39 protein-coding genes are annotated in these 47,451 nt (G+C 61.7%); 28 read left to right on the top strand and 11 right to left on the bottom strand.

Going from position 1 to position 47,451, the window contains the following annotated elements; translation table 11 throughout:
• Positions 1-340: 340 nt before the first annotated feature.
• Together LJE91_02920 and purU are read left to right on the top strand one after the other, a co-directional pair.
• Entirely contained in the window at positions 341-766 is a 426-nt protein-coding gene (locus LJE91_02920; GenBank protein MCG6867702.1) for a DUF4399 domain-containing protein, read from the top strand.
• Between the two features lie 36 nt (positions 767-802).
• On the top strand, positions 803-1,672 hold the full coding sequence (purU, locus tag LJE91_02915) for a formyltetrahydrofolate deformylase (GenBank protein ID MCG6867701.1): 870 nt from the start codon (positions 803-805) through the stop codon (positions 1,670-1,672).
• Between the two features lie 81 nt (positions 1,673-1,753).
• On the opposite strand, the gene nadC is transcribed toward purU, so the two are convergent.
• Positions 1,754-2,587, bottom strand: a complete 834-nt coding sequence (gene nadC / locus LJE91_02910; GenBank protein MCG6867700.1) for a carboxylating nicotinate-nucleotide diphosphorylase — start codon at positions 2,585-2,587, stop codon at positions 1,754-1,756.
• A 14-nt stretch (positions 2,588-2,601) separates the two neighbouring features.
• Positions 2,602-2,859: a hypothetical protein gene (locus LJE91_02905; protein ID MCG6867699.1), complete on the bottom strand. Its 258-nt coding sequence runs from the start codon at positions 2,857-2,859 to the stop codon at positions 2,602-2,604.
• A 229-nt stretch (positions 2,860-3,088) separates the two neighbouring features.
• Here LJE91_02905 and phoB point away from each other — a divergent pair, with 229 nt between their 5' ends.
• The 4 genes from phoB (at position 3,089) to LJE91_02885 (ending at position 8,062) form a co-directional block, all read left to right on the top strand.
• The gene (gene phoB, locus LJE91_02900; protein ID MCG6867698.1) at positions 3,089-3,808 is read left to right on the top strand and encodes a phosphate regulon transcriptional regulator PhoB; all 720 of its coding nucleotides are present in this window, start codon (positions 3,089-3,091) and stop codon (positions 3,806-3,808) included.
• 65 nt (positions 3,809-3,873) lie between these two features.
• The gene (gene phoR, locus LJE91_02895) at positions 3,874-5,202 is read left to right on the top strand and encodes a phosphate regulon sensor histidine kinase PhoR (protein ID MCG6867697.1); all 1,329 of its coding nucleotides are present in this window, start codon (positions 3,874-3,876) and stop codon (positions 5,200-5,202) included.
• A gap of 518 nt (positions 5,203-5,720) precedes the next feature.
• Positions 5,721-7,319, top strand: coding sequence for a CHAD domain-containing protein (locus LJE91_02890; protein MCG6867696.1), 1,599 nt, complete (start codon positions 5,721-5,723; stop codon positions 7,317-7,319).
• Entirely contained in the window at positions 7,316-8,062 is a 747-nt protein-coding gene (locus LJE91_02885; protein MCG6867695.1) for an AAA family ATPase, read from the top strand. The genes LJE91_02890 and LJE91_02885 overlap by 4 nt, the downstream gene beginning before the upstream one ends.
• A gap of 198 nt (positions 8,063-8,260) precedes the next feature.
• On the opposite strand, the gene LJE91_02880 is transcribed toward LJE91_02885, so the two are convergent.
• Complete coding sequence (locus LJE91_02880) at positions 8,261-8,770, bottom strand: DUF192 domain-containing protein (GenBank protein ID MCG6867694.1); 510 nt, start codon at positions 8,768-8,770, stop codon at positions 8,261-8,263.
• A gap of 54 nt (positions 8,771-8,824) precedes the next feature.
• Between LJE91_02880 and ppk1 the strand changes: the two genes are divergently transcribed.
• On the top strand, positions 8,825-11,041 hold the full coding sequence (gene ppk1, locus LJE91_02875) for a polyphosphate kinase 1 (GenBank protein MCG6867693.1): 2,217 nt from the start codon (positions 8,825-8,827) through the stop codon (positions 11,039-11,041).
• 271 nt (positions 11,042-11,312) lie between these two features.
• Here the strand turns inward: ppk1 and phoU (LJE91_02870) are convergent, their stop codons facing one another.
• The 5 genes from phoU (LJE91_02870) to LJE91_02850 form a co-directional block, all read right to left on the bottom strand.
• Positions 11,313-12,038, bottom strand: a complete 726-nt coding sequence (gene phoU / locus LJE91_02870; protein ID MCG6867692.1) for a phosphate signaling complex protein PhoU — start codon at positions 12,036-12,038, stop codon at positions 11,313-11,315.
• Positions 12,039-12,098: 60 nt separating this feature from the next.
• A complete protein-coding gene (gene pstB, locus LJE91_02865) occupies positions 12,099-12,917 on the bottom strand; it encodes a phosphate ABC transporter ATP-binding protein PstB (GenBank protein MCG6867691.1) in 819 nt (272 codons plus the stop codon).
• A gap of 157 nt (positions 12,918-13,074) precedes the next feature.
• Complete coding sequence (pstA, locus tag LJE91_02860; protein MCG6867690.1) at positions 13,075-14,388, bottom strand: phosphate ABC transporter permease PstA; 1,314 nt, start codon at positions 14,386-14,388, stop codon at positions 13,075-13,077.
• Complete coding sequence (gene pstC / locus LJE91_02855) at positions 14,381-15,772, bottom strand: phosphate ABC transporter permease subunit PstC (GenBank protein ID MCG6867689.1); 1,392 nt, start codon at positions 15,770-15,772, stop codon at positions 14,381-14,383. Before pstC ends, pstA begins: the two co-directional genes overlap by 8 nt.
• A 58-nt stretch (positions 15,773-15,830) precedes the next feature.
• The gene (locus tag LJE91_02850; GenBank protein ID MCG6867688.1) at positions 15,831-16,889 is read right to left on the bottom strand and encodes a PstS family phosphate ABC transporter substrate-binding protein; all 1,059 of its coding nucleotides are present in this window, start codon (positions 16,887-16,889) and stop codon (positions 15,831-15,833) included.
• 337 nt (positions 16,890-17,226) lie between these two features.
• Here LJE91_02850 and phoU (LJE91_02845) point away from each other — a divergent pair, with 337 nt between their 5' ends.
• Positions 17,227-17,949 carry a phosphate signaling complex protein PhoU gene (gene phoU / locus LJE91_02845; protein ID MCG6867687.1) on the top strand — a complete coding sequence of 241 codons (723 nt, stop codon included), beginning with the start codon at positions 17,227-17,229 and terminating at the stop codon, positions 17,947-17,949.
• 52 nt (positions 17,950-18,001) lie between these two features.
• Here phoU (LJE91_02845) and argF read toward each other — a convergent pair whose 3' ends face one another.
• The 3 genes from argF to LJE91_02830 all read right to left on the bottom strand — a co-directional run bounded on the left by argF (position 18,002) and on the right by LJE91_02830 (position 20,827).
• Positions 18,002-18,940 carry an ornithine carbamoyltransferase gene (gene argF, locus LJE91_02840; GenBank protein MCG6867686.1) on the bottom strand — a complete coding sequence of 313 codons (939 nt, stop codon included), beginning with the start codon at positions 18,938-18,940 and terminating at the stop codon, positions 18,002-18,004.
• Positions 18,933-20,126: an aspartate aminotransferase family protein gene (locus tag LJE91_02835; GenBank protein MCG6867685.1), complete on the bottom strand. Its 1,194-nt coding sequence runs from the start codon at positions 20,124-20,126 to the stop codon at positions 18,933-18,935. Before LJE91_02835 ends, argF begins: the two co-directional genes overlap by 8 nt.
• Before the next feature lie 116 nt (positions 20,127-20,242).
• Positions 20,243-20,827 (bottom strand): superoxide dismutase [Fe], encoded by a 585-nt coding sequence (locus tag LJE91_02830; protein MCG6867684.1) that lies wholly within the window; start codon positions 20,825-20,827, stop codon positions 20,243-20,245.
• 304 nt (positions 20,828-21,131) lie between these two features.
• Between LJE91_02830 and LJE91_02825 the strand changes: the two genes are divergently transcribed.
• The 20 genes from LJE91_02825 to LJE91_02730 form a co-directional block, all read left to right on the top strand.
• On the top strand, positions 21,132-22,727 hold the full coding sequence (locus LJE91_02825) for a hydantoinase B/oxoprolinase family protein (GenBank protein ID MCG6867683.1): 1,596 nt from the start codon (positions 21,132-21,134) through the stop codon (positions 22,725-22,727).
• Between the two features lie 3 nt (positions 22,728-22,730).
• Complete coding sequence (locus tag LJE91_02820) at positions 22,731-24,545, top strand: N-acetylglutaminylglutamine amidotransferase (protein MCG6867682.1); 1,815 nt, start codon at positions 22,731-22,733, stop codon at positions 24,543-24,545.
• Positions 24,546-24,790: 245 nt separating this feature from the next.
• Complete coding sequence (grxD, locus tag LJE91_02815; protein MCG6867681.1) at positions 24,791-25,141, top strand: Grx4 family monothiol glutaredoxin; 351 nt, start codon at positions 24,791-24,793, stop codon at positions 25,139-25,141.
• Between the two features lie 621 nt (positions 25,142-25,762).
• Positions 25,763-26,128, top strand: a complete 366-nt coding sequence (locus tag LJE91_02810; protein MCG6867680.1) for a hypothetical protein — start codon at positions 25,763-25,765, stop codon at positions 26,126-26,128.
• Positions 26,125-26,727: a cytochrome c gene (locus LJE91_02805; protein ID MCG6867679.1), complete on the top strand. Its 603-nt coding sequence runs from the start codon at positions 26,125-26,127 to the stop codon at positions 26,725-26,727. The genes LJE91_02810 and LJE91_02805 overlap by 4 nt, the downstream gene beginning before the upstream one ends.
• Positions 26,724-28,208: a cbb3-type cytochrome c oxidase subunit I gene (locus LJE91_02800; GenBank protein MCG6867678.1), complete on the top strand. Its 1,485-nt coding sequence runs from the start codon at positions 26,724-26,726 to the stop codon at positions 28,206-28,208. Before LJE91_02805 ends, LJE91_02800 begins: the two co-directional genes overlap by 4 nt.
• Positions 28,209-28,577: 369 nt before the next feature.
• A complete protein-coding gene (locus LJE91_02795; GenBank protein MCG6867677.1) occupies positions 28,578-28,895 on the top strand; it encodes a c-type cytochrome in 318 nt (105 codons plus the stop codon).
• Positions 28,896-29,478: 583 nt separating this feature from the next.
• Complete coding sequence (locus LJE91_02790; GenBank protein ID MCG6867676.1) at positions 29,479-29,898, top strand: hypothetical protein; 420 nt, start codon at positions 29,479-29,481, stop codon at positions 29,896-29,898.
• A gap of 950 nt (positions 29,899-30,848) precedes the next feature.
• Entirely contained in the window at positions 30,849-31,352 is a 504-nt protein-coding gene (locus LJE91_02785) for an SNF7 family protein (protein ID MCG6867675.1), read from the top strand.
• A 173-nt stretch (positions 31,353-31,525) separates the two neighbouring features.
• Entirely contained in the window at positions 31,526-31,909 is a 384-nt protein-coding gene (locus tag LJE91_02780; protein MCG6867674.1) for a SirB2 family protein, read from the top strand.
• A gap of 318 nt (positions 31,910-32,227) precedes the next feature.
• Positions 32,228-32,545, top strand: a complete 318-nt coding sequence (locus LJE91_02775) for a chaperone NapD (GenBank protein MCG6867673.1) — start codon at positions 32,228-32,230, stop codon at positions 32,543-32,545.
• Between the two features lie 54 nt (positions 32,546-32,599).
• A complete protein-coding gene (napA, locus tag LJE91_02770; GenBank protein MCG6867672.1) occupies positions 32,600-35,356 on the top strand; it encodes a nitrate reductase catalytic subunit NapA in 2,757 nt (918 codons plus the stop codon).
• 54 nt (positions 35,357-35,410) lie between these two features.
• On the top strand, positions 35,411-36,199 hold the full coding sequence (gene napG, locus LJE91_02765) for a ferredoxin-type protein NapG (protein MCG6867671.1): 789 nt from the start codon (positions 35,411-35,413) through the stop codon (positions 36,197-36,199).
• Positions 36,196-37,143 (top strand): quinol dehydrogenase ferredoxin subunit NapH, encoded by a 948-nt coding sequence (gene napH, locus LJE91_02760; protein MCG6867670.1) that lies wholly within the window; start codon positions 36,196-36,198, stop codon positions 37,141-37,143. Before napG ends, napH begins: the two co-directional genes overlap by 4 nt.
• Positions 37,140-37,637 carry a nitrate reductase cytochrome c-type subunit gene (locus LJE91_02755; GenBank protein MCG6867669.1) on the top strand — a complete coding sequence of 166 codons (498 nt, stop codon included), beginning with the start codon at positions 37,140-37,142 and terminating at the stop codon, positions 37,635-37,637. The genes napH and LJE91_02755 overlap by 4 nt, the downstream gene beginning before the upstream one ends.
• Positions 37,638-37,651: 14 nt before the next feature.
• On the top strand, positions 37,652-38,209 hold the full coding sequence (locus LJE91_02750; GenBank protein ID MCG6867668.1) for a 4Fe-4S dicluster domain-containing protein: 558 nt from the start codon (positions 37,652-37,654) through the stop codon (positions 38,207-38,209).
• Positions 38,210-38,603: 394 nt separating this feature from the next.
• Positions 38,604-38,942, top strand: coding sequence for a hypothetical protein (locus LJE91_02745; protein MCG6867667.1), 339 nt, complete (start codon positions 38,604-38,606; stop codon positions 38,940-38,942).
• Positions 38,943-39,309: 367 nt separating this feature from the next.
• Positions 39,310-43,662 carry an Ig-like domain-containing protein gene (locus LJE91_02740; GenBank protein MCG6867666.1) on the top strand — a complete coding sequence of 1,451 codons (4,353 nt, stop codon included), beginning with the start codon at positions 39,310-39,312 and terminating at the stop codon, positions 43,660-43,662.
• Positions 43,663-43,801: 139 nt separating this feature from the next.
• A complete protein-coding gene (locus LJE91_02735) occupies positions 43,802-46,906 on the top strand; it encodes an Ig-like domain-containing protein (GenBank protein ID MCG6867665.1) in 3,105 nt (1,034 codons plus the stop codon).
• 249 nt (positions 46,907-47,155) lie between these two features.
• Positions 47,156-47,451, top strand: a 296-nt coding sequence (locus LJE91_02730; GenBank protein MCG6867664.1) for a hypothetical protein, incomplete at its 3' end; no start/stop codon positions are given.

Raw genomic sequence — 47,451 nt, 5'->3', positions numbered from 1 at the left:
TTAGGCGATTTCTGTCAAATGACATACCATCCTGCTTGTCTTTGTCGTCCGTCCTCTGTGTTGCGACAACCGTTACATAGTTCGACTATGCGCCTGTTGTCGCGCCTTGATGACGAACGATCCCGGCGCTGCGCTGTCCCTGCTTTGCTTGGGCACCGGTCTTGGGCTTCCTGCCCAAGCCGTTCACTGCTTCGCAGTTCACCCGGCGCGATCTGGTATGTCATTTTCCGGCAATCGCCTTACACTTCGGCCTAGCCTCGCGGGTTCGTACCGCCCGGCGAAGTTGGGCGTCCGGACTCACGGACACGGCACGAAACGTCGAAATACCTGAGGAGCCACGATGAGAAGCGCACTACCCCTGACGGCATTCGTCTGTCTGTTCCTGATGACCCTTCCTGTGACTGCACTTGCCGAAGCACCGGCGAGCGAGGAGGTCGAGCTGTATTTCATCTCGCCAGCTGACGGTGACACCGTCAGCAGCCCGGTTAACGTCGTCTTCGGTCTGCGTGGGATGGGCGTGGCGCCCGCCGGGGTCGAAAAGCCGGGCACGGGCCACCACCATGTCATCATCGACGCGGAACTGCCCCCGCTGGACCAGCCGATTCCCTCGGACGCCAATCATCGGCATTTCGGTGGCGGCCAGACGGAGACCACGATCGACCTGCCTCCCGGCAAGCACACGCTGCAACTGGTCTTGGGCGATCAAGCGCACACACCGCACGCCGAACCGGTCGTCTCCCGAAAGATCACGATCACGGTCAAGTGAGGTTGGCTGGCGCGTCCGGGTCGTGAGGAACGCTCGGTGCCTGCCAATAGGGACAGTACCGCGCGGCTGCTGATCACCTGCCCGGACCGCCCGGGGATCGTCTCGTCGGTGACGGCCTTCCTGTTCAACCACGGCGCGAACATCACCTCGCTGGACCAGCACAGTACCGATCCGGAAGGGGGGACGTTCTTCATGCGGCTGGAGTTCCAGACGCCCCACCTGGACGTCTCGCAGGGCGTCCTCGAGAGCACGTTTGCCGCCGCCGTAGCGACGCGCTTCGAGATGGACTGGCAGATCCACTATGCCGCCAGACTCAAGCGCGTGGCACTGCTCGTCTCCCGCTTCGACCATGTATTGCTGGAGTTGCTGTGGCGTTATTCCCGCGCGGAACTGCCTTGTACGGTCACCCGGGTCATCAGCAACCACCCCGATCTGCGCGAAGCGTGCGAGCGCTTCGGCGTGCCCTACCACCACGTGCCGATCCGCCGGGACACGAAGGCGGAGGCGGAGACGGAGATTCTGGATCGACTCGGCGGGGACACGGACCTCGTCGTCCTCGCGCGCTACATGCAGATTCTGAGCGCCGAGTTTGTCTCCCGTTTCCCGAACCGCATCATCAACATCCACCACTCGTTTCTTCCCGCCTTTGCCGGCGCCGATCCCTATCGACAGGCCTTCGACCGCGGCGTCAAGCTGATCGGCGCAACCGCGCACTACGTGACGGCCGAGCTGGACCAGGGACCGATCATCGACCAGGACGTCATTCGCGTCTCCCATCGCCACAACCCCGCGTCGATGCGGGAACTCGGGCGAGACGCGGAACGCTACGTGCTAGCAAGGGCCGTCAGGTGGCACCTGGAGGACCGCATCATCGTCTGCGGGAACCGTACGGTGGTATTCGCCTGAATCCCGTCCGCGTGTCCCTACGCTGCCTTTTTCGAAAGACAAGCGCGGAAACTGACCGAAGGTGATGGGTGTTGGTGGTGTTCAGTCCCCGATCCGCATCGACAGATCGAGGGCGTCGACGTCCTTGGTCAGGGCGCCCACCGAGATGAAATCCACCCCGGTTCGCGCAATCTCGCCGATCGTGTCCAGATTGACACCCCCTGAGGCCTCCAGTTTGGCGCGTCCGGCGTTGATCTTGACGGCGCGGTGCATATCGCCGGTCGCGAAGTTGTCCAGCATGATGATATCCGCCCCTGAGGTCAGGGCCTCGGCGACCTCGTCGAGGGTCTCCGTTTCGACCTCCACGGTGAGCCTCGGGTGCAGTTCTCGCGCCCTGGAGACCGCGGCCGACAGGGAGCCGGCGGCGCGGATGTGGTTCTCCTTGATCAGCACCGCGTCGAACAGACCCAGGCGGTGATTGTGTCCCCCACCGCAGGTCACGGCATACTTCTGGGCCAGGCGCAGCCCTGGAATCGTCTTGCGGGTGTCGAGGATCGTCGCACCGGTACCGGAAGCGGCCTTGACGTAGCGGCGCGTGGCCGTGGCGGTGCCCGACAGAAGCTGGAGAAAGTTGAGCGCGGTTCGCTCCGCGCTCAGCAGGCCGCGGGCGGGTCCCGAGAGTTCGCAGAGTCGTTGATTCGCCCGAAGCGTTTCCCCCTCCCCGGTCAACCAGTGGAGGGTGATCGAGCGATCGACCTGGCGAAAGACTTCGTCGAACCATGCACGGCCGCAGAGAACACCCTCTTGCCGCGACAACACGTGCCCGCGGGCCCGTGTGTCCGGTGCGATCAGTCCGGCCGTGACGTCGCCCGCGCCGATGTCCTCCGCCAACGCCCTGGCGACCTCGGTGGTGATGTGTTCGGGAGGGGGCAACATGGCGAGATCGATTGCTATCCGAAATATTCCCGCGTGATCCGGAAGACGATCAGACCGAATGTCACGATGTAACTGCCGAGCATGCCGATCATGCCCTGGCCCTCGGGACGTTTGCCGATCCACAATTCCCGAAAGGCCCGCGGAATCTTTCGCCACGGCATCGCCTTGAGGCCGACCGTGAGGTAGATCCCGACCCCGAGCATCAGGGCGAGCATGACGGGACCCCAGACGAAGTCGCTGGCTACCTTCAGACCCGATTCAATCCACGTCATTCGGCCCCCCCGGGGAAACCGTAGGAGCCGGCAGGATGAGGGCGGCGGTGGCCGAAAGCAAGCGATACGGCGCGGGTCGGGGGCAATCGCGGACCTTGGATACAGGGACACCCGAAGCAGGGGGCGGGGACCGCGGATACGGATGAAACGGCGCCCACCGGCAAGTTTTCATGAATTCGTAACAAATTCGGGGTTTAATGGCTGGATTATGGACGTGACGATAGAAGACATGTCGGCGAACCGTGGCTCGGCCACGGCTGCCAGTATCCTTGTCGTCGAGGACGAATCCGCGATCCGCAGGGTGATCCGTTTTTCGCTGGGGCGGGCGGGATTCAACGTCATCGAGGCCGAGGGCGCGGACGAGGCGGTGCAGCGTATCGCGGACAATCGCCTCGACCTGGTCCTGCTCGACTGGATGTTGCCGGGACAGAGCGGTCTGGACCTCGCCCGGCGCTTGCGGCGCGAGGCGGTGACGCGCGACCTGCCCATCATCATGCTGACTGCGCGCGTGGAGGAGTCGGATAAGGTGTGTGGTCTGGACGCCGGTGCCGATGACTACGTCACCAAGCCCTTTTCTCCGCGTGAACTGGTCGCCCGGGTCAGGGCCCTGTTACGGCGTGCCCGTCCGCATGCCGATGAGGTGGCGGTGGTGGTCGACGGTCTGACCCTGGATCCCGTGGCGCACCTGGTTCACGCGGAGGGAAAAACCATCGATCTCGGTCCGACCGAGTTCCGGCTGCTGCGCTTCTTCATGACCCACCCCGATCGGGTCTACAGCCGCGGGCAACTGCTCGACGAGGTCTGGGGCCGGAGCAGCTTCGTGGAAGAGCGCACCGTGGATGTTCACATCCTGCGGTTGCGAAAGTCACTGAAACCGACCGGTTTCGACAGCTACATCCACACGGTTCGCGGCGCGGGGTATCGCTTTACCCCAAAAGGTGACGGATGAGTCCCCGAGCCCGCCGCCGAGAAGCACCGCTGGTACGGTGAAACCGAACTGACCGGAGGGATCGGGTGCTAGCGTTCTGGACCACGGAAATTCGCCGACTCGCGCTCGTTGCCGTACCGGCGGGTATCGCCGGATATCTATTGGGGGCCGCCGGGTGGTTCGTGGCCGCCGCGGTTTCCGCGCTGCTGTTGTGGCATCTGTTACAACTGAGATCCCTGTTACGCTGGCTTCGCCTGGGAAAATCGGCGACCCCGTCGCGCGCTTTCGGTCCGTGGAAAGAGGTGGAGGCGGGGATCGCCAGGCTGCGGGTCCGCAGCAAGAAGCGAAAGAAACGGCTGGCGCGCATGTTGTCCCGATTCCAGAGATCGAGTGAGGCACTGCCCTACGGCACGCTGATCCTATCTCCCGGTGGATCGATCGAATCATTCAATCGGGCGGCCGCCCGGCTGCTCGGACTGAGTGTGAGGGTGGATCGGGGACGCAGGATCACCAACCTCGTCCGTCATCCCGATTTCGTACGCTACATGAAAGCCCAGGAGTGGGACGAGGCCGTCGAGATTCCTTCTCCCGGAGACGACCAGGCCAGTCTGTCGATCCGCGCGGTCAAGTTCGGAGGCAAGCAGGTCCTGCTGAGCGTCAGGGACACAACCCGCTCCCGGCATCTCGAGACCATGCGTCGGGACTTTGTCGCCAACGTGTCGCACGAACTGCGTACACCGCTAACGGTGCTGCGAGGGTACCTGGAGCTCCTGGAATCCGACGACGGAATCGTGGGTTCGGCAGACCGCCTGGAATCGATTCGTCAGATGGACGAGCAGACGCAGCGTATGCAACGGATCGTGGAGGATCTCCTGACCCTGGCACAGCTGGAGTCCGGTGTCCGTGGCGAAAGCCCGGAAACCCCCATTCCCGTTCCGGGACTGATCTCTGACGTCGTCGGCGAAGGCAGGGTGCTTGCCGGTAGCGAGCAGTTCCATTTCTCCGTCGAAGTCGACGAGACGTTGTGGCTGACAGGGAACGCGAAGGAGCTCCACAGCGTCTTCATGAACCTGGTGCACAACGCCGTGCGCTATTCCCCGGGTGGTGGCGAGATCGCGGTGAGATGGCAGGCCGATGAGGAGGGCGCATATTTTGTCGTTTCCGACCGGGGTATCGGCATCGAGTCGAGACACCTGGGTCGACTGACCGAACGCTTTTACCGCGTGGACAAGGGCCGTTCCCGCGCCAGCGGCGGCACGGGCCTGGGTCTGGCCATCGTCAAGCATGCGCTGCAGCGACATGACGCCGATTTGAATATCAGGAGTCACCCGGGGCAGGGCAGTGTCTTCACCTGCAGCTTTCCCGTCGAGCGTGTCGTGCGCAAGCAGCGGTTGTCCCGCGTGATCTCAAGCTGAACCGGACAACGCGACGGCGCTCCACGATTCGCTGGATTGGCGTCCGGTTTCACCGCCTGCTACCTTCGAAGGTTACCCGGACACCCCCGACCGGCTCGATACGTTCGTCGTCTCGTCCCCGCAGATGAGCGACGCCATGCCCCCTTTTTCAAGTCCCGAATCGTCGCCGCCGTCGATCTGGGTTCCAACAGCTTTCACAGGATCGTCGCGCGGATCAGCGTGTCGCCTGTCACTGGGGCAGGGGTATCTTATGGCGCATCGTCCGACCGGTGCGGATCTGAAGACAGAAAGGGCCTATCTGGCGGTGGCGGGATTCGAACTCGAGTCTGCTTGACCCGCGTCACCTTCGATCGGGCGGTGCGTTACGATGCCGCACCCGCGGGAACGATGCCCGGTCGCGGTTTTCAGGCGTCTCTCCGGTGCTCGACGCTTCGCTGCCGGACTTTTTTGATTCCCCCCATGGGAGACTTCGCGCAGACCTTGCTAGAATGCCCGAACCAGGGGATTGTGACAAATGGATGACAATGAGCACGGATCAGGGTGACCTGTATCTCGGGGTTCCGGGCGATCTCGGCGGGGAGACGCTGCAGGCTCTACTTCTTTCGGCCAGACTGCGCTCGAAGCCGGACAAACCGGCGCTGGTGACACGGACCTACCTGGACTCGTTTGACTGGCGGGTTTATCGCGCCGGAGGTGTCTTGAGTGCCACGGGCGGGAAACGAAGCTATGTCCTGCGCTGGCGGCCTCTCGATGGTAATGGCGATACCTTGCAATCCGCCGTGGATCGTCTGCCGGTAATGGCCTCCGATCTGCCCACGATGCTTCGAAGGCGTCTCGAAACCGTGCTCGAAATGCGCACCCTGGCCCCTGTGGTCACGACACGTTGCCGTGTTCAGCGGTACGAGATTCTGAACGAGGACGACAAGACGGTCCTGCGTCTCGAGATCGAAGGGGACCGCGACGTGCGCTACGGATCGGTCAGACGTTCCATGGACCAGAGCAGCGTCCTGCTGCGCGGTGTTCGCGGTTACGGTGATGAGCGGCGGCGGGTCGAATCGTTACTGCGACACCGGGGCGGGGCCGTGAGCCTGTCGCAGGACCCACTGGATAGCGCGCTTGCCCTCGTCGGACGCGTGCCAGCCGACTACTGCTCCAAGCTTCGTCTCTCACTGGACCCGCAGCAGCGCACCGACGAGGCCGCGGTAAAGATCCTGTCTCACCTCTTGGACACCATGGACGTCAACGAGGCGGGTGTGAGGGAGGACGTGGATACGGAGTTTCTGCACGACTATCGGGTGGCGGTACGTCGCACGCGATCCCTGCTGAGCCAGGTTAAGCCCATTTTCCCGACCCAAAGGGTGGAGCGCTTCCGCAGGGAGTTCGCCTGGCTCGGCCAGATCACCAGCCCGTGTCGCGACCTGGACGTGTATCTCCTCGGCTTCGAGGGATTTCGCGACAGCCTGCCGGCCGGGATGCGGGAGGACCTCACCCCGCTTCGCGAGTATCTGGTGAGACACAAGGCCGACGAACACAGCAAGCTGGTTGCCGTGCTGGATTCACCCCGCTACAGAAAGACGATATCGGACTGGAAGGCGTTTCTCGAGGCCGAACGACCCCGGCGCACATCGCTGCCTAATGCGACGCGGGCGGTATCCGAGGTCGCCAGCGAGCGAATCTGGCGCATCTACCGCAGGGTCATGAAAGAGGGCCGTGCCATCGATGACCACTCACCGGCGGAGGAACTCCACGAATTGCGAAAGAGCTGCAAGAAGCTGCGCTATCTGATGGAGTTTTTTCGTGACGTCTATCCCCCGGGCAAGATCGATCGGCTGATCGGCGCCCTCAAGGGCCTGCAGGACAACCTCGGGTATTTTCAGGACTACGAGGTGCAACACACCTCGCTGACGACCTTCGAGGCGGCGATGGAGAAAGAGACCGGTATCTCCGATGGCACACGCCGCGCCATGGACCATCTCATCGAGGCCCTGGTGAAGCGCCAGCACGACACGCGGGAGGCCTTCCGTGGACGCTTCAGGGAATTCTCCAGGAAGGAGAACCGTAAGCGCTTCAGGGCGTTGTTCCGCCCGCGCCCGGTTGCCGAGCGTGACACCGCATGAAGATCCTCGCCACCTACAACATCAAGGGCGGAGTCGGCAAGACCGCGGCCGCGGTCAACCTGGCCTGGGCCGCGGCGGGCAGCGGCTACCGTACCCTGGTCTGGGACCTCGATCCCCAAGGTGCGGCGACGTTCTATTTTCGCATCAAACCGAAGGTCAAGGGCGGATTCAAGGCGCTGGCGCGGGGCACGCGTACCCTGGACGATGTCGTCAAGGGGTCCGATTTCGACTATCTGGACCTGATTCCGGCGGACTTTTCCTATCGCAACATGGACCTGCGTCTGAACGACGCCAGGAAGCCCGCTCGGCAACTGGTGAGGTTGCTGCGGCCCCTTCGCAACGAGTACGACGTACTGATCCTGGATTGCCCGCCGAGCATTTCGCTGGTCTCGGAGAACGTTTTTCGAGCGGTGGATGCGCTGCTGATTCCGATGATCCCATCCACGCTGTCCGTGCGGACCTACGAACAACTGATCCGGTACCTGGGAAAGTCAGGTCTCGACGACGTGGAAAGATTGCCTTTCTTCTCGATGGTCGACGTCCGCAAGCGGATGCACAAGGACATCGTCGCTCAGTTACCCGCCCGGTTTCCGGAGTTCCTTCCCACGGCAATTCCCTACGCCAGCCAGGTCGAGCTGATGGGGCAGCACCGCGCGCCGATCGGCAGCTTTGCCCCGGCCAGCAAGCCGGCCCAGTCGTACAGCGACCTCTGGTTGGACGTGGGGAAAAGGGTATTCAGCTGACCGGTCGGTCGTGCGCGTTTAGGCGATTGCCGGAAAATGACATACCGGATCGCGCCTGATTTTCGTTCGTCATCAAGACGCGACAACAGGCGCATAGTCGAACGATGTATCTGTCCTCGCAACCCAGGGTGCGGACGACAAAGACAAGCAGGACGGGATGTCATTTGACAGAAATCGCTTTAGGCCTGCTGCAGCGAATCAGTGGGGTTCCAGTCCATTGACGCGGTCACCGTTGCCGATACCACGGTCCCGGAACCAACCCTGCCGCGCTTCGATGGCGTAGCGCGCCGCGCGCTTCGACCAGTGCGGGGTGGTCGTTTCCGGCGCCATTGATTCGATGTTGACGATTTTGCCTTCGGCATCGACGAACGCGACCGAGAGCGGTATGAGGGTGTCCTTCATCCACATCACCCGCGGTGCCTCGTCGTTCCACACGAATAGCATGCCGGTGTTCTCGCTCAGCTGTTTCCGTCCCATCAGCCCCCGCCGCTGTTCCCGGTCCGTGACGGCGACTTCCACCGCGAGCGGGTGCGTACCAATCTCGAGGGTGCGCGTCTCGGCAAAAGGGGATTCGAGAAAGGACATCGCCGCCAGCGCAACGGCAGCGGCGGCAGGGATTGCGCGGCTTCGAGGCGCCCGGCCACGCAGCGCAGGTTCCGGATCGACAACGATACGGACAATCCCGCTTCGAATTTGATGTAATTTCATGTGGCAAGTATAGAATTCGGGCCAGGACAGGAAAAGCGAGAGGCAGAAAACGTAATGAGCGCCAAACCGAAACCGGCAGAGACCAACACTGAGATCGCGTCCAGCGACAAAACACAGGCGCCGGTGGCCAAAGCGCCCGACGCCTCGGTAACCGAAGCGATCGACTTGGACTCGCCCGAGTGGTATCTGAACCGGGAACTGACCTGGCTGGAATTCAACAAGCGGGTGCTGCACGAGGGCCAGGACCCGCGCACACCCCTGCTGGAGCGCGTGAAGTTCAACGCCATCGTCAGCGCCAATCTCGACGAGTTCTTCATGAAGCGAATCGGGGGATTGAAGCAGCAGATCGGCGCCGGAGTGAGAGAGCCGTCGGTTGACGGACGCACACCGGAACAGCAGTTGAGCGAATGTCTCGAGATGGTGAGCGAAATCAAGCGCCAGCAGCATGCACTCGAGGCGGATCTGTTCAAGGAGCTTGAAGCCGAAGGTATCCGCCTGTCGAATTACCAGGACCTGGACGGTGAAAGCAAGAACACGCTGCGCGATTACTACATAAAGAATATCTTCCCACTGATCACGCCACTTTCGATAGATGCGGCACGCCCGTTTCCCTTCATCTCCAACCTGTCGCTCAACCTGCTCCTGACCGTCTATTCCCCGGGCGAAGAGAACAAGACCCTCGTTCGTATCAAGGTGCCGGTCGGCAGCGGAATCCCCCGATTCCTCCAGGTGGGTGACGAGGCCCATTTCGTCCCCCTGGAGCAGGTGATCGCCAACAATCTGGAACTGTTGCTGCCGGGTATGGAAGTGGCGAGCATCGAGATGTTCCGAGTGACACGCAACGCCATTATCGAGCGGTCTTCCGACGGCGCGACGGACCTGCTGGAGATCATCGAGTCCGAACTGCGCGGCCGTAAGTTTGCCCCTATCGTACGTCTGGAGGTGGCTACGGGAATGGACCCGGTCCACCGAGGCATGCTCGCGGCCGAGCTTGGGCTTGACGAGGAGACCGAGGTATTCGAGGTCGCGGGGCCGATGGCCGTGCGCGATCTGTTCCAGATCGCAGGTTTGGAACGACCCGACCTCAGCGACCCGCCGCACAAGCCGCTCGATCACCCGGCGCTGGCGGATGCACCGAACATTTTCCACGCGATCCGCAACGAAGGCCCCTTTCTGTTGCAGCATCCCTACGAGTCGTTCGTTACCTCAGTGGAGCGCTTTCTGCGAGAGGCCAGCCAGGACCCAAAGGTTCTGGCGATCAAGATGACGCTCTACCGCACGGCGTCGGAGTCCAGGATCATCGAATATCTGATCGACGCGGCACAGAACGGTAAACAGGTCGCGGTCCTGGTCGAACTCAAGGCCCGATTCGACGAGTCGGCAAATATCCGCTGGGCGAACCACCTGGAGCAGGCGGGAATCCATGTCTCCTATGGGGTGCTGGGGCTCAAGACCCACAGCAAGCTGATCTTCGTGATCCGCCGCGACTACGATGGTCTGCGCCGATACGCTCACATCGGTACCGGCAACTATCACTCGGGTACCGCTCGTTTGTACTGTGATCTGGGGTTGCTCACCTGTGATCCGGTCATCGGCGCGGACCTGACGGAGCTTTTCAACTATCTGACCACCGGCCAGGTGCCCAAGCGTCACTACGAGAAGCTCCTGCCTGCCCCGAAGGTACTGAAACCGGAGTTGCTGAAAAAGATCGAGCGTGAGATTTCGAAGCACAGCAAGAAGGAGCCCGGGCTCATACAGATGAAGATGAACGCGCTGGAGGACAAGGACATCACCAGGGCGCTGTACGAAGCTGCTAGGGCGGGGGTCGGGGTGGACCTGATCGTGCGCGACTCCTGCCGCTTGCGCCCCGGCATTCCGGGATTGTCGGACAACGCCAGGGTGGTCAGTATCGTGGGCCGTTTTCTCGAGCACGCACGGATCTTCTATTTCCGCAATGCTGGTGACGAGGAATATTTCATCGGTTCGGCCGACTGCATGCGGCGCAACCTGGAGGTGCGTGTCGAGGTGGTCACACCCGTGGAATCCCCCAGCCTGAGAGAGGGACTTCGCAACATCCTGGACATTCAGTTGAACAACCGGCGTAGCGCGTGGGATCTGCAGTCCGACGGTACCTACATCCAGCGGCGGCCAGGCAGCGGAGACGAGGAACGCGGTGCGCAGGAGATCCAGATCGATCAGGCAATGGAGCGTTTCAAGGCCTATCGCAAGGCCAGGAAGAAGCGGCCGCGGAGTCAGCCGAAGCGCGCCTGATTCGCACGTTGTCTCTCGGCAGGTCGGGCAGATGGGTACGACCGTGAGAGGGTTTTTTGTGTATTCGGAGTACCAAACGGGATTTATACGGTTGTCGCATTGTGGTTCTAGGAGCCTGTCGGATTTAGGCGATCGTAGCGAGCATGGTGGGAGAGCGAGACAAACAGTTCACGATTTCGAGGCGCATAGTGGGCCTACGCAACGAGGAATCGGGGATTTTTTGGCCGCTCTCCCATCAGCGCAGTAGATTGTTCCTAAATCCGACAGGCTCCTAGGTCTCTCTCAGGGACTCGGCCTCGATCCGATCGCTCGCGACGTGCCGCACGTCCCTGCCCTTGACGAGAAAGACGACGTACTCGGCGATGTTCTTGGCGTGGTCTCCGATCCGTTCCAGGGCCTTGACCACCAGCAGGATGTTCATCGCGTGGCCCATGTTGCGTGAGTCCTCCATGACGTAGGTGGTCAGCCTGCGCGTCGCAGACTGAAACTCGTTGTCGAGTTCATCGTCCTCTTTGGCGATCTCGATCGCACGTTCCATATCCATGGTGTCGAAGGCGTCGAGTGCCGAGCGCAACATCTCTGTGGCGATCCCGCACATAATCTTGACATCGCGCAGCAGTTTCTTGTTCGGTGAACTTTCGTCACTGTCGTACAGACGTATGGCGATCCTCGCGATCTTGAGCGCCTCGTCGCCGATCCGCTCCAGATCGGAAATGGACTTGGATACGCCAATGATCAGGCGCAGGTCCCCGGCTACCGGCTGGCGCAGGGCGATGATCCTGTTCATCTCCTTCTCTGCCAGGAGGTCGTATTCGTTGACGGTGGGTTCACGCTTCTCGACCAGTCGTGCCTCGTCCAGATCCTGTTTGCGGAGTGCCCTGACGGCCTTCTCGGTCTGACTGATGACCAGCCCGCCCATCTCGAGGACGAGTTCCCTCAGCCGGGCGAGTTCGGCGTCGTAGCGCTTCACCGTATGTCCTTCATTGGCCTCGCTCATCGTGGGCGACCCTCCTGTGGGGGTATGGATCATCGGGACCGGGATATCGGTGAATCGTGCCTAACCGAAACGGCCGGTGATGTAGTCTTCCGTCAGCTTGTGCCGCGGATTGGTGAAAATCTGGGAGGTCTCACCGATCTCGATCAGGTTGCCTAGATGAAAGTACGCCGTGCGTTGTGACACGCGGGCGGCCTGCTGCATGGAGTGGGTGACGATGGCGATGGAGAAATGCGCCCGCAACTCGTCGATCAACTCCTCGATCTTTGCCGTGGCGATGGGATCCAGCGCCGAGGCCGGTTCGTCCATCAGGATGACCTCGGGGCTCACGGCGATCGCGCGCGCGATACACAGGCGTTGCTGTTGTCCGCCGGAAAGGCCGGTCCCGGGGCTGTCGAGGCGGTCTTTCACCTCATCCCACAATGCGGCCCTTTTCAGGCTCTCCTCGACCAGGTCGTCCAGCTCGGCACGGGTTTCGGTCAGTCCGTGTATCCGGGGTCCGTAGGCGACATTTTCGTAGACCGTCTTGGGAAAGGGGTTGGGTTTCTGGAACACCATGCCGACCCGCGCACGCAGCTCGACCACGTCCATATCACGCCCATAGGTGTCCTGCCCATCGAGCAGGATCTCGCCGGTGACGCGACACCCGTCGATGGTATCGTTCATGCGATTCAGGCACCGCAGCAAGGTCGACTTGCCGCAGCCCGAGGGGCCTATCATGGAGATGACCTCATTTTTGCCGACGTCGAGATTGATGTCCTCGACGCCCATCTTTTCTCCATAGTAGACGCTCACGTTGCGGCACGACATCGAGGGGTTGGCCGAGGTGACCTCGCCCACTGTCCTTCGATGCTCGCGGCCAATCTTTTCTTCCGCCGCCATGTCCTCGCCGGCGGTTGTCAGACCCGGGGCGCCGATCGAATCCGCTATGGTTTCCATGGTCCTACCTCGACTTTCACTTGCATTCTTACAACGCGCTTTCGGTGCGCCGGGAATTCACAAGCATCCGACTCTGAACGATGCCTTCGTCACACGTGCCTCACCAGCGCCGTTCGAATCGCTTCCGCAGGATCACGGCGGTCGTATTCATCGCAATGAGGAACGCCAGCAGCACCATGATCGCCGCGGAGGTTTTTTCCACGAAGGCCCGCTCCGGGCTGTCCGCCCACAGATAGATCTGCACCGGGAGCACCGTCGACGGGTCCATCGGTCCCCCGGGGATGTCGACGATGAACGCCACCATGCCGATCATCAGCAACGGGGCCGATTCCCCCAGTGCCTGAGCCATACCGATGATCGTACCAGTGAGCATGCCCGGCATGGCCAGGGGCAGAACGTGGTGACCGATCATCTGCATCTTCGAGGCCCCCATACCCAGTGCGGCCTCGCGAATCGATGGCGGTACGGATTTGAGCGAGGCCCGGCTGGCGATGATGATCGTTGGCAGGGTCATCAACGCCAGGACCAGCCCCCCCACGATGGGAGCCGAACGGGGCAGTCCGAAAAACTGAATGAACATCGTGAGCCCGAGAAGTCCGAACACGATGGAGGGCACCGCGGCCAGATTGTTGATATTGACCTCGATGAAGTCCGTGACCCGGTTCTTCGGTGCGAACTCTTCCAGATACACCGCCGCGGCGATGCCGATGGGAAAGGACAGCGCGAGAGTCACCAGCAGGGTGAACAGCGAACCCATCGCCGCACCGCCGATACCGGCCAGTTCCGGATCCCGGGAGTCCCCGGATGTGAAGAAGGCCCAGTTGAACCGGCGTTCGATACGACCCTGTGCCTCCAGGGAGTCAATCCACGAGATCTCCTTGTCGCTGAGTCTTCGCTCGTCTTCCGGCAGGTCCCGATCCATGTTGCCCTTGACGAAGACGTCCACATCATCGTTCGCCAGTAACCAGACCTGGCGGCGCTCTCCGATCAGGGAGAGGTCGCTACGAACCATCCGCTGCAGCTCGTAGGCGGCACTGGAACTGACCAGCCGATAGAGCTTGCGCTGGTCGCGCCGGCCCTTGACCCCCGGGAACTCCGCACGCAGCGAATCCTTGATGAGACTGGCGTAGTTGCCATTCTTCAGGCTGTGCTGGCTGCGGTTACCGTCCGGGTCGACCTCGTCAGGCTCGAAATGGATGTCCAGCTTGATATAGGTCTGACTGAACGCCGGATAGCCCTTGCCGACGATGTCCAGGAACAGGGTCGAGACCGCCGCCATGCCCAGCAGGATAGAGACCAAGCCGTACGCACGGAAACGTTTCTCGGCCGAATAGCGCTTCTTCAGGCTCCCGCGGACCTTCTCGCGATTGTTGACCCGGGGCTCGCGATTGGTGGTCTGGTTTTGCCTACTCATACTGTTCCCTGTATTTGCGCACGACGTGCAGCGCGATCACATTGAGTATCAGCGTCATGGTGAACAGGAGCAGACCCAGTGCAAACGCGGCGAGGGTCTTGGGGCTGTCGAATTCCTGGTCGCCAGTAAGTAGTGTGACGATCTGAACCGTCACCGTGGTGACCGCCTCCAGCGGGTTGGCGGTGAGATTGGCGGACAAACCGGCGGCCATGACCACGATCATCGTTTCACCGATAGCGCGTGATAGCGCGAGCAGGATGCCGCCGACGATCCCCGGGAGGGCTGCGGGGAAGATGACGCGCCGGATCGTTTCCGACTGGGTAGCCCCCAGCGCAAGGGAGCCGTCCCGCATGGCCTGCGGTACGGCGTTGATCACATCGTCCGATAGGGACGAAACGAATGGAATGATCATCACGCCCATGACCAGTCCCGCGGCCAGTGCGCTTTCCGAGGAAACCGTCAGACCAATGGACTCCCCGATGATCCGGACGGTTGGGGCGACGGTCAGAGCGGCAAAGAATCCGTACACCACGGTGGGGACGCCGGCGAGGATCTCGAGCACGGGTTTGACCACGGCACGGACGTGGCCACTGGCATATTCCGAGAGGTAGATAGCCGACAGCAGACCGATGGGGACGGCGACCAGCATGGCGATCAGCGAGATCAGCATGGTGCCGGCGAACAAGGGTACCGTGCCGAACGCACCCGAGGCACCGACCTGGTCGGCGCGAATGGCGGTCTGGGGGCTCCACTCGAGCCCGAACAGGAAATCCGTGATGGGTATCGCCCGGAAGAACCGCATCGCTTCGAACAGCAGGGACAGCACGATGCCGAGCGTGGTGAAGATCGCGATGGTCGAGCAGGTGATAAGCACGAAGGTAATGACCTTCTCCACATAACGACGTGCCCTCAGACGTGGAGAGACCATTTTCCAGCCCAGGAGGATCCCCCCTGCGGAAAGCGCCAGGGCAATCGCGGCGATGACGGCATTGCCCGTCTGCTGAAGCCGGGTGTAGTGGGCAGCGGCATTTTTCATGGTCTCGTCGATCTCGCCCGAGACGATGTTGCCCTCCACCAGGTTGCGGACATCGTTCATTACCAGACCGAGCCGTTCGGGGGGCAGGTTCTGTATGTCCTGTGAAAGTCCCGCTACGACCAGATGCGTGATGATCTTCGGTGCGATGGCCAGCCACACCGAGAGAACGATAAGGGCGGGTAGCGCGGCCCAGATGGCGAGGAGATAGCCGTGGTAGCTCGGCAGCGAGTGCAGTCTGCGTACCCCGCCGGCCTGTTCGCTCCCGACCCTGAGGGCCCGCTTTCGCCCCAGATAGTATCCGGCCGCGGACAGAATCAGGAGAATCGGAATCAGTGTTGAAGGTTGCATGGAAAACCCGGAACCCAAAGTGACGGAGGGCCCGTCAGGGCCCTCCGCAGAGCGCGTATTACTTAACCGAGGCGGTATTCAGGTTCTCGAGTCCTGCAACGCTCTTCTTGAACTGCTTGCGTTCATCGTCGGGCATCGGAATCAGTCCTCTGTCCGTCAGGTAGCCGTCGTCACCCCAGGCGCGCTCGCTGGTGAACTCGGCGAGGTACTCCTTGATGCCGGGTACGCTGCCGATATGGGCCTTCTTGACATAGAAGTACAGGGGACGGGACAAGGGGTAGGATCCGTCGGCGATGGCCTCGAAGTCGGGCTCGACGCCGTCGATCATGGAACCCTGAATCACGTCACCGTTCTGGTCAAGGAAGCTGAATCCGAAGATGCCCAGTGCCTTGGGATTCGCCTGCAGTTTCTGCACGATCAGGTTGTCGTTCTCTCCGGCCTCGATGTAAGCGCCGTCTTCACGAATGGTATGGCAGACGGACTTGTACTGGCTCTTGTCCGCCTTCTTCATGGCAGCAATCCAGTCGAACTTCTTGCATCCACCTTCCATTGCCAGTTCGACGAAGGCGTCGCGGGTGCCGGAGGTCGGAGGTGGACCGAGCACCTCGATAGGGGACTTGGGCAGCGAAGGGTTGACCTCGGCCCAGGTCTTGTAGGGGTTGGGAACGAGCTTCTCGCCGCCTTTGGGATCCGGTACCTTCTTGGCGAGCGCCAGGTAGACGTCCTTCAGCGTGAGATCCATCCGGCCAACCTTCTTGGAATCGGCCAGGACGATACCGTCGTAGCCGATCTTGACCTCGACGATCTCGTTCACGCCGTTCTCGGCACAGTTCTTGATCTCGGATGACTTGATTCGCCGCGAGGCGTTTGTGATATCCGGGTGTTCGACACCGACACCCGCGCAGAACAGCTTCAGACCGCCGCCCGAACCCGTCGACTCGACCTTCGGTGTGCTAAATTGCGTGGACTTGCCGAATTGCTCCGCCACCACTGTCGCGAAGGGATATACCGTGGACGAACCCACGATGCTGATGTAGTCGCGTGCCGCCTGGGCATTGCCGGCAACACCACTTGTGACCGCGGCCAACGCCGCGATTGCCAGAGTTCTCGTCTTCATATGGCTCTCCATTGACGAACTGGTATGGTTGGGAGCGCACAGTTGTAACGGCCCGATATGTCAGAGTGATGACGCGGCCCCGGAACACCCCGGTCTTACGTGCCCGCGGGCGTGTGTCGGCCATCCTGCAGACTGCTCAATTATGGAACGGGAATGTGACAGCTGTATTTCGTGGGGCGGCTAGGAAGCGAAGGACGACCGAGGGCACCGGTCAGCGATCGCTGCCTGGCAATCGGGCAGGAGAAGGGAAAAGCAAAGTAATGTCATGTCGGCTCCACTAAACTTTGGAGACGTTGATTCAACCGAACCATGCGAGGTTCCCGAGGCCATGGAGCGACTGGACCGGAAGTATATTACCCAGCACACCTCCCGGAAGTTCAATCAGGAACTCGAAGACGTGCGCAACCGGGTTCTGACGATGGGCGGGCTGGTGGAAATGCAGCTCGACGATGTCCTGCAGGCGCTGTGCGAGAATGACGTAGAACTGGCGGGGCGGGTGATCAACACCGACCGTCGCATCAACGGGATGGAGCTCGAGATCGACGAGGCGTGCAGCCAGATCATCGCCCGGCGCCAGCCGGCGGCCAGCGATCTTCGGCTGTTGATAGTGGTTATCAAGACCATCACGGATCTGGAAAGAATCGGCGATCAGGTAAAGCGTATCGCGAAATCGGTTCAGGGATGCGGTCGGAGCATGGCGAGCAGATCGCAGGTCATCGATCTCAAACGCCTGGGGGAGCAGGTGAGCGCGATGTTGCGGGAATCACTGGATGCCTACGCGCGTGTCGACGTGGAAGGTGCCCTGCGGATCATTCACCGGGACAGCGTGATCGACGAGGAATCCGAGGCGATCATGCGAGCCCTGATGACCTTTATGATGGAGGACCCGAGGCAGATCTCTGCGGCCATGCAGCTGCTCTGGTGCGCCCGCTCCTTTGAGCGCATGGCGGACCACGCCAAGAACGTCTGCGAATACATCGTTTACATGGTCGAGGGCAGGGATGTCAGGCATGCCACAAGTGCACAGATGGCGAAGGTGGAGAAGGAGATACTCGGCTGACCTGTGCTCTCGCCGACTTGTGTTGAGGCGTTGGGGCGGGTCTTGTTCCGCCCTATCGGGCCGGTGGCTGGCCCAGCAGGCGCTCCAGCAGTGCCTTTTGGGCATGCAGGCGATTCTCGGCCTCGTCCCAGACCACGCTCCACCGTCCTTCTAGGACGTCGGCGGTCACTTCCTCGCCTCGGTGGGCCGGCAGGCAATGCATGAAAAGGGCGTCCGGCCCGGCGCGGGACATCATGGACTGGTCGACCCGGTAACGCGCGAAGGCCGTCGCCCTGGCGTTCTGTTCGCCTTCCTGCCCCATGCTCGCCCAGACATCCGTGACGACCAGGTCCGTGTCCTCGACCGCCTCGAGGGGATCGTGGTGAAGGCTGACACGGCTGCCGGCAGCGGAAAGCACCTCTGTTGGGGGGGCGTAACCCTCGGGGCAGGCGATGCGCAGTTTGAAATCGAACCGTCGCGCGGCGTTGATATAGGAATTGCACATGTTGTTGCCGTCGCCCACCCAGGCTACGGTTGCACCCGCAATCTCCCCGCGGTGTTCGAACCAGGTCTGCATATCGGCCAGCAGCTGGCAGGGGTGGTATAGGTCGGTCAGGCCGTTGATCACGGGAACGACCGAATGGGCGGCGAAGGTCGTAAGCTTGTCGTGTTCGAAGGTCCGGATCAGGACACCGTCGGCCATTCGGGAGATGACCCGCGCGGAGTCCTCGATCGGTTCGCCTCGCCCTAGCTGTGTATCACGCGGCGAAAGAAACATCGCGTGGCCGCCGAACTGCGCCATACCTGCCTCGAATGATACGCGAGTGCGGGTCGATGACTTTTCGAACACCATCGCCAGGACCTTGCCGCGCAGGGGTTCGTAGGGCTCGCTCCGCACCCGCATGGCCTTCAGTTCGATCGCGCGTCTTACCAGGTCCCGCAGGGCATCGGCATCGAGATCGAGTAGCGACAGGAAGTGTCCGCGGGCGGTTGTAGGGTGGGGCTCAGGCATATTCGGCGACGGTGAACTCGACGAACCGTTCCACGAGTGCCGCAACGCCGTCGACGATGAGATCGGCCTCTTCGTTGCTGATGATCAGCGGAGGCAGGAGCCGGATCACGTTGCCTGCGGTGACGTTGATCAACAAACCGGCATCGATGGCCTCGGTCACCAGTGACGTGCAGCCCGACTGCAACTCGATGCCTAGCATCAATCCCTTGCTCCGGATATCGGTGACCCCGGGCAGATGGGCGAGCCGCTCGCGCAGGCCATCCAGCATGCGTTGCCCCAGGATTGCCGCGCGCTCGCAGAGATCCTCTCCCTGGATCACGTCGATGACGGCGAGCGCCGCGCGACAGGCGAGTGGATTGCCCCCGAAGGTGGAGCCGTGGCTGCCCGGACCAAAGACCCGGGCCGCTTCGCCTTGCGCAAGGCAGGCGCCGACGGGGACCCCGTTGCCCAGCGCCTTGGCCAGCGCCATGACGTCCGGTCGGGCGTCCTCGTGCTGCCAGGCGAACCACTTGCCGGACCGCCCCATGCCCGTCTGTACCTCGTCGAGCATCATCAGCCAGCCATTGGTGTCGCAGATCCTGCGAACCCCGGCGAGATACCCGACCTCCGGGATCCGCACGCCGCCCTCTCCCTGTGCGGGTTCCAGCAGGATCGCGACCACGTCCCGATTGTTTGCGGCGACCGTCTTCAGGGCGGCGATGTCGTTGTACGGCACGCGAGTGAATCCGCCCAGCAACGGCTCGAAACCGGCCTGGACCTTGCGATTCCCCGTGGCGGTGAGCGTGGCCATGGTACGGCCGTGAAAACTGTTCTCCATGACGATGATGGTCGGGCTCGAGATGCCACGACCATGACCGTACAGACGGGCGAGCTTGATCGCGGCCTCGTTGGCCTCCGCACCGGAGTTGCAGAAGAATGCCGCATCCATTTCAGAGACCGCGCACAACCGCCGGGCGAGATTCTCCTGCGCCGCGACGCCATAGAGATTCGAGGTGTGCAGCAGCCGACCGGCCTGATCCGTGATGGCCGCGGTGACGGCAGGATGCGCGTGTCCGAGCCCGCACACCGCGATGCCGCTGACGCCGTCGAGGTAACGCTTGCCCTGTGTGTCCCACAGCCACGCCCCTTGTCCATGGTCAAACGTCAAGGGGAGTCGTGCGTAGTTAAACATGAGGTGTGTGTTCATACGATTCGCACGCCAAAATGAAAAACGGCAGCGGTCGGACGCTGCCGTTTTTTCACCGGATACTAGTATAATAAGGATCCGCTGCGCAAACGCCCGCCGCGCAGGCGGGTCGCCGATCAGGCGCCGAAGTTTGCGGCGACAAAATCCCAGTTGACTACGCTCCAGAAGTTCTCGATGTATTTCGGGCGTGCGTTGCGGTAATCGATATAGTAGGCGTGTTCCCAGACATCGATGGTCAGCAGCGCGGTCTTGCCATCGGTCATGACCGTTCCGGCGTTGCCGGTGTTGACGATCTCCAACGCGCCCGAGTCGTTCTTCACCAGCCAGGTCCAGCCGGAGCCGAAGTTCGTGGCCGCCGAGGTCGAGAACTTCTCCTTGAACTGCGCCACGGAACCGAATGCCGCGTTGATGGCTTCGGCCAGGGCGCCGCTCGGATCGCCGCCGCCATTGGGACCCATGCAGTTGAAGTAGAATGTGTGGTTCCAGATCTGTGCGGCGTTGTTGAATACACCGCCGGCCGGGGCATTCATGATGATGTCTTCCAGGGACTTGTTCTCGAACTCGGTTCCCGGCACCAGCTTGTTCAGATTGGCCACGTAGGTCGCGTGATGCTTGTCATGGTGGAATTCGAGGGTCTCGGCCGAGACGTGGGGCGCCAGGGCATCCTTGGCGTAGGGAAGATCGGGCAGTTCATGGGCCATGTCGGTTCGCTCCTCTCGGTGTACTTGGAATCCGGGCCTGTCCGAATACCAGGCCCCGGCGAAAAAGGGCACTTAAGATAGACAGGGTAAGACCATATTGCAAGATAGCACACTGCCGCCAGTGGTACAGACCGCCGGGAGGCTCCTGGCGGTCAACTGCGTCGAATCTACCTTATACTACTCGGTGGCCCGGCATGCGGAATCTGATCGGGCGGAAATCAACCAGTGCCGGACGACTCAATGTAGCCGGCAAGCGTCATGCTCCGTAACCGGTTTCGTCCCGTTGCCCGGCTCGGGGACCCCGATGTCACTCACCACGCGAAGCTTCGTCATGGATCCGATAGAACTCAGTCTGTTCGCGAGCCGTATCTCGGCCGTCTGCGGTGAGATGGGTGCGCAGTTGCAACGTGCGGCGTTTTCCCCGAACGTGCGGGATCGACTCGACTATTCCTGCGCCGTGTTCGACGACTCCGGCGAGCTCTGCGCCCAGGCCGCACACATCCCGGTGCATCTGGGCAGCATGGCCTATGCCATGCGGGGCATCGTCGCATCGGTGAGTTGGGCCGAGGGCGACATGGTGATGCTGAACGATCCCTTTCTCGGGGGCACCCATCTGCCCGACGTCACGATGGTCGCGCCATTATTCGTCGAAGGCGGGTTGCGCGGGTTCGTCGCCAACCGCGCCCATCATGCCGATATCGGCGCGGATACGCCGGGTTCCATGCCGGTGTCGCGACACCTGAGCGAGGAGGGTCAGATCATTCCTCCGACGCATGTCATGCATGGCGGACGGGTGGATGAGGCACTGCTCGACTCGATCACAGGCGCCACGCGCAATCGGCGCGACGCCCGGGGAGACTTCGCTGCACAGATCGGCGCGAACCATCGCGGGTTGTTGCGCCTCGGGACGCTGGTCAAGGGGATTGGCGCGTTACGCTATCGACAGGCACTCACGGAGCTCAACGCCTATGGCGAGCGAATGGCGAGTTCCGCACTGGGCCGGATTCCGCAGGGTGTCTATTCCTTTACCGACTATCTGGACGACGACGGTGTCGGTAGCAGGGACATTGCGATCCGGGTATCCATCGAAGTTGGCGACGGTGTGGTGAGCGTCGGGTTCGACGGAACCTCCCCGCAGGTGGAAGGAAATCTCAATTGTCCGCTCTCAGTGACCGCCGCCGGGGTCTACTACGTATTTCGTTGTCTCATGCCGTCGGTTACGCCCGCTTGCGCGGGGACGTTCCGGCCTGTCAGGCTCTCGGCACCGCAGGGGTGTCTGTTGAACGCCCGTTACCCGGCGGCGGTTGCCGCGGGCAACGTAGAGACCAGCACGCGCGTGGTGGATGCCGTTCTGGGAGCGCTCGCCGGGGCCGTTCCCGAAGCGATACCGGCGGCGAGTCACGGTAGTATGAACAATGTCGCTGCGGGATCGTCGGGAAATTCGAGCTGGGGCTACTACGAAACCGTTGGCGGTGGCATGGGCGCAGGCCCGGGCGGTGGGGGACTGAGTGGTGTGCAGACCCACATGACGAATACGCGCAACACGCCCGTGGAGGTCCTGGAGGGCCGCTACCCGCTGCGCGTGGGCCGCTATGCGATCCGTGCGGGATCCGGAGGTGAAGGGCTGCGCCCGGGGGGCAATGGGTTGGTGCGAGAGCTGGAGTTTCTCGATGCGGCCGAGTTCACCCTGCTCACGGAGCGGCGAGCGCATGTACCCTGGGGGTTGGCCGGCGGTGGTAGCGCCGCGCCGGGGGCAAACTTTCTCAACGGCCGTGCTATACCGGGGAAGTTCAGCGGGCGGGTAATTGCGAGTGACGTGCTGCGCATCGAGACGCCAGGGGGTGGCGGATGGGGCGCGGCGGCAGGTGGGCAGACAGCGTCCGGTTCAGGCGTCAGCTGAGTCATGTGTGGGATCTGCGGTGAATTGCGTTTCGATGGTTCGGCACCCGACGGTGCGGCGATCGGCCGGATGCTGGGCGCTCTGGCTCGTCGTGGCCCCGACCACGAAGGCAGTTACTCCGACGGGCCACTGGCGTTCGGACACCGGCGCCTTTCCGTCATCGACCTCTCCGAGCACGCCAACCAGCCGATGGTGGATCGGGAACTCGGGCTCGTGCTGGTGTTTAACGGGGCGATCTACAACTATCCGGCGTTGCGCGCCGAGCTGCTGCGCGCGGGGTACCATTTCTTCTCCACCGGCGACACCGAGGTCATCGTCAAGGCCTACCACTTCTGGGGTGAACAGTGTGTCATGCGCTTCAACGGGATGTTCGCCTTTGGCCTGTGGGACATGCGAGCGAGGAAGCTCTTTCTGGCGCGCGACCGCCTCGGGATCAAGCCGCTGTACTATACGCAGGACCGTCACGGTTTCCGCTTCGCATCCAATACGCAGGCCCTGCTGGCGTCTGGAGGGATCGATACCGGCCTGGATGCGACGGCCCTGCACCATCATCTGACCCTGCATGCGGTGGTCCCGGCGCCGCGCACGATTCTCAATGGCGTCCGTAAGCTACCCCCCGCCCATACCCTGGTCATCGAGGAGAACGGTAAACAGCGACTCGTACGCTACTGGTCGCTGGAGGCACGGCGCCCCGCCACGCCGCTGTCCGATCAGGCGTGGATCGATGCGACCCGGGACGCCCTGACCCGTGCGGTGGAACGCAGACTGCACGTCGCCGACGTACCCGTGGGCGTATTGCTGTCCGGTGGATTGGACTCGAGCCTGCTGGTGGGGCTGCTGTCCCGTGCAGGGGTGAGCGATCTGAAGACCTACACCGTGGGTTTCGAGGACCATCCGGACGAGAAGGGCAGCGAGTTCGAGTTCTCCGATCCGGTGGCAGAACGTTTCGGCACCGAGCATCACAAGTTCCATGTCCCGAACCGGGAGGTCGTGGAGCGCCTGCCGGAGGCCGTCGATGCCATGGCCGAACCCATGGTCGCCCAGGATGCGGTGGCGTTCTATCTGCTCGCCGAACGTGTCGTCAAGGACGTCAAGGTCGTGCAGTCGGGGCAGGGTGCGGACGAGGTGTTTGGCGGTTATTTCTGGTATCCCTTGATGGAGACGGAGGCCGGTGAAGACCTGGAACGTTTCCGGCGGAACTATTTCGATCGCGACAACGCGGAGTTCGCGCGTACGGTGGCCCCGCGGTGGGCTTCCGAGGACTTTACCTCCGAGCTGATCTCAGGGGAGCTGTCCCGACCCGGCACCGATTCCTTTCTCGATGCCGTCCTGCGCATGGACGTCACAATGCTGATCGTCGACGACCCGGTCAAGCGGGTGGACAACATGACCATGGCCTGGGGTCTGGAGGCGCGTGTGCCATTTCTGGACCACGAGGTCGTGGAACTCGCGATGCGCATGTCGCCCCGGATGAAACTCCGCGAGGGCGGGAAATTTCCGCTGAAGCGCATCGCCCGCGGGCTGCTGCCCGACGCGGTAATCGACCGTCCCAAGGGGTACTTTCCGGTCCCCGCTCTGAAATACGTGCGGGGGGTCGTGCTCGACATGGTCCGCGATGTGCTCAACAGCAGGGAATGCCGCGACCGCGGTCTCTACCGGCGCGAGTATGTGGATGCCCTGCTGGCGGCTCCCGAGGACGAGGCGGTATTCACCCCGATCCGGGGCAGCAAACTCTGGCACCTCGCATTGCTGGAACTATGGTTGCAGCGCAACGTCGACACGGCAGTGGGTCACGTAGTGCCGGGCGTTGGGGAATAACCCCATCCTAATTGCCTTATTAATTTCCGCCCGCGCAGGATACACTTAGGCGATTGCCGGAAAATGGCGTACCAGATTGCGCCGGATTTTCGTTCGTCATCAAGGCGCGACAACAGGCGCATAGTCGAACTATGGAACGGTTGTCGCAACACAGCGGACGGATGAAAAGACAAGCAGGATGGTATGTCATTTGACAGAAATCGCCTTAGAGTTGAACCTGTTGGTCATTTAGGAGGTGGATGAAGATGGATGTGCTGGATCGAATTCGGGAGCAGGTAGAAGGTAATCCCGTCATTATCTATATGAAGGGAACGCCGAACATGCCCCAGTGCGGGTTTTCCGCGCGTGCCTCGGCGGCACTGCAGCAATGCGGGGAGGAGTTTGCCTACGTGAACGTCCTCATGGACCCGGAGATATTCCAGAACCTGCCCCGATACGCGAACTGGCCCACCTTCCCCCAGATCTACGTGGACGGTGAGCTGATCGGCGGTTGCGACATCACACTCGAGCTGTTGGAGAAGGGGGAGCTGCAGAATATCCTCAAGGGCGCGGTTGCCAGGAAGGGCGGTGCGGACAAGGCCGTGGATCAGGGGTAAGTCGATTGTCGAGGGCATCCCGGGGGCCGCCCGAAGGTGCACCCCGGCAGGGAGTCGCGCATCGCGCCGCAATCGGGTATTCCCTCGATCCGGGCTCCCTGGCCGGCGCGTCCACATTTACCAGCGCACACCGTCCTATCGTATGCCGGACGAGACGGCAGCGACGGTCTGTCGATGGACGATCTGGTCGTCGCCTACGGCGGCAGCAGGTCGGCCCCCCGGCTGGAAGCCGCGGTCGGGGGTCCGATGCAGGTGAGGAAGGCAAGAGAGCCACTTTCCATAGCACGGACTTTGCGGCAATCGAAACGCCGCGTCAATTCGTCCTTCAACTTATCGTAGCCTGCCGGTCGGCCTTCGAGCCTGCCGAAGGCATCTCCTGACACATTTGCGGATTCCTCCCCTTTTCCGTTCGCCGTTTCCGGGGATTCTAACCACCGTTTCAAGCATTACTGCACGAATGCACGCATAAATTGATTTTCGTCAATTTTCATTGCGGCCGATTGGTGCAGGGTACCTCGGCCAGACTGTTCGCCGGTCACCCGGACCGGCCGCCGTTAACACCGGAGTATCGGATTCCTGGTTCCCGGCGCCGTGGGATCCATCACCACCGGAGAGGCTGTAATGATTCAGCCAGTCGACCTGCAGGATTTCTTCATCACGTTCTTCTCCGGCGCGATGATCATCATCGCGGGCGCGGCCTACGCCCTGCTGTTCGCCCTGTCCCGCGTCCATCGTATGCCCCGGCTGATGCCCTTCGCCTATCTTGCCTATGTCTTCCTTTTTATCTCGGTCCTGGTACTGGCCGAGGCTACGCATCTGTATGGTTTCTGGCGGATCCTGGTGGTCACCATGCTGCTGGGCTATCTGCTCGCGCCGCACGCGATCTGGCACCTGTGTGTGGGCACGCACGCTGCATTGGAAGAAGACGCAAACCCGAAATCTCCCATACCCGAAGACAACACGCATAGCGGCAGGAGGTCAGCATGAGCAGTGCGCCCTGGTGGTCCAGCGAGGAAATCTGGCGCAAGACCGCCTTCCTCGTGACGGCCCTGATGTTCATTATTCTGATATTTCTCACCTTCGACACCCTTGAGCAGATCTCGGCCGGCAGCGACCGGGTGCCGAACTACAGCGTGATCAACAAGCGCATCAGCTACAACTTCGACGCGGACCGCAATTTTCAGGTTCCGGTGATCGGCGACGCCGAGCCGCTGTTCGGTAAGGCGCTTTCTGACGAGGAAGCCGAGGCGCTCGTGACGCACGGCAAGAAGGTCATTCAGGGTCGCAATTGCATGAACTGCCACACCCTGCTCGGCAACGGCGCCTATTTTGCGCCCGACCTGACAAAGTCCTGGCTCGACGCGTCCTGGGGGAGTGCCGCGGCCCGAGAAGATCTCATGCTCATGTTTCTGATGGATCCGGAAACCAACGCGCGGACATTCGGTACCGGGCGTAAGATGCCCGACCTTGGGATTACCGAGGAAGAGGGCAGGGCCGTGATCGCCTTCCTCAAATGGATGGCGGCGATCGACACCAACGGGTTTCCCTACAACTTCAAGCCGATTCCCCAGGGAGGTGAATCATGAAGCCTGGCGTGAGCGAGATTTCCAACCTGAGCGGCGGCCAGCAGCTCGCACTGAAGTATTTCCTCGTCGCCGGCGTGCTGTTCGGCGCCCAGTTGTTCTTCGGGCTGCTGGCCGGTCTACAGTACCTGCGCCCGGAATTCCTCTACGGGATCCTGGATTTCAGCACCAACCGCATGGTCCACATCAACGCGATGGTGGTGTGGATGCTTTTCGGGTTCATTGGCTGCGCCTACTGGCTGATTGAGGACGAGAGCGGGATTCCGGTGGTGGGACTGAAGCTGGGAAACCTCATCTTCTGGGTCTTTACGACCGCGGTCGCGGTCGTGGTGGTGGTCTACCTCTTCGTTCAGATCGGCCCCGGGACCGATACGACCATCTGGTTCATCAACGAAGGCCGCGAGTATATCGAGGCCCCGAGGTGGGCGGATATCGGCATCGTGGTGTGCGTGCTCGTGTTCTTTTTCAATATCGCGGCCACCGCCCTGAAGGGCAGGACGACGGGGATCACCGGAGTCTTGATCCTGGACCTCATCGCACTGGCGGGCCTCTATCTGGCCGGCATGGTTTATTTCACCAACATCTCGATCGACCAGTACTGGTGGTGGTGGGTCATCCACCTCTGGGTGGAGGCGACCTGGGAGGTCCTGGTTGGCTGCATCATGGCCTGGGGGCTGATGACCACGCTCGGAGCGCGGCGCAAGATCGTCCAGACCTGGCTCTATATCGAAGTCGCCCTGATGTTCGGGTCGGGAATCCTCGGCCTCGGCCACCACTACTTCTGGATCGGCACACCCGAGTACTGGTTCAGCATCGGCGGGTTCTTCTCCGCGCTGGAGCCCATTCCCCTGGTCGCCATGGTGGTGCACGCCATCTACGATTCCGGGACGCACCGGTTCACGAACAGCAACCATCCGGCGCTGGGCTGGCTGATCGCCCATGCCTTCGGTAATTTTTTCGGCGCAGGGGTCTGGGGATTTATGCACACCCTGCCACAGATCAACCTCTTCACACACGGCACGCAGTGGACATCCTCGCACGGTCATCTCGCCTTTTTCGGGGCCTACGCGACCATCAATATCGCCTTCTTCTACCTGGCGGCGCAGAAACTGCGCGGTAACGTCTGGATGGCCGGTGAACTGGCGGGCAATGGCTGGCGGTGGAAGTGGTCCCTGGCCCTGCTCAATATCGGGGTTGTCGGCATGACCATGGCGTTGCTGATCTCCGGCTATGAGCAGTCCTTCGTCGAGCGCGCCATCGAGGGTTCGGGATGGGCAGGTTACTTCGCCGCGCAGAACCATCCCTGGTTCATCCAGGGCATGGTCTGGCGCATGGCCTTCGGCTGGATCACTCTGGCGGGTTACCTGCTGATGGTGTGGGATCTGTTGACGATCGGTGTGGGAGACAGCCGCGCCGCAATCGTACCAGGCGGCGGGGGTGATGCAGTGCTGGAGGAGGCAGGATCGGCGCCTGCAACCGCATAGACCGGTCGGCTTGCCGGCCGGGTGTGCGGGCTGTCGCGTCGGCTTGCCTGACAGTCCGCACGATCGCGCGCCACGAAGTGAGCCGAGGGCGTACGGACTGTGTCGATGATGCCCTGCTCGAAGTGGCAGGGCGCAAGTTGCGGAGCCAGGAGGTAGAATGTCGCTGTGTTTCCCGGTTAAGGGAGACGCCTCCGCGATGGCACGCGGTCGCGCCGGTTCGCCCGAGGTGGGAGGGTCAGGATGTTTCGCTTCGGGTGTCGCCAGGAGGTGTTTCCGGCGTGGAGGAAGGATTTGGGTACGGACTTCGAATGCTGCATCGGGCTCACCCATTTTGCCGGTAGGATCAACCCTCATCAAGGAGCAAAAACGATGAAAAAATCGATTGTGATGTATGCCGGGCTGGCCGTCAGCCTCATGGCGGGTCCTGTGCTTGCTGCCGATGCCGCGGCCGGGAAAGCGAAAGCCGCGCCCTGCGCTTCGTGTCATGGAGCGGAGGGAATCAGTACCAGCCCCGCCTATCCCAGCATTGCTGGCATGGACGCGGCGGCGTTCTCTGCCGCGATGCAGGAATACAAAAGTGGCGCACGCCCGAATCCGCTGATGCAGAGCTTCACGAAAAACCTGTCGGACGCCGATATCGAGAATCTCGCCGCCTACTACGCCAGCCTACCGGGCGCAAGTGAGTGAGCCGCCCACGGGCGGCCACGGCCGCCCGTGGGACCGAATCGCCTCGGAAAAACCCGAACCATGGCAACAACGGTCGCATTTCTCGGCCCAATCGGCCGTGCTGAGCGGTTTGGAGATCTCGGGTGCAACGGGGGCCAGGTTTGTAGGCCACCATGGAGGCAACCAGAGAGTCGTTGTGCTGACCCGCAATACCGGGATTGACGGAACCTCGGCGATGCCGGTCGTTCCGTGACAACCGGCGCACGGAGGCGATAACCTTTCGCTGGCCGCCAGGTCGGGTGGCGAGGGAGGCGCGGCCGCTTGATCTTCGGACTACCTGGGCTCTGGAACAGGAGATCGCAAACAGCATCGTCAGGAGCAACAATACGACGGGTTTCATCCGTATTCTGCAAATTGTGTCCTCATATGATGTGTCACTATACTACCTGATACTGAGACGACGCGAACCGGGTCGCCTGCTTGCCATTCGGTGTCCCGCGTGTAGGATATCGCCGCGTCGCCTACCCGCCGGGTAGTGACCCGGTTGCCGAGCCTCGCGGATCGGTCCCGTCAGAACACCCAAGCTGAACCAGGAGCTCTCTGAATGGATAATTTACTCGGACCGAAATCCGATCACTCCCGCAAGAGTGTATTTTCTGTGGCGTTGCTCGTGCCGCTGATTCTCGTGATGTCGGGCTGCACGCCAGAACAGGCCCCGCCCAAAGTGACCTATGCTGACGATGTCAAGCCGATCATCGAGGCGCGTTGTCTGGAGTGCCACGTGTCGGGCCAGGCGGGCGCTGAAGCCAGCGGATTCGTCGTTGATTCCTACGCCGGCCTGATGAAGGGTACGCGTCTCGGTGCGGTCATCGTTCCGGGTTCGGCCGCTTCGAGTACATTGTTTCGTCTCGTTTCCGGTGAGGCCGATCCCTCGATACAGATGCCGCACGGCAAGGAAACGCTGACCGACGAGGAGATCGAGACCATCAAGGTCTGGATCGATCAGGGCGCCAACGAGTATTGATCGCGCATCGGGTTTTCGGTTGCGGAGCAGTGGTAGGCGGGTCACCAACCAGCGCGGGCGGAAAGGTGTCGGGATCGACGCAGTTTCGTTCGTGCCCAGGTTTTTGGTCCGCGGGTTATGGAAATCCGCGCTTTTCCCAGTGTTCCCCCCCTGAAGTCGTGGAAAGATCCGTATCTTCATGAGCATCGTGGAGTTCTTGACCGATGATGTCGCTCCGAACCCGCTCCCTTCCAATCGATTTCTGCGGGTTCGGAGCCAATGTCGGTCCTGGGGTAGCTGAGTCTCAGGGGGAATCAGGTGTCCATTTGTTCGGCGTTACATCCATTTTCTTCATCGCCAGCGTGATCTTCAGCCACGCCTAGGAGCCTGTCGGATTTAGGCGATCGTAGCGAGCATGCTGGGAGAGCGAGACAAAAAGTTCACGATTTCGAGGCGCATAGTGGGCCTACGCAACGAGGAATCGGGGATTTTTTTGGCCGTTCTCCCATCAGCGCAGTAGATTGTTCCTAAAGCCGACAGGCTCCTAGGTTTGTCCGTCTGGTTCGAAGAGGTGGGTTACGGGATCCCCGAAGACTTTGAGCACACCGAAGGCCGCGCGCCGAACTACGGCGAGAACCCAGACAAATACGGATGAAGGGCGCGGGTGTCGGAGGGATGTCCCGTGCCATTCGGAAATCCTGCCCGGAGCAGCCGAACTGCGTTCCGGCGCGATCCGACGAATCGCCCTCCTTACCCTACGCGGCGGATGGTGTCGTCGCACTCGAATTGAAACTTGCACTGGCCTGGTGCGTCAAACCGTGTGAGCTTTTGCACAGGAATGTACGCCGGTCCTTGATCTGGATGATAATATTTGTTTATGCTTCGATATGATCTTGGTCGCCAGGGCGTTATAGTCCCCCCTCTCCCTAGTCCCCTTGATACAGGACGTCTCCAGCTGAACAGGAGTCGATGTGACCAGCAAGAACCCCCCGCCCGAGTTCCAGGAAGCAACCAATCCCCTGATGGCAAATCCGGACGCCCTGGATCGGTTCGTGCAGTGTTTCGAAAGGAGTGCGAGACGCTGGGAAATTGTCGTCTATCCCGCCATGTTTGCGTTCGTGCTGCTGGCCGCCTACGGATTCTTTCTTATCTACAGCCTGGCGGACGACATGCGTACGATGGCACAGAGCATCGATCCGAACATGTCGCGCAACATGCAACAGATCTCTCAGAGCATCGAGAACATGAACCGGACCATGAAGCAGGTTTCTGGCAACATGGATAGTATGAACAGCCACATGTCGGCAATGAACAAGAAAATGAACGCTCTGGAGCCGATGCGCGTCCATATGGCGAACATGGATCAGTCGATGCGCACGATGGTGGTGTCTACCGATCAAATGATGCGCTCGATGGGCAACATGACGCACCAGATCGGGCGTCCCATGTCGATCATGAACAGCTTCATGCCGTGACGCGGCGTATCGAATGCCGGTCACCTTCCCGTCACCGCCGGCACGGACCCCTCGCCCGGCGTTCTTCCGAGCGGTAACACGCCGGGTCGCGGTGTGACATCGCAACGGTGCCGGCGACCTTTTCTCCCTAGCGCATGCATCCGAATTCCTCGTTCGGGTTAGACTCCTTCGCCATGTATCTCCTGGTCAAGCACCTGCACGTGGCGACGGTAGTCGTCAGTGGTTCGCTGTTTCTGCTGCGGGGTCTGTGGATGACCGCCGATTCGCCGCGGCTGCGGCAATCCTGGGTGCGCGTCGTGCCGCACATCAATGACACGGTGCTGCTCGCCAGTGCCATCGCCCTGTGTGTGATGATCGGTCAGTATCCCTTCGTGCAGGGGTGGTTGACGGCGAAGGTCCTGTTGCTCGTGTTCTATATCGGGCTCGGTATGTTCGCCCTGCATTTCGGTAGGACCCGCAGGGTGCGTGTCATGGCGTGGCTGGCGGCACTACTGGTTTTCACCGGCATCGTTCTGATCGCGTCGAGCGGACACGCGATTTCCTTGCCCCCCGCGTGACCCGCGCCGTGCGGTCGCTGGACGAGGCGCGTCAGGGCCGGAACCGGTTTATCCTGGCGCAACGCCTGCCGACCGAGGGTCGGCGGTCGGCAGGCGTTGAGGCCGGGTGAGGGAGAGTGACCCATACGGGTGCGACGACTTCGGCGTAAATTGATTTTGATCAATTTGATGCACCGATTTTGGGCGTATATGGAAAAGTTGGATTTGTGATTCCCGACCGGCCGATTGCGGCATGACGCGTGCTGGCCTTAGTAACCCCGCTTCCTTGCCGACAGAATCTATCCCGGTCCGTTCCAACCGAAGGGTCGTCATTGCGTAATGAACTATTCCGGAATACTCGTCGTTTTCCCCCCGAATCGGACCGAGGCGGGGATCGCCGCCCTGAACGCACTCGACGGTGTGGAGGTTCACCACTCCGATCCCGCAACGGGGCGAATCGTCGCTGTGCAGGAATGCGCGCATATTCACGGCGAGGTGGACGGCCTGAAGCGGATCAAGAAACTGCCTGGGGTCATCCTCGCAGAGATGGTGTACCACCACTTCGAGGAGGACCCGACGCTGGTGGTGAAGATGCCGGCGGATCTTGAGGAACCAAGCGGGGAAGTCCCCGATTATCTCAAACAGACGGCGTCCTGACGCTCGCCGAAACCTGCCGGATCTTATCATCGGAATGCCCCAGAGGAGGTCGAAATGGAATTGACACGCCGTGATTTTCTGAAGTCCAGCATCGCCGCCACGACTGCCGCCACGGTCGGTCTGGAGGTCAGGGCGACCGCGCAGGCTGCTACCCAGGAGGTCGAGAAGGACTGGCAATGGGACAAGAGCGTCTGTCGTTTCTGTGGCACCGGCTGCGGCATCATGGTCGCCACCAAGCAGGGCAGGATCGTCGCGACCAAGGGTGATCCGGACGCGCCGGTCAATCGCGGTCTCAACTGCATCAAGGGATACTTCAACGGCAAGATCCAGTACGGCAAGGACCGTCTGACTCAACCGCTCATGAGAATGAAGGGTGGCAAGTTCGACAAGAATGGTGAGTTTCAGCCGGTCAGCTGGGAACGCGCCTTCGACGAGATGGAGACACAACTGCGTAAGACGTACAAAGCGCTCGGGCCGACGGGGATCGCGATATTCGGTTCGGGGCAGTACACCGTTCAGGAAGGTTACGCCTCGGCCAAGCTGATGAAGGGCGGGTTCCGCAGCAACAACATCGATCCCAACGCGCGGCACTGCATGGCATCGGCCGTCGCGGGATTCATCCAGACCTTCGGGATCGACGAACCCGCGGGCAACTACGACGATATCGAACACACCGACGCCGCCATTCTCTGGGGGGCGAACATGGCGGAGATGCATCCCATCCTGTGGGCGCGCGTCTCGGACCGGCGCCTCTCGAACGACGACGTCAGGATCGTCAACCTGTCCACGTATCGTAACCGTTGTTCGGACATCGCGGACCTCGAGATCATCTTCAAGCCCAATACCGATCTCGCCATTCAGAACTACATCGCCCGGGAGATCGTCAAGCGGGATGCCGTCGACCACGATTTCGTCAAGGCGCACTGCGTGTTCGCCACGGGTCCCTACGACATCGGCTACGGGATGCGTCCCACGGACGCGTATGCGTTTCCGGCCGAAAAGGATATCCAGGCCAAACAGCTCGAGGTGACACTCGACGAGTGGGAGGCCGTGGCGCAGCGCCGGAAGGCCGGCGAGGTCGTGGAACAGAACAACGCCAAGACCGCCGGTAAGCACTGGTTGATCACCTTCGAGGAATTCAAGCGCGGGGTGGAACCCTACTCGCTGGATTTCGTTGCCGAACTTTCCAAGGGTGATCCCGACGAGTCCCTGGAGGACTACAAGGAGAAGCTGAAGCAGCTTGCCGACATCTACATCGATCCCAAGCGCAAGGTCGTCTCTTACTGGACCATGGGGTTCAACCAGCACCAGCGCGGGACCTGGGTCAACGAGCAGTGCTATATGAACCACCTGTTGCTGGGTAAGCAATGCCAACCGGGCAACGGTGGCTTTTCGCTGACCGGTCAGCCCTCGGCCTGCGGCACCGCGCGTGAGGTCGGTACCTTCGCCCACCGTCTGCCGGCGGACATGGTGGTGTTCAATCCCAAGCACCGGGCATTCGCGGAGAAGACCTGGAACATGCCGACCGGCACCGTCAACCCGAAGGTCGGCAGCCACTTCACCAAGATCATGCGCGACCTGGAGGACGGCAAGATTAAGTGGGCCTGGATTCAGGTAAACAATCCCTGGCAGAACACGGCCAATGCCAACCACTGGCTCAAGGCGGCGCGCGAACTCGATAATTTCATCGTCTGTTCCGAGGCTTATCCCGGGATCTCGGCCAAGGTCTCCGACCTGATCCTGCCGACTGCGATGATCTTCGAGAAATGGGGCGCTTACGGAAATGCCGAGCGTCGTACCCAGTTCTGGCGCGAACAGGTGCCGCCTCCCGGGGAGGCGAAGGCAGACATCTGGCAGGTGCTGGAGTTCTCCAAGCGCTTCAAGCTGAAGGACGTCTGGGGAGAGCATGACATCCCCGGTCTCAAGGCGGAAGGCTTCGCTGACGGCAAGCTTCCGGATATAAGCAAGCAGGCCAAGGAGATGGATTATACCGGCGAGGAGACGCTCTACGAGGTCCTGTTCGCGACACCGGCCAACCGCAAGGTGGCCTGGCCAGACCCGGTCGCCAAGGGCCACGCTAACCACGTGGCGGAACTCATCGGCGAAGGGTGGTTTCCGGAAAAGGCGCTGTTCGAGGAGTATGCGCAGTTCGGGCGGGGACACATGCATGATCTGGCCGAATTCGATGTCTACTACGAAGACCGGGTTCGGGGCCTCAAGTGGCCCGTCATCAAGGACGAGAAGACGGGTGAGTGGAGGGAGACCCAGTGGCGTTTCAACGCCGAATACGACACCTACGTTAAGGAGGGCGACTTCCAGTTCTACGGCCCCGCTTTGAAGGCGCTGCCAAGCGGCGACCTGGACAAGATCACCAACAAGGAAAAGACCAACCTTGCCGGCAAGGCAAAGATCTTCTTCAGGCCCTACGCCGCACCCGTGGAGCAGCCGGACGGGAATTACGATCTGTGGTTGACCACCGGTCGGGTGCTGGAGCACTGGCACAGCGGCACCATGACGCGCCGTGTGCCGGAATTGCATCGGGCGGTTCCGGCGGCGCTGCTCTACATGCACCCGAAGGATGCGAAGGATCGCGGCCTGAAGCGCAACGACCTCGCCGCCATCGAATCGCGGCGCGGTAAGATCCTGGCGCGGGTCGAGACCCAGGGCCGAAACGGCATGCCTCGCGGGACGGTATTCGTTCCCTGGTTCGATGAAGGGGTGTTCATCAACAAGCTGACCCTGGACGCGACCTGTCCCATCTCCAAGGAGGAGGACTTCAAGAAGTGCGCCGTCAAGGTGCTTAAGGCCTGACGGTTTTTGACGGCACGGGCCGTACCTGCGCGGGGTCGCGCGTGTACGGCCTCGATGCCCGGAGCGCTCTCGGTGGGCAACAACGCGAATTCCGCGCGACGCGCGTTTCTGACCAAGCTGACACAGCGTGCGGCGATGGCGGCGACGGGCGGGTTGGTCTGGGGGTACCTGCTGAAACAGCAGGCCCGGGCCGCGTATAACGTGATCCGTCCCCCCGGGGCCCGCGAGGCGTCTGATTTCTACGCCAAGTGCATCAAGTGCGGTCGCTGCGTTCGCGACTGCCCCTATGACACCCTGACGCTCGCCAGGGCTGGAGACCGTGTGCCGATCGGCACGCCGTATTTCACGCCGCGCGACATTCCCTGCTACATGTGTCCGGACATCCCGTGCAAGGTTGCATGCCCGACCGGGGCACTGGATCCGGCGCTGGAGAATATCAACGATTCGCGCATGGGACTCGCCGTCATCGATATCGAGAACTGCCTTTCCTGGCAAGGGCTGCGCTGCGAGATCTGTTTTCGGGACTGCCCGTTGCAGGGCAGCGCGATCACCGTCGAAGCGGTCCCGAGGAAGCTCAGCAAGCACGCGATGTTCGTCCCCCTCGTGAACAGCGATCACTGCACCGGTTGCGGGATCTGCGAGAAGGCGTGTCCCACCGACAAGGCCGCGATCCGGGTGGTGTTGCCAGAGCTGGTTCAGGGCGAGATCGGCGAGCACTACCGTCTGGGGTGGAAGCGGAAGGACAGCATCACGCAGGAGTTCCGGCCCTGGCGGGGAGACACCGGGGAGGAGGGCGCGGAACCGGGGGGCCTGGACTACCTCAACCAGGGTAACGGACCTTGAGCAATCCTACGACGCTGGAAGGAACAAGACTGGGTCCGAATGGCCGACCCGTCCGCCTGTTCGAGATGCCGAAGCGTATCGGCGGGAAGCTTTTCGTCTGGCGTTACCTGATCCTTCGCAGGATTACGCAGGTGACGGTGTTGCTGCTGTTCTTCGGGACGGCTCACTGGGGCTGGACCTTGCTCGGTCAGCCGCTGCTGCTCGGAAATCTCAGTGCATCCGAATTGTTGGGCACCATCCCCCTGGCCGACCCGTTTGCCTCCCTGCAGATACTGGCCACCGGTCAGTCTCTGAGATACGAGGTGCTGATCGGTGCGGCCATCATCGTGTTGTTCTATGGCGTGGTCGGAGGCCGGGTGTGGTGTTCCTGGGTCTGTCCCGTGAACATGGTGACGGACCTGGCGAGCTGGGTGCGCAAGCACCTCGGCATCCCGAACGCGGTGACCCTGGGGCGCGGCATACGATACTGGGTGCTCGGCCTCGCCTTCGTGCTTTCGGCCCTGACGGGTGTCGCGGCCTTCGAGTGGGTGAGCCCCATCAGTATGTTCCACAGGGAGCTGATCTTCGGCGCCGGACTCGGTTGGATGGCGGTATTGGGGGTGTTCGTGTTCGACCTGGTGGTCCTGAAGGATGGCTGGTGTGGCCATCTGTGTCCGCTGGGCGCTTTCTACGGCCTGCTGGGACAGACAGCGTTGCTGAGAGTCGGATTCGATACCCCGACCTGCACACATTGCGGCGAGTGCGCCCGCGTGTGTCCGGAGCCCCAGGTGCTGAATCTCAGGAAGGCCAGCGAGGCTGGAATGGTCCGATCGGGGGAATGCACCAACTGTGGACGGTGTATCCCGATCTGCCCCGAGGGCACGCTGAAGTTCGCCGGGAGATTCCGTATCAATGATCAGAACGAGATGTCCGATGCCGACACAATCCAGAGGAGAAGCCCATGATACCCGCGAAGTCTTGGTTATACGTCCTGGCCGGTGTGTCCCTGGTGTCGTTCAGCCAGGTATCCGGTCAGGGAATCCCCGCCGACGATATGGGCCTCAGCAAGACCAGTGTCTTCGCGGATCCTGCGCCGGAGGCGTACAAGTATCCACAGGGCATGCCGGGTACGACTCCTGACCTGCCTGTCTCCTTCCCCGGCGCGCCGCCTCAGATCCCGCACAACATCGAGGCGTTTGTACCGGTAACGGCAAGCAATAATCAGTGCAAGACCTGTCATGACAATCCAGCCATGTGGGGCAAGGCACCGCAGAAGGGCGTGGCTACACCGATGCCGCAGTCGCACTACGTGGATCCGGCGTACGGCAAGGCGCAGGCGGGCCTGCCAGGGAAAGAAGAAAAGACGCTTTCGGCCAGCCGCTTCAACTGCACGCAGTGCCACGCGCCGCAGGCCGAAACCAAGCCGCTGGTAGGCAACTCCTTCGAGACCGCCAAGTAGGTCGGTAACTACGGGTGGACGTCGCGAGACGAGGGTTCCTCAGCGGGCGTTTTCTGACGCGTGAAGGGCGTGAGGACCTCATTCGTCATACGCACGAACTGGGGCCGCCGCCTCCCTGGCACCGGGATCGTCTCGGTCCGGAGACGTGCGGCGACTGCAGCGCGCCGTGCCGCTCGGCATGCCCGGAAGACGTGATTCGGATACACGCCCCCGATCACGCCCTGGCGGGCACGCCGTACCTGAGCTTCGACGGAGCGGGCTGTACCTACTGCGGTGATTGTGCCCGGGCTTGCCCGATCGAAGGACTGGATCCGGACAGTTCGAGACCGCCGGACATTGGCGCCGCATCGCTGGATTCAGGACAATGTCTTGCATGGAACCGTGTCATCTGCATGTCCTGTGGTCACGCTTGCGGACAGCGCGCCATCCGGTTCGACCGGCGCAGCAGGCCATCGATCGATGCATCGCGCTGCAACGGGTGCGGGCGATGTGTCGGCGTTTGTCCTGGCCACGCGATCGAGGTGGTCTGGTCGGTCACCGCAGATGAGGAACGGCTGACAGAAATCGCCTAAGGTGCGCACCCCCGAAGTGGGTAGGTAACTACACCAATTGCCCGGACTCCTTTGATCAGACATGATTTTATTCGATCATCCTCCTCCTGATTCCTCCGCGGTCCCTGCAAAGATCGCGGAGGCTTTTCTTTGCAGGGTTTCGAAGCGAATCGGCCGGCTCCGGTTTTGACAGGACTGGAGTTGATCCAGATCAATTTACGTCGCGGCCCATGTAGACAATAATATTAGCGCTAGCTGATGGGCTTTTCGGCATCGCGTTTTCGCCGTCGACTCGGTGGTACACGGGGAGGTGCCACCCACGGCTGGGGGGGTGACTGTCTAGTAGGGCAAGGGTTTACCTGCGATGACGGTGACACCGTATTTCGATAAAGCAAGAGTAAGCGAGGTTAATCGTATGAAGAAGGTCTACAGCATGGTTGCGGCCGCGGCACTCGCCGGTTCCGCCGCGATGGTTCCCACCCAGGATGCCCAGGCATGGTGGGGTAACGGCTGGGGCGGCGGCCCCTGGTACGGTGGTGGTCCCTATGGTTGGGGCGGCCCCTGGGGTTATGGTGGTTATCCCGGCTATGGCTGGGGTGGCTATCCGGGCTATGGCTGGGGTGGCTATCCGGGCTATGGCTGGGGTGGTGGCGGCCCCTGGGGTTGGGGTGGATATCCCGGCTACGGTTGGGGCGGCTATCCTGCCTACACCGCACCCGCTCCCACAGCACCGGCAACCTCCGCCGCGAAGTAATCTACGTCCGGCAAAGGGAAGAAGGGGCGGGTACCACCCGCCCCTTCTTCGTTGTTCCAGATGGAACACCCCTGGTTCCGAACCCTGCCGGACGATTTCCGATCGAATCAGCCACACTCCTCATTTCGAGGGTACTGTGCCACCCGTAGTGTGATCGATCACCAGGTTTATCCAGGCAGATCCAGTACTTATCTTGACTCGAGATGATCGGAGCGTATTCTTAGAGGCATCCGGCACCGGACAGAGACGCCGGCCAGACCGTTCCATTCATGCTTCACATGGCGGATGTATGCGATTGAAGTAAAAGGAATTCCGGTTGCGATCTCAAATGGATTGATTGGTAACATCGGACGTTAGCATGCGGTTATTGCGATTTGACATCTGGACGGTTCTACCGCCCCTGCTCTCAATTCTGGTCCTTTCCGGCTGCGGCGTCGTCGACAGCGCGGGCGAGGGTATCAACGAGGCCCCGAGCGTCAGCATCCCAGATATCGGCCCCTCTTCGGATACGGGAGGAGGGGGCGGTGATGGTGGCTCGGGTGGGGAGCCTGGAGCCGATCCGAACGCCCTGCGGGCACGCGAGCAGGACAGGGTCACCCTGTCCGGCGCTGTGGTCGATGACTTCAACCGTGTCGATCAGGTGAAGTGGGAACAGGAGTTTCCCGCCAGCCGTGCCTCCGGCATTTCCAGTCTGAAGATCGACCTGCAGGATGCAGACCAGATCGACGCCTGGTTCATTGCACCCCCGGTCGAGGAACCGACGATCGTCAGGTTCCGTTTTACCGCGATCGACAATTTCGGTACCCAGGGGTCGGCGGAGGTCGACGTCGTCATTCTGTCGATCGCCGTTGCCGATGCGCGCTCGGTCGCGGAGGACAGTTCGGCCAACACGCTCGATGTGTTGTCGAACGACAACGCGGCGGCGTCATCGAGCGAATTGAGGATAGTCAGTGCCGGTACCGCGGGGCACGGTACCGTCTCAGTTCAGGGTTCGGGCGCGGGTAATACCCTGAACTATGTTCCGGATGCGGACTACGAGGGCATCGATAATTTCGAGTACACGGTGATCGATGCCGAGGGCAAGGCCGATACCGCCAAGGTCCAAGTCATAGTCACCCACGGCGGTGATTCCCCGGTCCTGACCAATCCGGGTACACAGGGCAGCGCCGCCGGCGAGCCCATCCAGCCGCCCCTACAGATCAAGGTGTCCGACGTCGATCCCGGCGAGACCTTCCGCTTCGCGGCATCGAACCTGCCGCCCAACCTGGCGATCAACCCGGGCAGCGGTACGATCACGGGTACGACTATCGATCCCGGAAATTACGCGGTCACGGTCACGGTCACGGACTCGGATGGGCTGACAGCCTCCACCGCATTCAACTGGGGCGTATCCAACAATCCGCCGACGGCGGTCCCGGATACGAACGTGGTTACCGAGGACGCCGTCTCCGAAACGGTTACCGGAAACCTTCGCGTCAACGACTTCGACGGTGAGGACGCGAACGCTCTGCTGCTCATTACGGAAGTCGCGGGCAGTTCGACACCGGGGCAGGTCAACGGGATCTACGGTACGCTGGTGTGGGCGGCCGACGGCAGCTACAGCTATTCGCTGGACAATGCGCGAGTCGCGACCGACCGGCTCACGGCGGCGGACACGGTGACAGACGTATTCAACTATCTGGTCAGGGATACCGACGGCGGTGCGGGCAATTCCACGCTGACGGTCACCGTAAATGGCGCGAATGACGCTCCCCGGGCGGTTGCAGACGCGTTCACTGTCTCGGAAGACAGCACGAACAACCTGCTCGGCGTCCTGGCGAACGACGTCGATCCCGACCTCGGGGACGCGCGTGAAGTGGTTTCGCTCAGCACCCCATCCCGGGGTGGGACCGTGAAGCTGAGTGCTCCGGGCGCCGACAACGCCGTCATCTACACGCCGGACCCCGATTTCTTCGGTAAAGAGACGTTCACCTACACGATGCGGGACACCGCGGGTGAGACCTCGACCGCACAGGTCACCGTGACCGTTTCCAATGTAAACGACCTGCCGGTAACCGAGGACCTTAGCTTCGAGATCGACGAGGACGAGACGCTCGGGGAGACACTGAGCGGTACCGACCCGGACGACGATCCCCTGGAATTCAGTATCGTTTCGCAGGGAAGTCTGGGTAGGGCGGAGGTTCTGAATACCGCTACCGGCAGATTCCGTTACGTGCCCGATCCCGGGAAATCCGGTGGGGATCGCTTCACCTACAAGGTGAACGACGGCACCGACGATTCGAACACCTCGACGGTTTCCATCACCATTCTCGCCGTGAACGACGCGCCGGTCGCCAGCGACTCATCGTTCAGTACACCTCAGGGTGCGACCTTCAGTGGTTCCCTTACGGCCAGCGACAGCGATGGTGATAATGTCACTTTCAGCCTTATCGACCAGGGTGCCAAGGGGACGGCAGTCATCGACTCGCAGACGGGTGAATTCAGTTACACGCCGGGTATCGGGCAGACCGGATCGGACAGTTTCAAGTTCAACGCCAGAGACGGGGAACTGGTATCGAACACGGCGACCGTCAGCGTGACGATCACGAACGTGAACGATCCTCCCGTTGCAAACGACGACGCCTTTACGACCAACGAAGACACGCTGTTGAATGGCAACTTGAGCGCCTTCGACGCCGACGGAGATCCGCTGATCTATTCCATCGTCAGAAATTCCGGCAAGGGATTGGCGACGATTACGAACGCCTCCAGCGGCGCCTTCCGTTACGTTCCCGCCAGCGATGCGAACGGCTCCGACAGTTTCAGCTTCCGCGTCTCGGATGGCATACTCGACTCGAATACCGCCACGGTTTCGATTTCGATCACGTCGGTCAACGACGCCCCGGTCGCGGAGGACCTGAGTGTCGACACGCAGGAAAACAAGACCGTAAGCGGTACGCTGACGGGGAGCGACGTGGATGGCGACTCGCTCAGCTACAGTGTCGTGACGGACGGGACCAGGGGGAACGCGACGGTCACCTCCACGGGCGCCTTCAGCTATACGCCCAATGCGGGTGTCAGTGGCAGCGACAGCTTCACCTATCGTGTCAACGATGGAGCGGCGAACTCGAATGTCGCCACGGTCACAGTCAATATCGCCGCCGTGAACGAGAAGCCGCGTCTGGATGTTTCCCTTCCCGACCAGAACGCGACCGAGGACACGGCGTTCAGCTTCGCCTTCGCGGCTAACGCCTTCAGCGACCCGGACGGGGACACCCTGTCCTATTCGGCAACGCAGACGAACGGTTCGCCACTGCCCGGCTGGCTGAATTTCAGTGGACCTTCCCGGTCCTTTACCGGTACGCCCGGGGAGGGGGACGCCGGCTCCGTCCAGGTGCGGGTGACCGCAAGCGACCCCTCCGGCGAATCGGCATCCGACACCTTCTCGATCTCGGTGACGGCGGTCAACGACGCGCCCACCAGCAGCGGGATTGGAGATGTCGATGTCGACGAGGGGACGGCCGATACCACGGTCGATCTGACCGTCTCGTTCGACGATGAGGAAGACGGGGCAGGTGGATTGAATTACAGCGTACAGTCGAATTCCAACCCGGCGCTGTTCTCCAGCGTCGTTGTCAGCGGCGGCTCCCTGACCCTGACATACGCCACGGGCCAGACGGGTTCCTCGGACCTGACGATCCGGGCTACCGACAGTGGATCGCCCGGCCTCTCCGTCGAGACAGGCTTTACCGTAACCGTCAATCCCGCTGGCGGTGTGGCGAGTCTCGCGTTCTCCCTGGAGCCTCCCGGGCAATGCTGGACCACGCCCCGTGACGTGGTGCTGCGTTCGAGCCTGGCCGAGGGTCAGGATCCCCAGAAAGCGGTCTACGCACTGGTGACCGACGGAGCCAGAGGTTCGGTGGCGATCACCGATCCGGCTGCCGGGGCCTTCGAGTATGTTGCGAACCCTGGGATTCAGGCAGGGGAAGACAGCTTTACCTATTCGGTCGAGGATCCGGCGGGTGGTGTGGAAACGCGTTCGGCGACTGTGGTCGTGCAACAGGCGGTCATGGCGCTCGGTGACGAGATTTCCGAGGGCGTTTCGGACGCCGAACTCCAGTTACCGACCGTTGGGGAGCGTGTCGGCTATCGTGGCCCGCTGGCCCTGGCGCTGTCGAGTGCGGGGTACGAGGTGGATTTCGTTGGAGCACTCGAGGCGGGAGGCTCGGTGCCCGGTACCGATCCAGACCACGAGGGGCACGTTGGGGCGACGGCCTACGATGTCGCATTCGGAAGCCCCGATGCCAGTGGTGGTGTCTATGCCTGGCTCGAGGCGAATCCGGCCGATGTCGTGTTGCTGCACGTCGGAACACACGGTCTGAACACCAGCCCGGCGGATGTCGGTGCTATCCTGGACGAGATCGATCGTTGGGAGGCCAGCGAGGGCGGACACCCGGTCTCCGTTCTGCTGGCGCGAATCATCGATCAGGTCCCCGCACATCCGGATGTTGCCTTGTTCAACGACAGCATCGCCGCGTTGGCGGTTGCCAGGAAGACCGATCCGAAGAATCTGGCTTATCCGGACGATGTCACCGTGGTGAACCTGAACGGCGCATTGAATTACCCGCAGGATATCGAAGACGGGATTCACCCCGACCAGGCGGGTTACGCCAAGATGGCGGATGTCTGGTTCGTTGCTCTGACCCAGGGGCAGACGGCGGTGCTCGATAAGTGCCCCTGATCAATACGCGCGAATCGGGAAGGCCCGGCGGGAATCCGCCGTTTCCCGTGACATGAGAAAAACACCAGGGATCTGGATCGACCGGGGAAGGGACGCTCCCTTGAGATAGGTGAGTTGTAGGATGGATGCGAGAGAGGCATTGAGTCTCGTACGAGGCATTGTGTTCATTTCCCTGATCTCCGTGTCGGGATGCAGCGTCGTCGACGATGCCGGGGAGGGAGTCAACCAGCCCCCCGAGATTACTGATCAATCGGCGCAGATTACCGCCCGCGAACATGCCAGGGTCAACCTGACCAGCGAGGTCACTGACGATTTCGACAACATCGACAGTTACCGGTGGGTGCAGCTGGAGGGGGTAGATGGTCGCATCGGAGGCGTATCCGAGATCGATCCCAGGGGTATCCGGGTCGCTCTTCAGGATGCCGACAAGTCTTCCGCCTGGTTCATCGCGCCCGCCGTGGAAGCGCCGACGATCCTGGAATTCCAGTTGACGGTGACCGACAACTTCGGACAGTCAGGGTCAGGGGTGACGAGGGTCCGGATCGACTCCATCGCAATGGCCGATGAGTTCACTGTTTTGGAGGACAGCGCCGGCGATCTGTTGAAGGTCCTGGAAAACGATCTCGACGCGAACCCGGGCGCAAGCTACGAGATCATCGATGTCGGTCCTTCCAACCGCGACGGCGAGGTCAGCATCTCGGGGGCCGGACCGGGAAATCTGCTCAGCTATCGACCGGCGTCGAATTTCGAGGGCTTGGACACCTTCACCTACACCCTGCTCACCGGGCAGGGCCTCAAGGACACCGCGACGGTCCGTGTGACGGTCACGCACGTCAACGATCCTCCTTCACTGACCGATCCGGGCAACCAGGGGGCGACCGTGAGACATGCGATCGCGCCGGTCACCCTCAAGGCGACCGATCCGGATCCCGGTGAGGTATTGCAGTACTCCGCTGAGGGCCTTCCCCCAGGTCTGGCGATCAATCCCGCAACGGGAACGATATCCGGCGTTCCCTCTCTGCAGGGGGAATTTCCCGTGATCGCCAGGGTGACCGACAGTGAAGGGCTGTCGGATACCAGGCCTATGACCTGGATGGTCGGTGTCAATGCGCCGATCGCCGGTCCGGACCGCAATACGATCGCCGAGGACGGGCCGGTCCTGTCGGTGTCCGGTAACCTGGTACTGAACGACACCGATGTCGAGGATGCGCCGGACCTTTTGACCGTCGTCGAGGTGGGCGGCGTGTCCGACCCCGGAGTGGTTGCGGGCGAATACGGCGATCTGCAGTGGAAGGCCAGCGGTGACTACGTTTACACGATCGACAACGACCGTTCTGCCACCAACTCCCTCGCCCAGGGCGCCCAGGCGCAGGAGGAGTTCTCCTACCTGGTGAGCGATACCGACGGAGCACTGGGAAGCGCCTCGCTTGAGATCATCGTGACCGGCGCCAATGACAGGCCCGATGCGAGAGACGACACCTATACCGTCGCCGAAGACGGCAAGGAGGCCCTGGATATCCTCGACAACGACAGGGACCCCGATGAGGGTGACAGTCCCAGGCTCGCAAGTCATGACGACCGAACCGAGAAGGGGGGAAGGGTCGATCAATCGGGAAGCGGCACATCGGCGAGACTCGTCTATCGACCGAAGGGTGGGTTCCACGGCACCGATACCTTTAGCTACTCGGTTCAAGACGAGTCGGGTGAAAGGGACTCGGCTAAGGTGACCGTCACGGTGTTCGCGGTCAACGACCCGCCGCGGATCACCAGTAGTCCGCCCAAAAGTGCCCAAGCGGGCAAGACATACCAGTACAAGATATCCGCGACCGACCCCGACGGTGACGATGACAAGCTGAGCTTCAGCGCGCCGACAAAACCCAGGTGGTTGTCCCTCAGCGATCAGGGCGGCGGCAAGGCGACGCTGTCCGGCACCCCGGGAGCGGGCGATGTTGGAAAGAACGACGTCACCATCGAGGTGTTCGACGGGAAGGATTCGGACACTCAGCGCTTTGGAATCGCGGTGTCCCCGGCTCCGAAGCCAAAACCGCAGCCGCAACCGCAGCCGCAGCCGCAGCCGCAACCGCAACCGCAACCGCAACCGCAACCGCACCCGCAGCCGCAGCCGCAGCCGCAGCCGCAGCCGCAACCGCAACCGCAACCGCAACCGCAACCGCAGCCGCAGTCTCCGTTCAATGGAAATAACGGCAACGGCAACGGCAACGGCAACGGCAACGGCAACGGCAATGGAAACCTTGCCGCGGGGTTTAACGGCCTGACCTTTGACGCCAGGACGCTTTCCGTCGCGCCGGGCCAATGCTGGAACGTCGCCAAGGGCCAGGTGTTGCGGGCCTCGCTCGCCGAAGGTCAACCGGCTTCGGGCACGCAGTACCTGTTGTCTTCCGACGCCCGCAAAGGGTCCGTCATGGTGACGGACCCCGAGACCGGGGCCTTCGAGTACGTGCCGAACCCCACCGGACCCGGAGGAAGGGACAGCTTTACCTACACGGTGCAGTCCGTCGCGACCGGGAACCAGATTCGGGAAGGGACGGTCGTGGTCAATCAGCGGATCATGCCCCTGGGCGACGAGATCACCGAAGGGCTCGTCAACGCGGCGACGGGACTACCCGAAGTGCCCTGGCGGATCGGTTATCGCCGGTCGTTGTACCAGCGGCTGGTCGAGGCCGGCTATCGCGTGGACTTCGTCGGGTCCGGAAGGTCCGGTGAGGCAGTCACCGGTTTCGACCCGGACCACGAGGCCCATGCGAACGCCACTGCTGAGGAGATCGCCCATGGCGGTCCGGTGACCGGATCGGGTGGTGTCTATCCCTGGTTGCAGGCGCATCCCGCGGACGTCATCCTGCTGTACGCGGGAACGCACGGATTGAGCGCCGGTGCCGGCGGGGTGGGGTCCGTGCTCGATGCGATCGATCGCTGGGAGCGTAGTCCCGAAGGGCATCCGTTGACGGTGCTAGTGGCCAGCATCATGGATCGGTCCCCATCGCATCCGGACGTGAAGGCCTTCAACACCAGTCTCGCTGCCCTGGTCCGCGCCAGGTCGACGGATCCCTCCCATCCCGCCTATCCGGACAGGGTGGTCCTGGTCGATCAGCATGCGGCACTCAACGCCGCAGATCCCAGGGCGGATGGCATTCATCCGCTCCAGACGGGCTACGACGCCATGGCGGATATCTGGTTCGACGCATTGACGCGCGACGGGACGGGGATCCTCGAGAAGTGTCCATGATCTGCGGTGCGAACCGCCGGTCGCGGGTTGCTTCAGGTGAGAATTCCCGGAGACTTGGGATTGAAGCACGTTGTCCGGCCGGCATCGTCTGCGATGGGGCTATTGCTAAATATTAGCGATTTATCAAATAGTGAAGTAACCTGTTGTTTGATCTGACTCCCCGCGAATTCCTGCTGGATCTACGGAAAGTCTGCCGAATTGCGATAGAGAGGGCTCTCATTTGTAATGTACGGTTTTTTACGCGCCGCGATGATTCCGGCAACCACGCTTGCGTGGATCCTGGTAGTCGCCGGCTGTGGTGTCGTAGACAATGCTGGTGAGGGGGTAAACCAACCACCCGTCGTCGATGCCGGCCAGCAGAGGGTCAACGAAAACACCGAGGTTCTTCTCCGTAGTTCGGTCAGCGACGACTTCGAGCAGATCCAGGTCTATCTGTGGGAGCAGCTCAGCGGTCCCGCGGTTGCCCTCATGGACGCCGACAAGGAAGTCGCGCGATTCGATGCCCCCGAGTTGACCGTGCAGGAATCCCCGCTCGAATTGTCCTT

It is taken from the genome of Gammaproteobacteria bacterium (assembly GCA_022340215.1).
In the GTDB taxonomy this organism is placed as follows: domain Bacteria; phylum Pseudomonadota; class Gammaproteobacteria; order JAJDOJ01; family JAJDOJ01; genus JAJDOJ01.
The sequence above is the reverse complement of the archived record's forward strand: the minus strand, read 5'-3'. Positions and strand labels throughout refer to the sequence as shown.

Excerpts from the sequence above, each read along its gene's own strand:
- LJE91_02920 (MCG6867702.1), top strand. The coding sequence starts at position 341 with ATGAGAAGCGCACTACCCCTGACGGCATTCGTCTGTCTGTTCCTGATG.
- nadC (MCG6867700.1), bottom strand. The coding sequence starts at position 2,587 with ATGTTGCCCCCTCCCGAACACATCACCACCGAGGTCGCCAGGGCGTTG.
- LJE91_02905 (MCG6867699.1), bottom strand. The coding sequence starts at position 2,859 with ATGACGTGGATTGAATCGGGTCTGAAGGTAGCCAGCGACTTCGTCTGG.
- phoB (MCG6867698.1), top strand. The coding sequence starts at position 3,089 with ATGTCGGCGAACCGTGGCTCGGCCACGGCTGCCAGTATCCTTGTCGTC.
- LJE91_02890 (MCG6867696.1), top strand. The coding sequence starts at position 5,721 with ATGACAATGAGCACGGATCAGGGTGACCTGTATCTCGGGGTTCCGGGC.
- LJE91_02885 (MCG6867695.1), top strand. The coding sequence starts at position 7,316 with ATGAAGATCCTCGCCACCTACAACATCAAGGGCGGAGTCGGCAAGACC.
- LJE91_02880 (MCG6867694.1), bottom strand. The coding sequence starts at position 8,770 with ATGAAATTACATCAAATTCGAAGCGGGATTGTCCGTATCGTTGTCGAT.
- ppk1 (MCG6867693.1), top strand. The coding sequence starts at position 8,825 with ATGAGCGCCAAACCGAAACCGGCAGAGACCAACACTGAGATCGCGTCC.
- phoU (MCG6867692.1), bottom strand. The coding sequence starts at position 12,038 with ATGAGCGAGGCCAATGAAGGACATACGGTGAAGCGCTACGACGCCGAA.
- pstB (MCG6867691.1), bottom strand. The coding sequence starts at position 12,917 with ATGGCGGCGGAAGAAAAGATTGGCCGCGAGCATCGAAGGACAGTGGGC.
- pstA (MCG6867690.1), bottom strand. The coding sequence starts at position 14,388 with ATGAGTAGGCAAAACCAGACCACCAATCGCGAGCCCCGGGTCAACAAT.
- pstC (MCG6867689.1), bottom strand. The coding sequence starts at position 15,772 with ATGCAACCTTCAACACTGATTCCGATTCTCCTGATTCTGTCCGCGGCC.
- LJE91_02850 (MCG6867688.1), bottom strand. The coding sequence starts at position 16,889 with ATGAAGACGAGAACTCTGGCAATCGCGGCGTTGGCCGCGGTCACAAGT.
- argF (MCG6867686.1), bottom strand. The coding sequence starts at position 18,940 with ATGCCTGAGCCCCACCCTACAACCGCCCGCGGACACTTCCTGTCGCTA.
- LJE91_02835 (MCG6867685.1), bottom strand. The coding sequence starts at position 20,126 with ATGAACACACACCTCATGTTTAACTACGCACGACTCCCCTTGACGTTT.
- LJE91_02830 (MCG6867684.1), bottom strand. The coding sequence starts at position 20,827 with ATGGCCCATGAACTGCCCGATCTTCCCTACGCCAAGGATGCCCTGGCG.
- LJE91_02825 (MCG6867683.1), top strand. The coding sequence starts at position 21,132 with ATGTCACTCACCACGCGAAGCTTCGTCATGGATCCGATAGAACTCAGT.
- LJE91_02820 (MCG6867682.1), top strand. The coding sequence starts at position 22,731 with ATGTGTGGGATCTGCGGTGAATTGCGTTTCGATGGTTCGGCACCCGAC.
- grxD (MCG6867681.1), top strand. The coding sequence starts at position 24,791 with ATGGATGTGCTGGATCGAATTCGGGAGCAGGTAGAAGGTAATCCCGTC.
- LJE91_02810 (MCG6867680.1), top strand. The coding sequence starts at position 25,763 with ATGATTCAGCCAGTCGACCTGCAGGATTTCTTCATCACGTTCTTCTCC.
- LJE91_02805 (MCG6867679.1), top strand. The coding sequence starts at position 26,125 with ATGAGCAGTGCGCCCTGGTGGTCCAGCGAGGAAATCTGGCGCAAGACC.
- LJE91_02800 (MCG6867678.1), top strand. The coding sequence starts at position 26,724 with ATGAAGCCTGGCGTGAGCGAGATTTCCAACCTGAGCGGCGGCCAGCAG.
- LJE91_02795 (MCG6867677.1), top strand. The coding sequence starts at position 28,578 with ATGAAAAAATCGATTGTGATGTATGCCGGGCTGGCCGTCAGCCTCATG.
- LJE91_02790 (MCG6867676.1), top strand. The coding sequence starts at position 29,479 with ATGGATAATTTACTCGGACCGAAATCCGATCACTCCCGCAAGAGTGTA.
- LJE91_02780 (MCG6867674.1), top strand. The coding sequence starts at position 31,526 with ATGTATCTCCTGGTCAAGCACCTGCACGTGGCGACGGTAGTCGTCAGT.
- LJE91_02775 (MCG6867673.1), top strand. The coding sequence starts at position 32,228 with ATGAACTATTCCGGAATACTCGTCGTTTTCCCCCCGAATCGGACCGAG.
- napA (MCG6867672.1), top strand. The coding sequence starts at position 32,600 with ATGGAATTGACACGCCGTGATTTTCTGAAGTCCAGCATCGCCGCCACG.
- napG (MCG6867671.1), top strand. The coding sequence starts at position 35,411 with ATGCCCGGAGCGCTCTCGGTGGGCAACAACGCGAATTCCGCGCGACGC.
- LJE91_02755 (MCG6867669.1), top strand. The coding sequence starts at position 37,140 with ATGATACCCGCGAAGTCTTGGTTATACGTCCTGGCCGGTGTGTCCCTG.
- LJE91_02745 (MCG6867667.1), top strand. The coding sequence starts at position 38,604 with ATGAAGAAGGTCTACAGCATGGTTGCGGCCGCGGCACTCGCCGGTTCC.